Origin of the sequence: Staphylococcus arlettae, from assembly GCF_002902345.1 — a bacterium.
Classification (GTDB): Bacteria; Bacillota; Bacilli; order Staphylococcales; family Staphylococcaceae; genus Staphylococcus; species Staphylococcus arlettae.
Map to the genome: position 1 here is coordinate 381,525 of NZ_PPQB01000010.1, position 57,671 is coordinate 439,195.

The 57,671-nt window shown below is 33.3% G+C and carries 57 protein-coding genes and 1 riboswitch (1 of these 58 only partly in view); of the genes, 40 read left to right on the forward strand and 17 right to left on the reverse strand.

Annotation, left to right across the window (positions count from 1 at the left end; genetic code table 11):
* The 6 genes from purL to purD all read left to right on the forward strand — a co-directional run.
* The coding region (purL, locus tag CD036_RS05610; protein ID WP_258027390.1) for a phosphoribosylformylglycinamidine synthase subunit PurL at window positions 1-1,892 on the forward strand (1,892 nt) is incomplete at its 5' end.
* Window positions 1,871-3,358: an amidophosphoribosyltransferase gene (gene purF, locus CD036_RS05615; RefSeq protein ID WP_103388147.1), complete on the forward strand. Its 1,488-nt coding sequence runs from the start codon at window positions 1,871-1,873 to the stop codon at window positions 3,356-3,358. The genes purL and purF, both read left to right, overlap by 22 nt.
* Window positions 3,351-4,385 (forward strand): phosphoribosylformylglycinamidine cyclo-ligase, encoded by a 1,035-nt coding sequence (purM, locus tag CD036_RS05620; RefSeq protein ID WP_103388148.1) that lies wholly within the window; start codon window positions 3,351-3,353, stop codon window positions 4,383-4,385. The genes purF and purM overlap by 8 nt, the downstream gene beginning before the upstream one ends.
* Complete coding sequence (gene purN, locus CD036_RS05625) at window positions 4,382-4,948, forward strand: phosphoribosylglycinamide formyltransferase (RefSeq protein WP_002510860.1); 567 nt, start codon at window positions 4,382-4,384, stop codon at window positions 4,946-4,948. The genes purM and purN overlap by 4 nt, the downstream gene beginning before the upstream one ends.
* 14 nt (window positions 4,949-4,962) lie before the next feature.
* On the forward strand, window positions 4,963-6,441 hold the full coding sequence (gene purH / locus CD036_RS05630) for a bifunctional phosphoribosylaminoimidazolecarboxamide formyltransferase/IMP cyclohydrolase (protein WP_103388149.1): 1,479 nt from the start codon (window positions 4,963-4,965) through the stop codon (window positions 6,439-6,441).
* A 20-nt stretch (window positions 6,442-6,461) separates the two neighbouring features.
* A complete protein-coding gene (gene purD, locus CD036_RS05635) occupies window positions 6,462-7,700 on the forward strand; it encodes a phosphoribosylamine--glycine ligase (RefSeq protein WP_021459048.1) in 1,239 nt (412 codons plus the stop codon).
* 173 nt (window positions 7,701-7,873) lie between these two features.
* Here purD and CD036_RS05640 read toward each other — a convergent pair whose 3' ends face one another.
* The 4 genes from CD036_RS05640 to graF form a co-directional block, all read right to left on the reverse strand.
* Complete coding sequence (locus tag CD036_RS05640) at window positions 7,874-8,680, reverse strand: energy-coupling factor transporter transmembrane component T family protein (protein WP_002510857.1); 807 nt, start codon at window positions 8,678-8,680, stop codon at window positions 7,874-7,876.
* Window positions 8,673-10,079 (reverse strand): ABC transporter ATP-binding protein, encoded by a 1,407-nt coding sequence (locus CD036_RS05645; RefSeq protein ID WP_103388150.1) that lies wholly within the window; start codon window positions 10,077-10,079, stop codon window positions 8,673-8,675. Before CD036_RS05645 ends, CD036_RS05640 begins: the two co-directional genes overlap by 8 nt.
* Window positions 10,080-10,091: 12 nt before the next feature.
* Entirely contained in the window at window positions 10,092-10,667 is a 576-nt protein-coding gene (locus CD036_RS05650; protein ID WP_002510855.1) for an ECF transporter S component, read from the reverse strand.
* A gap of 85 nt (window positions 10,668-10,752) precedes the next feature.
* A riboswitch (TPP riboswitch) is annotated at window positions 10,753-10,855 on the reverse strand.
* Between the two features lie 103 nt (window positions 10,856-10,958).
* On the reverse strand, window positions 10,959-11,093 hold the full coding sequence (gene graF, locus CD036_RS13220) for a glycopeptide resistance-associated protein GraF (RefSeq protein WP_021459046.1): 135 nt from the start codon (window positions 11,091-11,093) through the stop codon (window positions 10,959-10,961).
* Between the two features lie 272 nt (window positions 11,094-11,365).
* On the opposite strand from graF, the gene auxA reads away from it, so the two are divergent.
* Window positions 11,366-12,667 (forward strand): lipoteichoic acid stability factor AuxA, encoded by a 1,302-nt coding sequence (gene auxA / locus CD036_RS05655; RefSeq protein ID WP_103388151.1) that lies wholly within the window; start codon window positions 11,366-11,368, stop codon window positions 12,665-12,667.
* Between the two features lie 290 nt (window positions 12,668-12,957).
* Here the strand turns inward: auxA and CD036_RS05660 are convergent, their stop codons facing one another.
* On the reverse strand, window positions 12,958-13,896 hold the full coding sequence (locus CD036_RS05660) for a bile acid:sodium symporter family protein (protein WP_021459045.1): 939 nt from the start codon (window positions 13,894-13,896) through the stop codon (window positions 12,958-12,960).
* A gap of 321 nt (window positions 13,897-14,217) precedes the next feature.
* Here CD036_RS05660 and CD036_RS05665 point away from each other — a divergent pair, with 321 nt between their 5' ends.
* The 4 genes from CD036_RS05665 to ptsP all read left to right on the forward strand — a co-directional run bounded on the left by CD036_RS05665 (window position 14,218) and on the right by ptsP (window position 18,150).
* Window positions 14,218-15,387 carry a class I SAM-dependent rRNA methyltransferase gene (locus tag CD036_RS05665; protein ID WP_002510850.1) on the forward strand — a complete coding sequence of 390 codons (1,170 nt, stop codon included), beginning with the start codon at window positions 14,218-14,220 and terminating at the stop codon, window positions 15,385-15,387.
* A gap of 60 nt (window positions 15,388-15,447) precedes the next feature.
* Window positions 15,448-15,990, forward strand: a complete 543-nt coding sequence (locus CD036_RS05670) for a hypothetical protein (protein ID WP_002510849.1) — start codon at window positions 15,448-15,450, stop codon at window positions 15,988-15,990.
* A 176-nt stretch (window positions 15,991-16,166) separates the two neighbouring features.
* Window positions 16,167-16,433 carry a phosphocarrier protein HPr gene (locus tag CD036_RS05675; RefSeq protein ID WP_002510848.1) on the forward strand — a complete coding sequence of 89 codons (267 nt, stop codon included), beginning with the start codon at window positions 16,167-16,169 and terminating at the stop codon, window positions 16,431-16,433.
* Window position 16,434: 1 nt separating this feature from the next.
* Window positions 16,435-18,150 carry a phosphoenolpyruvate--protein phosphotransferase gene (gene ptsP, locus CD036_RS05680; RefSeq protein ID WP_002510847.1) on the forward strand — a complete coding sequence of 572 codons (1,716 nt, stop codon included), beginning with the start codon at window positions 16,435-16,437 and terminating at the stop codon, window positions 18,148-18,150.
* Between the two features lie 49 nt (window positions 18,151-18,199).
* Here ptsP and CD036_RS05685 read toward each other — a convergent pair whose 3' ends face one another.
* On the reverse strand, window positions 18,200-18,436 hold the full coding sequence (locus tag CD036_RS05685) for a glutaredoxin family protein (protein WP_002510846.1): 237 nt from the start codon (window positions 18,434-18,436) through the stop codon (window positions 18,200-18,202).
* A gap of 199 nt (window positions 18,437-18,635) precedes the next feature.
* Here CD036_RS05685 and CD036_RS05690 point away from each other — a divergent pair, with 199 nt between their 5' ends.
* The 3 genes from CD036_RS05690 (at window position 18,636) to CD036_RS05700 (ending at window position 21,758) form a co-directional block, all read left to right on the forward strand.
* Window positions 18,636-19,988, forward strand: coding sequence for a cytochrome ubiquinol oxidase subunit I (locus tag CD036_RS05690; RefSeq protein ID WP_002510845.1), 1,353 nt, complete (start codon window positions 18,636-18,638; stop codon window positions 19,986-19,988).
* Window positions 19,988-21,004, forward strand: coding sequence for a cytochrome d ubiquinol oxidase subunit II (locus CD036_RS05695; protein WP_103388152.1), 1,017 nt, complete (start codon window positions 19,988-19,990; stop codon window positions 21,002-21,004). Before CD036_RS05690 ends, CD036_RS05695 begins: the two co-directional genes overlap by 1 nt.
* A 94-nt stretch (window positions 21,005-21,098) precedes the next feature.
* Window positions 21,099-21,758 (forward strand): potassium channel family protein, encoded by a 660-nt coding sequence (locus CD036_RS05700; RefSeq protein ID WP_002510843.1) that lies wholly within the window; start codon window positions 21,099-21,101, stop codon window positions 21,756-21,758.
* Between the two features lie 51 nt (window positions 21,759-21,809).
* Here CD036_RS05700 and rnjA read toward each other — a convergent pair whose 3' ends face one another.
* Together rnjA and CD036_RS05710 are read right to left on the reverse strand one after the other, a co-directional pair.
* A complete protein-coding gene (gene rnjA / locus CD036_RS05705; RefSeq protein WP_021459044.1) occupies window positions 21,810-23,660 on the reverse strand; it encodes a ribonuclease J1 in 1,851 nt (616 codons plus the stop codon).
* Window positions 23,660-23,875: a DNA-dependent RNA polymerase subunit epsilon gene (locus CD036_RS05710; RefSeq protein WP_103388153.1), complete on the reverse strand. Its 216-nt coding sequence runs from the start codon at window positions 23,873-23,875 to the stop codon at window positions 23,660-23,662. Before CD036_RS05710 ends, rnjA begins: the two co-directional genes overlap by 1 nt.
* 633 nt (window positions 23,876-24,508) lie before the next feature.
* On the opposite strand from CD036_RS05710, the gene CD036_RS05715 reads away from it, so the two are divergent.
* Complete coding sequence (locus CD036_RS05715) at window positions 24,509-24,781, forward strand: hypothetical protein (protein ID WP_103388154.1); 273 nt, start codon at window positions 24,509-24,511, stop codon at window positions 24,779-24,781.
* Window positions 24,782-24,903: 122 nt separating this feature from the next.
* Here CD036_RS05715 and def read toward each other — a convergent pair whose 3' ends face one another.
* Window positions 24,904-25,455, reverse strand: coding sequence for a peptide deformylase (gene def / locus CD036_RS05720; protein ID WP_002510839.1), 552 nt, complete (start codon window positions 25,453-25,455; stop codon window positions 24,904-24,906).
* A gap of 125 nt (window positions 25,456-25,580) precedes the next feature.
* On the opposite strand from def, the gene CD036_RS05725 reads away from it, so the two are divergent.
* From CD036_RS05725 to CD036_RS05780, 12 genes are all read left to right on the forward strand, one after another.
* Window positions 25,581-26,207, forward strand: coding sequence for a YkyA family protein (locus CD036_RS05725; RefSeq protein ID WP_002510838.1), 627 nt, complete (start codon window positions 25,581-25,583; stop codon window positions 26,205-26,207).
* A gap of 237 nt (window positions 26,208-26,444) precedes the next feature.
* Window positions 26,445-27,557, forward strand: coding sequence for a pyruvate dehydrogenase (acetyl-transferring) E1 component subunit alpha (gene pdhA / locus CD036_RS05730; RefSeq protein WP_103388155.1), 1,113 nt, complete (start codon window positions 26,445-26,447; stop codon window positions 27,555-27,557).
* Between the two features lie 3 nt (window positions 27,558-27,560).
* Window positions 27,561-28,538 (forward strand): alpha-ketoacid dehydrogenase subunit beta, encoded by a 978-nt coding sequence (locus tag CD036_RS05735; protein WP_002510836.1) that lies wholly within the window; start codon window positions 27,561-27,563, stop codon window positions 28,536-28,538.
* Window positions 28,539-28,680: 142 nt separating this feature from the next.
* Entirely contained in the window at window positions 28,681-29,970 is a 1,290-nt protein-coding gene (locus CD036_RS05740) for a dihydrolipoamide acetyltransferase family protein (protein ID WP_103388156.1), read from the forward strand.
* Window positions 29,971-29,973: 3 nt separating this feature from the next.
* Entirely contained in the window at window positions 29,974-31,380 is a 1,407-nt protein-coding gene (gene lpdA / locus CD036_RS05745; RefSeq protein WP_002510834.1) for a dihydrolipoyl dehydrogenase, read from the forward strand.
* A 134-nt stretch (window positions 31,381-31,514) separates the two neighbouring features.
* Window positions 31,515-31,793 (forward strand): UPF0223 family protein, encoded by a 279-nt coding sequence (locus CD036_RS05750; protein WP_002510833.1) that lies wholly within the window; start codon window positions 31,515-31,517, stop codon window positions 31,791-31,793.
* 374 nt (window positions 31,794-32,167) lie between these two features.
* Window positions 32,168-33,262 (forward strand): ABC transporter ATP-binding protein, encoded by a 1,095-nt coding sequence (locus CD036_RS05755; protein ID WP_002510832.1) that lies wholly within the window; start codon window positions 32,168-32,170, stop codon window positions 33,260-33,262.
* Entirely contained in the window at window positions 33,255-34,058 is an 804-nt protein-coding gene (locus CD036_RS05760) for an ABC transporter permease (protein ID WP_002510831.1), read from the forward strand. The genes CD036_RS05755 and CD036_RS05760 overlap by 8 nt, the downstream gene beginning before the upstream one ends.
* A 5-nt stretch (window positions 34,059-34,063) precedes the next feature.
* Window positions 34,064-34,861 carry an ABC transporter permease gene (locus tag CD036_RS05765; RefSeq protein WP_103388157.1) on the forward strand — a complete coding sequence of 266 codons (798 nt, stop codon included), beginning with the start codon at window positions 34,064-34,066 and terminating at the stop codon, window positions 34,859-34,861.
* Between the two features lie 11 nt (window positions 34,862-34,872).
* The gene (locus CD036_RS05770; RefSeq protein ID WP_002510829.1) at window positions 34,873-35,946 is read left to right on the forward strand and encodes an ABC transporter substrate-binding protein; all 1,074 of its coding nucleotides are present in this window, start codon (window positions 34,873-34,875) and stop codon (window positions 35,944-35,946) included.
* A gap of 72 nt (window positions 35,947-36,018) precedes the next feature.
* Window positions 36,019-37,170: a lipoteichoic acid stability factor AuxB gene (auxB, locus tag CD036_RS05775; protein WP_002510828.1), complete on the forward strand. Its 1,152-nt coding sequence runs from the start codon at window positions 36,019-36,021 to the stop codon at window positions 37,168-37,170.
* 165 nt (window positions 37,171-37,335) lie between these two features.
* Window positions 37,336-37,809 (forward strand): DUF4064 domain-containing protein, encoded by a 474-nt coding sequence (locus CD036_RS05780; RefSeq protein ID WP_002510827.1) that lies wholly within the window; start codon window positions 37,336-37,338, stop codon window positions 37,807-37,809.
* Between the two features lie 49 nt (window positions 37,810-37,858).
* Here CD036_RS05780 and CD036_RS05785 read toward each other — a convergent pair whose 3' ends face one another.
* Window positions 37,859-38,473 (reverse strand): YktB family protein, encoded by a 615-nt coding sequence (locus tag CD036_RS05785; RefSeq protein ID WP_103388158.1) that lies wholly within the window; start codon window positions 38,471-38,473, stop codon window positions 37,859-37,861.
* Between the two features lie 214 nt (window positions 38,474-38,687).
* On the opposite strand from CD036_RS05785, the gene CD036_RS05790 reads away from it, so the two are divergent.
* A complete protein-coding gene (locus tag CD036_RS05790) occupies window positions 38,688-39,506 on the forward strand; it encodes an inositol monophosphatase family protein (protein WP_002510825.1) in 819 nt (272 codons plus the stop codon).
* Window positions 39,507-39,586: 80 nt separating this feature from the next.
* On the opposite strand, the gene CD036_RS05795 is transcribed toward CD036_RS05790, so the two are convergent.
* Window positions 39,587-39,784, reverse strand: a complete 198-nt coding sequence (locus CD036_RS05795; RefSeq protein WP_002510824.1) for a DUF5325 family protein — start codon at window positions 39,782-39,784, stop codon at window positions 39,587-39,589.
* 98 nt (window positions 39,785-39,882) lie between these two features.
* Between CD036_RS05795 and typA the strand changes: the two genes are divergently transcribed.
* The gene (gene typA / locus CD036_RS05800) at window positions 39,883-41,730 is read left to right on the forward strand and encodes a translational GTPase TypA (protein WP_002510823.1); all 1,848 of its coding nucleotides are present in this window, start codon (window positions 39,883-39,885) and stop codon (window positions 41,728-41,730) included.
* Window positions 41,731-41,775: 45 nt separating this feature from the next.
* Here the strand turns inward: typA and CD036_RS05805 are convergent, their stop codons facing one another.
* Window positions 41,776-41,949 (reverse strand): DUF2197 domain-containing protein, encoded by a 174-nt coding sequence (locus CD036_RS05805; protein ID WP_002510822.1) that lies wholly within the window; start codon window positions 41,947-41,949, stop codon window positions 41,776-41,778.
* A 2-nt stretch (window positions 41,950-41,951) separates the two neighbouring features.
* Entirely contained in the window at window positions 41,952-42,434 is a 483-nt protein-coding gene (locus CD036_RS05810; RefSeq protein WP_021459041.1) for a hypothetical protein, read from the reverse strand.
* Between the two features lie 353 nt (window positions 42,435-42,787).
* Between CD036_RS05810 and CD036_RS05815 the strand changes: the two genes are divergently transcribed.
* From CD036_RS05815 to CD036_RS05825, 3 genes are all read left to right on the forward strand, one after another.
* Complete coding sequence (locus CD036_RS05815; RefSeq protein ID WP_002510820.1) at window positions 42,788-43,063, forward strand: Fpa/YlaN family protein; 276 nt, start codon at window positions 42,788-42,790, stop codon at window positions 43,061-43,063.
* A 326-nt stretch (window positions 43,064-43,389) separates the two neighbouring features.
* Complete coding sequence (gene ftsW, locus CD036_RS05820) at window positions 43,390-44,619, forward strand: cell division peptidoglycan polymerase FtsW (protein ID WP_021459040.1); 1,230 nt, start codon at window positions 43,390-43,392, stop codon at window positions 44,617-44,619.
* A gap of 350 nt (window positions 44,620-44,969) precedes the next feature.
* The gene (locus CD036_RS05825) at window positions 44,970-48,425 is read left to right on the forward strand and encodes a pyruvate carboxylase (RefSeq protein ID WP_021459039.1); all 3,456 of its coding nucleotides are present in this window, start codon (window positions 44,970-44,972) and stop codon (window positions 48,423-48,425) included.
* Between the two features lie 278 nt (window positions 48,426-48,703).
* On the opposite strand, the gene CD036_RS05830 is transcribed toward CD036_RS05825, so the two are convergent.
* Complete coding sequence (locus CD036_RS05830) at window positions 48,704-49,612, reverse strand: COX15/CtaA family protein (RefSeq protein WP_021458950.1); 909 nt, start codon at window positions 49,610-49,612, stop codon at window positions 48,704-48,706.
* A 291-nt stretch (window positions 49,613-49,903) separates the two neighbouring features.
* Here CD036_RS05830 and cyoE point away from each other — a divergent pair, with 291 nt between their 5' ends.
* The 4 genes from cyoE (at window position 49,904) to CD036_RS05850 (ending at window position 52,991) form a co-directional block, all read left to right on the forward strand.
* Window positions 49,904-50,815 (forward strand): heme o synthase, encoded by a 912-nt coding sequence (gene cyoE / locus CD036_RS05835; protein ID WP_002510873.1) that lies wholly within the window; start codon window positions 49,904-49,906, stop codon window positions 50,813-50,815.
* 24 nt (window positions 50,816-50,839) lie between these two features.
* Window positions 50,840-51,301, forward strand: coding sequence for a DUF420 domain-containing protein (locus CD036_RS05840; RefSeq protein ID WP_002510874.1), 462 nt, complete (start codon window positions 50,840-50,842; stop codon window positions 51,299-51,301).
* A 193-nt stretch (window positions 51,302-51,494) separates the two neighbouring features.
* Window positions 51,495-52,544, forward strand: a complete 1,050-nt coding sequence (locus CD036_RS05845) for a CAP-associated domain-containing protein (RefSeq protein WP_021458949.1) — start codon at window positions 51,495-51,497, stop codon at window positions 52,542-52,544.
* Window positions 52,545-52,556: 12 nt separating this feature from the next.
* Window positions 52,557-52,991, forward strand: a complete 435-nt coding sequence (locus CD036_RS05850) for a YlbF/YmcA family competence regulator (RefSeq protein WP_002510875.1) — start codon at window positions 52,557-52,559, stop codon at window positions 52,989-52,991.
* A gap of 80 nt (window positions 52,992-53,071) precedes the next feature.
* Here the strand turns inward: CD036_RS05850 and CD036_RS05855 are convergent, their stop codons facing one another.
* A complete protein-coding gene (locus tag CD036_RS05855) occupies window positions 53,072-53,989 on the reverse strand; it encodes a glycerophosphodiester phosphodiesterase family protein (protein ID WP_103388159.1) in 918 nt (305 codons plus the stop codon).
* Window positions 53,990-54,106: 117 nt separating this feature from the next.
* Here CD036_RS05855 and CD036_RS05860 point away from each other — a divergent pair, with 117 nt between their 5' ends.
* Complete coding sequence (locus CD036_RS05860) at window positions 54,107-54,358, forward strand: YlbG family protein (protein WP_002510877.1); 252 nt, start codon at window positions 54,107-54,109, stop codon at window positions 54,356-54,358.
* A gap of 23 nt (window positions 54,359-54,381) precedes the next feature.
* Here CD036_RS05860 and CD036_RS05865 read toward each other — a convergent pair whose 3' ends face one another.
* On the reverse strand, window positions 54,382-54,771 hold the full coding sequence (locus CD036_RS05865) for a DUF7147 family protein (RefSeq protein ID WP_021458948.1): 390 nt from the start codon (window positions 54,769-54,771) through the stop codon (window positions 54,382-54,384).
* Between the two features lie 74 nt (window positions 54,772-54,845).
* On the opposite strand from CD036_RS05865, the gene rsmD reads away from it, so the two are divergent.
* Window positions 54,846-55,388: a 16S rRNA (guanine(966)-N(2))-methyltransferase RsmD gene (gene rsmD, locus CD036_RS05870; protein WP_021458947.1), complete on the forward strand. Its 543-nt coding sequence runs from the start codon at window positions 54,846-54,848 to the stop codon at window positions 55,386-55,388.
* A gap of 1 nt (window position 55,389) precedes the next feature.
* The gene (gene coaD, locus CD036_RS05875; protein WP_002510880.1) at window positions 55,390-55,875 is read left to right on the forward strand and encodes a pantetheine-phosphate adenylyltransferase; all 486 of its coding nucleotides are present in this window, start codon (window positions 55,390-55,392) and stop codon (window positions 55,873-55,875) included.
* Window positions 55,876-55,948: 73 nt separating this feature from the next.
* Here the strand turns inward: coaD and CD036_RS05880 are convergent, their stop codons facing one another.
* A complete protein-coding gene (locus tag CD036_RS05880; RefSeq protein WP_002510881.1) occupies window positions 55,949-57,088 on the reverse strand; it encodes a nucleotidyltransferase in 1,140 nt (379 codons plus the stop codon).
* 126 nt (window positions 57,089-57,214) lie between these two features.
* Between CD036_RS05880 and CD036_RS05885 the strand changes: the two genes are divergently transcribed.
* Window positions 57,215-57,671, forward strand: partial view of a YceD family protein gene (locus CD036_RS05885; protein ID WP_002510882.1) — the 5' portion only. The gene runs 83 nt beyond the window's last position; only the first 457 of its 540 coding nucleotides appear in the window; the start codon lies at window positions 57,215-57,217; the stop codon falls past the right edge of the window.

Here is a 57,671-nt window from a genome sequence, read left to right on the forward strand (position 1 = left end):
ACAATCATCCTTCTGCTGTAGAGCCATATCAAGGTGCAGCGACAGGTGTAGGTGGCATAATTAGAGATATTGTGTCTATAGGTGCACGCCCAATTAATTTATTAAATAGTTTACGTTTTGGAGAATTGACTGAAAAACAAAACCGTCGACTATTACGCGGTGTCGTAGCTGGTATTGGAGGCTATGGTAACTGTATTGGTATACCTACAACAGCAGGTGAAATTGAATTTGATAATCGTTATGACGGCAATCCATTAGTTAATGCGATGTGTGTAGGTATTATCGATCATGATATGGTTCAAAAAGGAACTGCTAAAGGTATCGGAAATTCAGTTATTTATGTTGGTTTAAAGACTGGGAGAGATGGTATTCATGGAGCGACTTTTGCATCTGAAGAATTGAGTGAAGATAGTGAAAGTAAAAGACCATCAGTGCAAATTGGTGATCCGTTTGTCGGCAAAAAACTAATGGAAGCAACGTTAGAGGCTATCACATTTGATGAATTAGTTGGTATCCAAGATATGGGTGCGGCTGGTTTAACATCATCTTCTTCTGAAATGGCAGCAAAAGGTGGCAATGGCTTACACTTACGTTTAGAACAAGTACCAACAAGAGAACAAGGTATTTCACCATATGAAATGATGTTGTCAGAAACACAAGAGCGTATGTTATTAGTCGTTGAAAAAGGTACAGAACAAAAATTCTTAGATTTATTCGACAAACATGAATTAGATAGTGCAGTTATTGGTGAAGTGACTGACACAGATCGTTTTGTATTAACTTATGAAGATGAAGTGTATGCTGATATTCCGGTAGAACCACTTGCTGATGAAGCACCAGTATATATTTTAGAAGGTGAACATATAGACTATAATACGAGCACAAATGACTACAGTGATATAGATGTAGATGAAGTATTTAATAAATTAATTGCACACCCAACAATTGCATCAAAACACTATTTATATGAACAGTACGATCAACAAGTTGGTGCTAATACAATTGTGAAACCAGGATTACAAGCTTCAGTTGTACGTGTTGAAGGTACTTCTAAAGCGATTGCTTCTACTATTGATGGAGAAGCACGTTACGTATTTAATCAGCCTTATGAAGGTGGCAAAATGGTTGTAGCTGAAGCATATCGTAATTTAATTGCTGTAGGTGCAACGCCATTAGCAATGACGGATTGTTTAAATTATGGTTCGCCTGAGAAAAAAGAAATCTATCAACAATTAATTGATTCAACTAAAGGTATGGCAGAAGCGTGTGAAATTTTGCAAACTCCGGTTGTTTCAGGAAATGTGTCACTATATAACGAAACAAAAGGGACTTCCATTTTCCCAACTCCTGTAGTAGGAATGGTGGGATTAATTGAAGATATTGACTATCTAAATGACTTTACACCTAAAGCAGGACAAGCAATATATGTTGTTGGTGATACAGGTAATGACTTTGGCGGAAGTCAGATCGAGAAATTAATTTATAATGAGGTAAATCATGAATCTGAAGTCATTGATTTATCTGAAGAGGTAGCTAAAGGCGAAGAGATAAAACAATTCATAAGAACAGGCCAGGCAGCTCATGTACAAACAGTTGGTAAAGGTGGCTTAGCTATAACGTTAGCTAAAATCAGTGCGCATTATAATTTAGGTATTGCTGCTCAAATAGCATTAACAGAGAGTCAATTATTTAGCGAAACACAAGGTCGTTATATTGTTGTTGCTAAAGAAGGTGCAGAAATCAACCTAACTAATGCAGTAAAAATAGGTCATTTAACAGAAGATGAGACATTTGAAGTGACTACCGATAAAGTTACAATTCAACGCAAAGTGTCTGAGCTCAAGGCACAATGGGAAGGAGCAATCTCTCAATGTATGACATCCACGGATTAAATGAAGAATGCGGACTTTTTGGCATTTGGAACCATACTGAATCAGCGCATTTAACATATATGGGATTACAAAGCTTACAACACCGAGGACAAGAAGGTGCAGGTATCGTTTGTTCAAATGGACAAAACTTAATTGGTGAACGTGGATTAGGATTACTCACTGAAGCTTTATCACAACAAGATTTAGCGACATTTCAAGGATATCAGCATGCTATTGGTCATGTACGTTATGCGACTTCTGGTAATAAAGGTATCGAAAACATTCAACCATTTTTATATCATTTTTATGATATGAGCGTTGGTGTTTGTCATAACGGTAATTTAATTAATGCTCAAAGTTTAAGAAAAGAATTGGAACAACAAGGCGCAATTTTCCACTCATCGTCTGATACTGAGGTTATTATGCATTTAATTAGACGAAGTAAACAACCTACTTTTGAAAGTGCATTAACTGAAAGTCTGTGTACGATTAAAGGTGGTTTCACATTTGCGTTACTTACAAAAGATGCATTATATGGTGCGGTAGATCCAAATGCAATTCGACCATTGGTTGTTGGAAAATTACAAACTGGTGAATATGTCATTGCAAGTGAAACATGTGCTATTGATGTTTTAGGTGGAGAATTTGTTCGTGATATTCATGCTGGTGAGTATGTAGTGATTAATGATGATGGTATTAGAGTCGAATCTTATACTACAGAAACAACAACAGCAATTTCAGCTATGGAATATATTTATTTTGCACGCCCAGATTCAACAATTGCAGGAAAAAACGTTCATGCTGTACGTAAAATGTCAGGTAAACGTTTAGCTGAAGAAAGTCCAGTAGAGGACGCTGATATGGTAATAGGAGTACCTAATTCCTCATTGTCGGCGGCTACTGGTTATGCTGAAGCTATGAATTTACCATATGAAATGGGATTAATTAAAAATCAATATGTTGCACGTACGTTTATTCAACCGACACAAGAGTTACGTGAACAAGGTGTACGCGTGAAATTATCGGCAGTAAAAGATATTGTTCACGGTAAAAATATAGTTATGGTTGATGATTCAATAGTAAGAGGTACGACATCTAAACGAATTGTACGTTTATTAAAAGATGCAGGGGCAAAATCTGTCCATGTCAGAATAGCTTCTCCAGAATTTATGTTCCCAAGTTTTTATGGTATTGATGTGTCGACAACTGCTGAATTAATTTCCGCTAATAAATCGCCAGAAGAAATTAAAGACTATATTGAAGCAGAATCATTAGCTTATTTATCGGTTGACGGCCTTATAGAATCAATCGGTATCGATGAGGATGTACCATATCATGGCTTATGTGTTGAAAGTTTTACTGGTGATTATCCAGCTGGATTATATGATTACGAAGAACGTTATTTTGCAAGTTTGAGTGAACGACAAAAGGCATTTTTAGCACAAAATACACAATACTTTGATAAGGCGGGGAATCAATATGTCTAATGCATATCAACAAGCTGGAGTAGATATCCATGCAGGTTACGAAGCGGTAGAGCGTATTTCTAGTCATGTGAAAAGAACGATGAGAAAAGAAGTACTAGGTGGATTAGGTGGGTTTGGAGCCACTTTTGATTTATCTCAACTTAATATGAAAGCTCCGTTGCTTGTATCTGGAACTGATGGTGTAGGTACAAAACTTAAATTGGCCATAGATTATAATAAGCACGACACGATCGGTATTGACGCAGTAGCGATGTGTGTGAATGATATTTTGACGACAGGTGCAGAACCGTTATATTTTTTAGATTATATTGCAACTAATAAAGTCGTTCCTGAAGTCATCGAACAAATTGTAAAAGGTGTAAGTGATGGTTGCGAAGAAACACATACCGCACTAATTGGTGGAGAAACTGCTGAAATGGGTGAAATGTATCATGAAGGAGAATATGATTTAGCCGGTTTTGCAGTTGGAGCTGTTGAAAAAGATGATTATATAGATGGATCAAACGTGCAACCCGGACAAGTTATTATAGGTTTAGCATCAAGTGGCATTCATTCCAATGGTTATAGTTTAGTCCGTCAATTGATAGCTAAAGCTAATGTTCAAATGACGGATAAGTTTACAGCTGATGAATCATATTTAGAAACATTATTAAAACCAACACGACTATACGTAAATCCAGTATTAGAGGTAATTAAAAAGTATACAGTACACGCGATGACACATATAACAGGCGGTGGTTTTTATGAAAATATTCCGCGTGCACTTCCAGAAGGTGTTACTGCCAATATTGATGTGACAACATTCCCTACGCCTAAGATTTTTGACTGGTTACAAGAGCAAGGTGAGATTAGTACTGAAGAAATGTATAACATTTTTAATATGGGTATTGGCTTTACACTTGTAGTAGATGCAGCAAATAGTAAAGCGATAATTGAACACATTAAACGACATAATATTGAAGCATTCGAAATTGGTACGATTACATCAGGTGATGAACCAATTCAATTAACGGGGGTTAAAGCGTGACTAAAGTAGCAATATTTGCGTCAGGTTCTGGAAGTAATTTTGAGAATATTATGAGCAAAATTCATCAAGGTCAATTAGAACATATCGAAGTAACAGCGCTATATACGGATCAAGTTAGTGCATATTGTATTGAACGTGCGAGAGATTTTAACTTGGATGTGCATATTAATGAACTCAAAAATTTTGACTCTAAAGCTGATTATGAACGTAAAATTTTAGAATGGTTAACTGCTGAAAAAGTTGAATGGATTATTCTAGCAGGTTATATGAAATTAATTGGTACTGAAATGTTAAATGCATATAATGGAAGAATTTTAAATATCCATCCTTCATTGTTGCCAAAATATAAAGGTAAGGATGCAGTAGGGCAAGCACTTGCCAGTGAGGATGATATTACTGGAACAACAGTACATTATGTTGATAGTGGTATGGATACTGGGGAAATTATAGAGCAACGTCAGTGTCCAATTTATCCTACTGATTCAAAAGAAGAATTAGAAGAGCGCATCAAAAAATTAGAACATGAGCTTTATCCAAAAGTCATTGCAGATATTATTCAATAAGAGGTGTAGATAACATGAAAAAAGCAGTATTAAGTGTTTCTAACAAAAGAGGCATTGTAGAATTCGCACAATCATTAACAGAATTAGATTATGAATTATATTCAACTGGCGGTACTATGAAAGCTATTCAAGAAGCGGGTGTAGCTGTAAAATCTATTTCCGAATTGACACAATTCGATGAAATTATGGATGGTCGAGTGAAAACATTACATCCAGCGGTACACGGTGGTATTTTAGCTGATCGTGATAAACCAGAACATTTAACACAGTTAAAAGAACAAGATATCGATTTAATTGATATGGTAGTAGTCAATCTGTATCCTTTTAAAGAAACTGTGGCTAACCCTGATGTGACTGAAGCAGATGCAATTGAAAACATTGATATAGGTGGGCCAACAATGTTGCGAGCAGCTGCCAAAAACTTTAAACATGTAACGACGATTGTACATCCTTCTGATTATAATGAAGTTATTGAACGTTTAAAAAATGACAATTTGGATGCCGCATATCGCAAGTCCTTAATGGTTAAAGTTTTTGAACATACAAATGAGTATGATGCAGCTATTGTAGAATTCTTTAATCAAAGTAAAGAAACGCTACGATATGGTGAAAACCCTCAACAGTCTGCACATTTTGTACGTACATCGAATGCTAAGCAAACACTTGGAGGCGCTAAACAATTACACGGGAAGCAATTAAGTTATAACAATATAAAAGATGCAGATGCAGCACTTGCATTAGTTAAAGAATTTCAGCAACCTACAGCAGTAGCTGTTAAACATATGAATCCATGTGGTGTGGGTATTGGTAATACAATTGACGAAGCATTTCAACATACTTTTGAAGCAGATAGTCAATCCATTTTTGGTGGCATTGTCGCTTTAAATCATACTGTGGGCGAATCATTAGCAACAAAATTACATGAAATTTTCTTGGAAGTTGTAATTGCGCCTAAATTTACAGATGAAGCATTATCGATTTTAAGTCAAAAAAAGAATATCCGTTTATTAGAAATTGATATGACGTTAGATAAAAATGAACAAGAAGTCGTATCTGTATCTGGTGGTTATTTAGTTCAAGACAAAGACAATGTGGCAATTAAGCGTGAAGATATAACAGTAGTAACTAATGAGACACCTACGGAAGCACAGTGGGAAGCAATGTTATTAGGCTGGAAAGTTGTTGCATCTGTTAAAAGTAATGCAGTAATTTTAAGTAATGCGAAACAAACTGTCGGTATCGGTGCTGGACAGATGAATCGTGTGGGCTCGGCTCAAATTGCTATTGAGCGCGCAATCGAAATTAATGATGATGTCGTTATGGTTTCAGATGGCTTTTTCCCAATGGATGATACAGTAGAACTCGCTGCACAACATGGTATTAAGGCAATAATTCAACCTGGTGGTTCGATTAAAGACCAAGCCTCAATCGATATGGCTAATAAACATGGTATTGCTATGGTGACAACAGGCGTGCGTCACTTTAAACATTAATATACAGGGGGACACCACAAATGAATGTACTTGTTATTGGTACAGGAGGTAGGGAGCATGCAATTGCTCATAAATTGAAGCAATCTGATTTAGTAAAACATATCTTTGCTATTCCAGGCAATGATGCAATGACAAATATAGCTGAGGTGCATACTGAAATTGCTGAAACAGCGCATAATGAAATTGTGGCATTTGCTAAAGCGCACGACATCGAGTGGACTATTATTGGACCTGAACAACCATTGACTGAAGGTCTTGCTGATCAATTACGTCAAGAAAATATTAAAGTGTTTGGTCCAAGTAAAGCAGCAGCACAAATTGAAGGTTCGAAACTTTTTGCTAAACAAATAATGGAAAGACACAATATTCCTACGGCAACTTATAAGGAAATCGACACTAAAACACAAGCGCTAGAATATATTAAGCAGTGTGACTATCCTATAGTGTTGAAAAAAGATGGTTTAGCAGCAGGAAAAGGGGTCATTATTGCTGAAAACATAGAGCAGGCTCAAAGTGGAGTAGAAACGCTTTATCCCGAAGAGCAGGGCTTAGTAGTTTTTGAAACGTTTTTAGAAGGTGAAGAATTTTCATTGATGACTTTTGTTAATGGCGATTATGCTGTACCTTTTGACTGTATTGCTCAAGATCATAAGCGAGCTTTTGATAATGACCAGGGACCGAATACTGGAGGTATGGGTGCGTATTGTCCTGTACCACATATTGGTGCTGACATTTTGCAACAAACGAATGAAACAATTGCACAACCAATAGCTAAAGCTTTGCATGATGAAGGTTATCCTTTCTTTGGCGTATTATATATTGGTGCTATTATTACGGCAGATGGTCCAAAAGTGATTGAATTTAATGCTCGTTTTGGTGATCCGGAAGCGCAAGTATTATTGGCGAGAATGGACAGCGATTTAATGCAACATATTGTTGAGTTAGAGCAAAAGGCGCCGATTGAATTTAAATGGAAAGACAATGCTGTAGTTGGTGTGATGCTTGCTTCTAAAGGCTACCCAGGTAGCTATGAAAAAGGCCAATTAGTATCTGGATTTGATTTAGATGGCACATACTTTGTGAGTGGATTGAAGCTGCAGCAGGAACAGTATGTTACAAGTGGTGGTCGTGTTATCTTGGCATTAGGCGAAGGCGTGTCTATAGATAAAGCGAAAGAACAAGCGTATCAAGCAGTAAAACGAATTAACAGTGATGCTTTGTTTTATCGTCAAGATATAAGTAATAAAGCACTGAGATAATACGTTTAGTAGTTTTTTAATTTTAGTCATTAAATGTGGTAAAGGTATAGAGCTCATTATAATTAGGACTCATTCATTTTAGATGAATGGGTCCTTTTGGTTTTAGATATTAGTAAAATTAAATGCTGCTGTTACTTGCTAATTTAAACTGGTATCAATGTTCGAATGGTCGGTTAATAAATATTAGAAATTCTCACATCATGAATACCAGTAATAGGGAAAAAGTGAGCACCTAGCATAGCTAATACTATACATAGTATTACAACTACAAAAGTTAAAATATCTTTATATGAAAAGGTCGTATGATAATAATACGTTCTTGGACCACTTCGAAATCCTTTCTTTTCCATAGCTACAGATAATTGATGTGCTTTTCTAATATTTTGACTGAGTAATGGTATCAATAAATGTTTAATTCTATTAATACCTCGGTAGTTTTTAGCTGGTATCATTTGATAACGCATTTTTAGTGAACGTTGCAATTGAATTAATGAGCTTATCATTAATGGAACCATTCGAAATGCCGCCATAAAGGCATATGCAACTTTAGGTTTTACTTTCAAATGTTGCATTAAACTATAAAATATCATCACAATTTGTGAAGTAAAAGCTATCAATATACCAAATAGTGAAACTGTTAATGTTCTAAGCATCAAATGTAAACCACGAATTAAACTTTCGCTACTTATTTGAATAAAACCGAATTTGAATAATACATGAGTGCCATCACCATAAAAAATCATGAATAGGGCAGATATCAGGCTGAAGAACAGAGTAAACATAACAAATATTAAGGTGATATATAGACGTACACCATTACATATTAGTAGGAATATAAGCATGAATATTGCCAAATATAACATCAAATCAAATTGATGCACAAAAATGACACAGAAAAATAGTAATACGGCAATGATTAATTTAGTAATGATATTCACATCATCCATAAAAGTATGGCGGACTTTCCATAATTCAAACATGGGTTTCACCTGACAATTCTATAAGTTGTTGTTGCTCTATATGTAATCGTCTTGTAGCATAACGATTAATAATTTCAGCATCATGAGTCACCATGATAACAGTTTGACCTTCAGTGACACGTTGTTGAAATAATGAGATGAGATTAAATGTATTGTGACTATCTAAACCAAATGTCGGCTCATCTAACAATATAATATCAGCTTCAGCACTCAAGGCTGTAGCAACACTTAAGCGACGTTTTTGACCCATCGATAATTCGTAAGGATGTTGTGTCATAACATGTTCCAGACTGAGCGTTTGCAATAATTCCTTTGTTTTACGTTTAGCATTTGCATTATCAGATTTATTGAACTGAAGCAGCACTTCATCGTATACCGAATTAGTAATAAATTGTAGTTCAGGATTTTGGTAGACTAAATAACTATATTGGGCCATGTTTTTGATTTTTTTAATACGTTTATCGTTAATATACATGTCGCCATGATATTTGATTAATTGCATAATGGACTCTAACAGAGAAGTTTTTCCGCTACCATTTGGCCCGGTAATAGTTATGAATTCACTAGGTTTAATTGACATTTTATCAATTGTTATTAATGTTTTAGCACCACGCTTAATTTCACCATTGATAAAAGTGAACAACTCTTGTTGTACAGTATCATTATTACTCAATATAGCTTTAGGGGCATGTGACCAAGCATTAGGATGCCAAACACCATATTCAGTCAATAAATCTTCATATTGTTGTAGCATCATCTGCGGTGGTGCATCTGCAATAATTTTGCCTTCATAATTGAAGAGTAAAACACGATCGATATGTTCCCATATATGAGCAACCTTATGTTCTACAATTAATACGGTTTTATCTTGCCATAAAGCTTTAATTTTAGTCCATAATTCCTGAGTTGCTGATTCATCTAACATTGCAGTAGGTTCATCCAGAAAGAGCGTTTGTGCATTTTGTAACAGTGTTTCAGCGATAGCTAATTTTTGTTTCATTCCACCACTGAGTTGACTTATAAACTGATGTGGATTGACATGCAAATCTACAGCTTTGAGCGCACTTGAAATTTTAGCATCCATTTCAGCTCTTGGGACTTGTTGGTTTTCTAAAATAAACGCCAGTTCTTCATGTACTTTTGGCATGCAAAATTGACTATCAGGATCTTGAAAAATGACACCGCTATGAGTATCAATTTCTAGCTGGTCGTATTTCATCGGTAATTCAATCAAATCAGGTACAATGCCACTTAATACATTTAAAAGCGTACTTTTTCCTGAACCAGAAGGTCCTAATAATAGTACTTTTTCACCTGTTTTAATATTGATATCTAGACCATCGAAAATTTTATGGTCAGTGTTTGGATATTTTAAACGTAAATTTTTAGCAGTTAACACGTATAGTACTCCTTATAAATTGTCATAATCTTTTTGTGAAGAAGGGCGAAATAATCTTGTAACACCTGTCTGGTCTAATGCTTTGACGATAATATATGACAATAATCCAGCTACTATGATACCGCTAATCAATCTAAAACCAATGTATAAAGCAAGATTCCAACTTGCGATTTCAGCTAAATAGCCATAAGCAAAATCTAAAGGTAATGTTACTATTGCAGCTAATAATCCTGCTAACATCGCAACCATAGCAGTACGTGATTTATATTTGAAAATTGCAAAGATAATTTCACAAGCTAATCCTTGTAGTAATGCATAAATCATTGTCGCAATATCAAAGCGACCCATGACGATTGTTTCACCTGCACCAGCAGCAAACTCAGCTAATAGTGCAATGCCTGCCTTTGGAATAATCAAATAAGCTACTATTGCTGCCATAAACCAAGCACCATAAGTTAACTCTTCGATGTGTAAACCTGAAACCTGTACAGCTTTGTAAACAAAGTTCCATATGTTGTAAATCAATGCGAATACAACTGCAATTAAGACAGTCACTAAAATTTCTGACAGTTTTAAACCTTTTGACATTTAATATTCCTCCAAAAAAACGCACAACCTCTCTAGAAGGTTGCGCGTGTAAGATTGGGCAGAACTATACTGTACTATCGTCAAAAAGTATAATTTAGCACTTTCCTACGCTAGCTTTCATCTAGATCAGGTTCAAAGGGTTTGAGGGTATACCTCATCTCAGTCACAAAACACCCCTAGTGCGAATATTAATATTTATTTTATACTTAATGTATGACTTTTACTACAGTATGTCAAGCACATTTTCTATATACAGTTAATATCACAATTTCAGTAACAATTAAAATGTTGTTAGTCAAAAATATCTTGTATGTTTTTCTTTGTTTCCTCAGAATTCTCTTGATTCTGCTCTTTTTGTTCTTTTAATTCATCTTCAACTTCTTTAGCTTTCTCTGCTGCTTTTTTATTTACGTCGTCTTTAGTCATAATACTACACTCCTTATAGTAAACTAATAGAAAAAGATGTTACACATAACTTTTACCTCGTAAAAAATATTTAAAACAATTTGATGTCATTGTTATTGCAAATTAATGTAAAAATAAGTTATTGTTAAATAATCCGAAAAATGAGTTTGAATTTTGTTGAACTGTGGAAATTTGTTTATGATACAGTTTTATATCATACTCGAGACTTATTTAATGAGTTTAATAAAGACAAGAACAAGATGTTCATATATAATGACTTTGAGGTGAATGGTATGTCGTTTCTAAAAAAACACGCCGAAATATTATATAGTTATGTTATCGGCATAGTTTCACTTTTTATGGGGATAATTATACTCATCAATTTACCATTAATAGAGAAATTAAATGGTAAAGGTAAAGTAGAATTACATATCCATAATGTGTGGGATTTTTTCAACGCTTTTTTTAGTGAAATTATAAGAGTAGTTAGTAATTATATAGGCAATTTCCCAATTATAAGTGCGATTGTAATTATCCTATTTGGCTTATTAGTAATTGGGTTAGGGTGGACGTTGTATCGTACAACTCAGTATGATTATGATATTTCGATTTTCTTTTTAGTAGTAGGAATATTATATTTTTTAATAACACTCGTTTTAATGACGCAAGTATATAGCTTTTTTGCAATTTTATTTATTTTCCCTTTTATAATTCATATTGGTTATATCGTATATAAAGATGAATTATATACACACAATAGAAAATATCATTATTTATGGATTATTTTTAGTTATGGGATAGTATATTTGCTAACGCAATTAGTGCTATATAGCAGAATTGAAAGTGATGAAATTTTAACAATTGATATATTAAGTATTAACGTATTCTTCTTAATTATGTGGTTGCTTGGACAAATGTCTATTTGGAATTTCTTATTCTTAAGAAGAGCTTTACCTTTAACTAAGCAAGAACTTGGTGAGGAAGAGCCTGAGCTTTCTAGAACAAGTAAAGATTCTATGTCTAACCAAACTAAAATTCATTGGAAAAATATTCAAGATCGTACGACAGAGTTCACACGCAAAACACGTCGTAGTGTAGATATGGAAAAAATACGTAATAAAAAAGATAAATTTGTGAAGAAATGGAAAGACATCATCGATATTCAAGAGGACGATGTACCAAATTGGATGAAAAAGCCTAAATGGCTAAAAACAGTTTATGTAGAATTGTTCTGCGGTGCATTCCTTTTATTCTTTACACTTATCGAATTTAATAATAGAAATAGTTTGTTTGTGTCAGGTGATTGGGAAATCTCACAAACACAATATGTAATAGAATGGATTACCTTGTTACTGTTAATGTTAATTATGATAGCGTATATTCTTACAACATTGACTAATTATTTAAGAAATAAATTCTATTATATTCAGTTATTTATGATTAGTATTTTATTCTTCAAGTTATTAACTGAATTCGCCAATATTATGGTGCATGGTTTACTATTATCTATTTTTATCACGCCATTATTATTCTTAATGTTGATTGCAGTAACAGTTGCATTCGTCATCAAATTGCGTGAACGTAAACAAGAATAAATAAAATAACTATACTTGAAAGATAGCTTCAAAACATAAACAAGCCTTAGGCAACAGTTCGCCTAAGGCTTGTTTTATTTATCGTTATTGGATGATTTTATTAAATAACAGTGGTTTCCATTAGCCACATCGTCATTTTTAAATATTAATAACAGTAAAAATTAGCTTGGAATAGTACTAGCCGAAGACTACAGGCTGAGGCAATGCGTGCGTATAGCGTGCACAAAAACTGCTAACAATGTGTCTACTTTCATTGCCATATTGTCCTATAACATTGCTAAATCAACAAACTAAATATACTGTTTTTGATATTTATCTAAGACTTTTGCGAATAAAGAAGCTAAAACTTGTTGGAAAAGCATACAAAATACAACAGGCATGGCAACTTTTTTAGGGAAATACGTTACAGCAATTATTATGCCGATTGGTATGTTTCTCATGCCTCCAATCAGTACTAACGTTGTAGTGATTATAGTATTTTTGAAAAGTATGTGGCTTAGTATTAAGGCTAGAGCATATCCTATTGCTGCTAAGAAGAAAACCATTAATATAATGGCTAATAAATTCCAAGTGAAATTTGTAACATATGGAGTTACGGCGCTACTATTAATAATTACTATTGCGAAAAAGCTTAATTTTGAAAATGGTGCTAAAGTAACATTAAGTTTAGATGATTTGTTTTTTAAAAATTCATTTACTAATATTCCGAATATTGAGGGAATAACAATCATTAAAATTAAACCTTTTAGGATTGAAATAGTATCTATATTTATGGATTCTCCAACTAGTACATAAAGTAAGGTAGGTAAAATGATGGGTGCTAGTAGAGTGTCAATCAAGATGATTGAGAGACCTAATGGAAAATCTCCTTTGCATATATTAATCCAAATAATACTTGTAACGCCTGTAGGGATAGCTACAGATATTACAAAACCTATTGTAAGTAAATGATCGTTAAAAACTGTTTGAGTTAAAAAATATGCCCAAACAGGCATGAGGATATGTAAAAAAGCGATACTAAAAAGAATAATAAATGGGTGTTTGATAAACACTTTGATATCTTTAAATCTCATAGTTAGACTTCCAGCAAAAGTCATAAAAGCAAATAGCCAAGGAACTACAAAAAGTAACTGTTCTCCAATGAAATGAAAAAGAATGCCAATTACAACACAAAAAGGAGTCAGTATGGGCATCAGTTTTTGTAGTTTTTTATTAATTATATCTACCATAGTATATTTATCCCCCTTTGCTATACACTTATAGTATTAGGAAATTCATTTAGAAATAGCAATCATTTCAAATTCTCTCTTTTATCAATAGATTTATTTTAACATACAATATTAGCAGTAATTTGGGTAGACTCTTGCGGGAACAGCACTCGCCGCAAATTACATGGTGAGGCAGTGCCCGCGGAAAGCGAGCACAAAAACTGCTAATAAAAAGGGGGATTTGGCGATAGTTTTTAATTTTTTGCTATATCTACTTTAATTACCATGCTAAAATAGTAACTGCTAAATTAAATAATAATAGTAGGAAGGTTGGCATCACATATGAAAACTGCCACTTTAAATAAAGGCAAGGAAACTAAGTATAAAAATCAATATCCTTTAATTGATGAAGAAGATATATACAATCACGACCATTTGAAAGAAGGAGATTTGTTTTATTTAGTCACTGAACAAGGCACATACATTGCTACATGTTATGTAGGAAGACAGCATAAAGGACTTGGATGGGTATTATCTTATGACCAACAACAAAATATTGATATTGCATTTTTTGAAAAGCTATTTACACTCGCTAAAGAAGATAGAACTTACTTTTATAATTTAGAAGGTACGAATGCATTTAGATTATTTAATAGTGAAGGTGACGGTGTAGGTGGACTTACTATAGATAATTATAATGGCCATTTATTAATACAGTGGTACTCTAAAGGTATTTATAAATTTAAATATTTAATCTTACAAGCGATACAAAATGTATTTCAATACACATCAATTTTTGAAAAAATGAGATTTAAAGATACTGATTTCGAGGGTGGCTTTGTAACTGGAGAAGCGCCTGAATTTCCAATCGTTATAGAAGAAAACTTCGCATTTTATAATGTTAATTTAAATGATGGACTAATGACGGGTATCTTTTTAGATCAAAAAGAAGTACGTAAGAAATTACGTGATCAATTTGCGTCAAATAACAAGGTGTTGAATTTATTTAGTTATACTGGAGCATTTTCAGTTATATCAGCACCAATTGCCGAACAAACTACAAGTGTCGATTTAGCCAATCGTTCCCGTAGTTTAACTGAAGAGAACTTCGGCTTAAATAGCATTGATCCGAAATCACAATATATTTACGTAATGGATACATTTGATTTTTATAGTTATGCCGAACGTCATCAATTGTTATACGATACGATTGTTATCGATCCACCAAGCTTTGCACGTAATAAAAAGAAAACATTTTCTGTAATGAAAGATTATGACAAGTTAATTGATGGCGCTTTAAATATTCTAGCACCACAAGGTACATTACTATTATGTACCAATAATAGTGCATATTCATTAAAATCCTTTAAAAATACTGTTAAAAAGACATTAGAAGATGCTGATGTGGATTATGACATTGTAGAAGTTATGGGCTTACCTAAAGACTTTAAAACACATCCACATTACAAGCCATCTAAATATTTAAAAGCAATTTTTGTACAAGTTAAATAAAATCAGTGAAAATAGGGTAATTATGTTATTGAATGCAATATATTTGAGGAGTGAATTAAAGTGAGCATAAAAAACAAAATTACGAATAATTTAACTAATAAAGTCGGAAATAAAGTTTTAGATATTGAAGAAATTAAACAAAAAAGTAATATACCAACAACGCAACAAGAAATAGCAGATAGACGTGATCGTGCTATGGCTTTAGTCAGAAAAAAATCATTATTATCTTCTGGAGCTAGTGTGGTACCAATTCCTGGATTAGGGTTTAGTGTAGATTTAAAACTCATGAAAGATATTATAGAAGATGTGAATAAGATTTATGGTTTAGATCATAAGCAAGTAAATTCGATGGGTGACGATATAAAAGAACGTATTTATACCACTGCAGCAATTCAAGGAAGTCAATTTGTTGGCAAAAAAGTGTCTAATGCGATATTAAAAGTAGTGATTAGAGATGTTGCTAAACGAACTGCAGCGAAACAAACAAAATGGTTCCCTATAGTTGGACAAGCTATTTCTGCTTCAATAAGTTATTATTTAATGAAGAAAATCGGTGACGATCATATTGAAAAATGTGAAAAGGTTGCCCAATCTTTAGTCTAAAAAATAAATAAAATTGCAGCGTTTTCACAAATTGGCTAAAATATCCCTAGATATTATCATATCTAGGGATTAACGAATTGAATTTATAAATATAATTTGGTAATGTAAATATATAAAACTTTGTTAGGTTTTATAATAAACTAACGATTCTAACTATACGAAGGAGATATCATATTATGGAACAAAATTCATATGTAATTATTGACGAAACGGGGATTCATGCACGCCCAGCAACAATGCTTGTTCAAACAGCATCAAAATTTGATTCAGATATTCAATTAGAATACAACGGTAAAAAAGTTAACTTGAAATCTATTATGGGTGTTATGAGCTTAGGTGTAGGTAAAGATGCAGAGATCACTATCTATGCTGACGGTAGCGATGAAACTGATGCAATTACAGCAATCACTGAAGTGTTATCAAAAGAAGGATTAACTAAATAATATGCCAAACTATATTAAAGGTATCGCTGCATCAGATGGTGTAGCTATTGCGAGAGCATACTTATTAGTTGAACCTGATTTATCATTTGATAACAATAAAGTGTCAGATGTAAATGCAGAAGTCGAAAAGTTTCAAAATGCTATCAATACATCCAAAATCGAATTAACTAAAATTAGAAATAATGCTGAGCAAAATCTTGGTGCTGATAAAGCAGCGATTTTTGATGCACATTTATTAGTATTAGATGATCCAGAGTTAATTCAACCAATAGAAGAAAAAATTAATAATGAACAAGTTAACGCACCAACAGCTTTAACTGAAGTAACGGATCAGTTCATTACTATCTTTGATTCGATGGATAATGAATACATGAAAGAGCGTGCAGCTGATATTCGTGACGTAAGAAAGCGTGTACTAGCTAATCTTTTAGGCGTAGAATTACCCAATCCTAGTATGATCGATGAAAGCGTTGTTATAATTGGTAATGATTTGACACCATCTGATACAGCGCAGTTAAACAAAGAATTTGTACAAGGATTTGTAACAAACATTGGGGGAAGAACGTCACATTCAGCAATTATGAGCCGTTCTTTAGAAATCCCTGCTGTTGTTGGTTCAAAAACAATAACAGACGAAGTAAACCAAGGTGATATGGTTATTGTAGACGGTTTAACTGGGGAAGTAATTGTTGATCCTACAAGTGATGAAGTGATCGCTTATGAAAATAAACGTGAACGTTTCTTTGAAGATAAAAAAGAATTACAAAAATTGCGTGATGAAGAAACGGTTACTGTAGATGGTGTCCATGCAGAATTAGCTGCAAATATTGGTACGCCAAATGATCTTTCTGGTGTAATAGAAAATGGTGCGGAAGGTATTGGTTTATATCGTACTGAATTTTTATACATGGGTAGAGATCAGTTACCTACAGAAGATGAACAATTTGAAGCATATAAAGAAGTTATCCAATCAATGGATGGTAAACGTGTCGTAGTACGTACATTAGATATAGGTGGAGATAAAGAACTACCATATTTAGATTTACCTGATGAAATGAATCCATTCTTAGGCTATCGTGCTATCAGATTATGTTTAGATCAACCTGAAATTTTCAGACCACAATTGCGTGCTTTGCTACGTGCATCTGTTTACGGTAAATTAAATATTATGTTCCCAATGGTTGCTACAATTCAAGAATTCCGTGATGCTAAAGCAATCTTATTAGAAGAGAAAGAGAATTTAACAAATGAAGGTGTAGATGTTTCAGATGATATTGAAATCGGTATCATGGTCGAAATTCCTTCAACAGCAGCTTTAGCAGATGTTTTTGCTAAAGAAGTTGATTTCTTCAGTATTGGAACAAATGATTTAATACAATATACTATGGCAGCAGATAGAATGTCTGAACGTGTGTCATACTTGTACCAACCTTACAATCCTGCTATTTTACGTTTAGTAAAACAAGTGATTGAAGCTTCTCATAAAGAGAATAAATGGACAGGTATGTGCGGTGAAATGGCTGGAGACGAAACTGCTATTCCAATTTTATTAGGTTTAGGCTTAGATGAATTTTCTATGAGTGCGTCTTCTGTATTAAAAGCACGTAGACAAATTAAAGGTTTAAGTAAAAATGAAATGAACGAATTAGCTGAACGTGCCATTGATTGTGCAACAACAGAAGAAGTTGAAGCATTAGTACGTGAATATTCGAAATAACAAAAAAGTTTATTAAGCGATTATCGCTTAATAAACTTTTTTTGTATTTTTAAGAATTTAGAGATAAAGTATTATTTATTTTATCCATGTCGATTTGATACATTGGTTCATTATCTAATAAAATAAAAGGAGTTGCGAACGCATCATAATCCATCATTTCATGTTTATATTGACTATTTTGATTGATATTTTTTTCGATATAACTAATGTTATGCTCGGATAAATAATTTTTAATAAACGTACATGGTGGACATTCATGTTGTGTATAAATTATAATTTCAGTCAAAGCTCTACATCCTTTCCACAAGTATTTAGTTCATAATATATAGATGATACTAGAAAAATTCAACTTTGTGAATGGTCTGTGACAAGTCATTAATTTGTCACTATTATTTTCATTCTAAAATATTTCATCTTTTTAGCACGCGCGATATAATAAATAGACGTTGTGATTTTACTCACAAATATAATTAAAAGGTGATGTTATGGATTCAGTAGAATTAGCTAGATTTCTGACTGGTATGACTCTAGCAGTACACATAATATTTGCAACTATTGGCGTAGGTATGCCACTTATGTTTGCAATAGCAGAATTTTTAGGAATTAAAAATAAGGATCCTCATTACATGACATTAGCTAAACGGTGGTCAAAAGGATATACAATTACCGTAGCAGTTGGTGTTGTGACAGGTACAATTATAGGATTACAATTATCATTGTTATGGCCTACATTTATGCAAATAGGTGGCCATGTTATTGCATTACCGCTCTTTTTAGAAACGTTCGCATTCTTTTTTGAAGCAATATTTCTTAGTATATATTTATACACTTGGAAAAGATTTAAAAATAGATGGCTACATTTTCTTTTAAGTATTCCTGTTATTATTGGTGGTTCATTCTCTGCGTTATTTATAACGTCAGTAAACTCATTTATGAATACACCGGCAGGATTCGATATGAAAGACGGGAAAATGGTCAATGTTGAACCATTAGCAGCTATGTTCAACCCGTCATTTTTAGTACGTTCTTTTCATGTTGTAGCTACAGCACTCATGACTATGGCGTTCATTTTAGCAGCTATAGCAGCTTACAAAATATTAAAAAATAAATTTAAAAAAGATACAACATATCATGTTAAAGCATTAAAATTAACTATGGTGTTAGGGTTAGTATTTACTTTAGGATCTATGTTAGCTGGTGATTTATCTGCTAAATTCTTACATCAAGAGCAACCTGAAAAATTAGCAGCTTATGAATGGCATTTTGATTCGGAATCCAATGCAGATTTAGTCTTATTTGGTACTCTGGATGAAGAGACTCAAGAAGTGTCAGGGGCTATTAAAGTGCCTGGTATTTTAAGCTTTTTAGCCGATAACAGTTTTGATACTGAAGTAAAAGGCTTAAATGATTTTTCAAAATCAGTGACACCGCCGTTAATTGTACATTACTTCTTTGATATTATGGTCTTTTTAGGCGTTTTCTGTTTTGTAGTTTCTGGTATTTACGTGACGATGTTGTGTATTAAAAAATTAAGAAAATATCTTCATGTTAAACCGATGCTTTTTGGTATTTTACTAACAGGACCTGGTGCAATGTTAGCGATTGAGTCAGGTTGGTTCTTAACAGAGATGGGCAGACAGCCATGGATTTTAAGAGGCTATCTAAAAGTTGAACAAGCGGCAACTCAAGCGGGTGGACTGACTTTAGTTACCATTTTATTCGCAATTTTATACTTTGTCTTATTGGTAACAACTTCATATGTACTAATCAGAATGTTTAAAGAGAAGCCCGCGTATCAAGAATTTGAAGCTATTGCTAATGAAAGAGGTGAGAAATAATGGTATTTGCACATATTGGAATAATCGTTTTATGGCTATTCTTATTTTGTTATATTATTATTGCCTCTATAGATTTTGGTGCAGGTTTCTTTGCTTTACACGCTAAGATTACTAAACAAGATAAAAAAATTAATCATTTGATTTCACGATATTTAAATCCGGTATGGGAAGTAACAAATGTCTTCTTTGTGTTTTTCTTCGTAGGCATTGTAGGGTTCTTCCCAGATTCTGCCAAATACTTTGGTACAGTTTTACTCATTCCTGCATCTATTGCGTTAATTTTAATGACTATACGCGGTAGTTTCTATGCGTTTGAAAACTATGGCCAAGACTCTAAATTGCAATGGCTAGCTTTATATGGATTAACTGGCTTGTTTATTCCAGCATCATTGGCAACTGCATTAACCATTTCAGAAGGTGGTTTTGTGATTCAGAAAGGAAATCAGATTGATTTAGATTGGGTAGAGTTATTATTAAGTCCATTTTCATGGTCAGTAGTATTTTTAGCTGTTATCTCAGTGTTATATATTTCATCTGGTTTCTTAACGTTTTATGCACATAAAGCAAAAGATAGCAAAGCTTATCAGTTATTAAGGTATTGGTTTTTATTCTGGGGTCCACCAATGCTCGCTATATCACTCTTCGTCTTTTTATCATTAAGAGTGCAAAATGAAGGGCATTTTGTAACAGCAGTTACTGATTATTGGTGGATGTTCTTACTAAGTTTAATTTGTTTTACTGTCGCTATGCTGTTTACGTTACAAAAAAAATGGCATGGTTGGGCATTCATATTAGTCATTTTCCAAATGGGATTCGCTTTCTTTGGATACGGTATTAGTAAATTACCTTATTTATTATACCCAATGGTCAAACTTGATCATGCAGTTGTAAATGATAATATGGCAATAGCATTAACCATTTCATTTATTTTAGGTTTACTTTTACTCATACCATCGTTAATATTATTATTGAAATTGTTTGTTTTTGATAAGGAATATGTAGAAGGTAAAAAATAAACAATAAAATTGTTTCATAGACTAAAAAAGATTGAGCAATTAACTTAGCGTGATTGCTCAACTTTTTATACTTTGTTGTTAATGGAGGACGCATATGGAAAAAGAATATGTGGTTATAGGTTTAGGTCGCTTTGGCGGGAGCATCGTTAGGGAACTCAATGCTTTAGATATGGATGTTATGGCAATTGATTCAGACGAAGCACGTGTAAATGAATATAGTGAAATTGCTACACATGCAGTTGTTGCAGATACAACAGATGAAGCTGTGATGAAAAGTTTGGGAATTAGAAACTTTGATCATGTTATAGTAGCAATTGGTGAAAATATTCAATCTAGTACGTTAACAACGTTAATACTGAAAGAACTTGGTGTGAAAAAGGTAACAGCTAAAGCGCAAAATGATTATCATGCTAAAATTTTAAATAAAATTGGTGCCGATACAGTCGTGCACCCTGAACGTGATATGGGTAGACGTATCGCACATAATGTAGCAAGTGCTAGTGTATTGGATTATTTAGAATTAGCTGACGAACACTCAATTGTTGAAATAAAAGCGAGTGAAAAAATGGCTGGCAAAACAATAATTGATTTAGACATAAGAGCACAATTTGGTATTAGTATTATTGCAGTAAAACGAGGAAGAGAAATTTTAGTGTCACCAGATCCGAATGAAAATATTGAAATAGGCGATATTTTAATAATGATAGGTCATGATAATGATTTAAATCGTTTCGAGAAAAAGGTAGTACGCTAAAATAGCATTTAAAAAAAGCCTAGTACAGTTGATGTACTAGGCTACTTTTTATTATGATTCTGATTGATTTTTATCTGTTTCTTTTGTTGGTGTTTCTTTTTTTACTGGTTTACTTTTAGGTTTAAACGTTTTTTTATTTTGTGTTGGTTTACGATCTTTGTTGTTGTTTTTACGTTTAGGACTTGGTTTTGCTTTTGGTTTTGTTGATGTTGTAGCAACATCGTCACCTTCGTTTACTTTCATAATGACTGGTAGTATCATTGGTTTTCTTGCCGTTTTTTCATAGAGATACGGTTGTAACGTTTCAATGATTGAAGACTTAATTTGATGCCATTGAATATCTTTATTTTGATTTAATTTAGCAATGACATCTGTTTTTATTTTACGCTGTGCATCATATATTAACTGACCTGATTCACGCATATAAACAAAGCCTCGTGAAATAATATCAGGACCAGATAGTAATTGATTAGTATCAAAATCAATGCTGACTACAACAATAACTAAACCTTCCTCAGAAAGTAACTTACGATCACGGATAACTACATTTCCGATGTCACCAATACCACTTCCATCAACTAAAACATTACCAGATGGTATGCGTCCTGCTTTACGTGCAGAATCTTTAGTAAGTGCTAGAACATCACCGATATCAAAGATAAAGACATTGTCAGGATCTACACCACATTCAATACCAGATTGACCGTGGGCTTGTAACATTCTATATTCACCATGAATTGGTAAAAAGAATTTAGGTCTGATTAAACGTAACATTAATTGTTGATCTCCTTGAGATCCGTGGCCAGAAGTGTGAATGTTCGAAACTTTATTATGGATAACTTCTGCACCAGCACGATAAAGTGAATTAATTGTACGATTAATACTCTTAGTATTACCTGGAATAGGCGATGAACTAAATACTACTGTATCTTCAGGAATGATTTTAATTTGTTTATGTGTTCCATTAGCAATTCGAGAAAGTGCAGCCATAGGTTCACCTTGTGAACCAGTACATAAAATTAGTAGTTTGTGTTTTGGAATACTGTTAATTTTATTAGGTTCAACGAACGTTTCAGGTGGGGCTTTAATATAACCAAGCTCCATACCAATTTTAATATTATTTTCCATAGAACGACCAAAAGTTACAATTTTGCGATCGTACTTAATTGCTGCTTCCACTGCTTGTTGTACACGGTAAATGTTAGAAGCAAATGTCGCAAAGATAATACGACCTGTACAATTTCTGAAAATTTTATCTACATTTTGTCCTACTTCACGTTCACTTAATGTGAAATCAGGTACCAATGCATTTGTTGAATCTGAAAGTAAGCATAGTACACCTTCATCACCTAAGCGCGCCATTTTTCCAATGTTTGCTGGCTCACCTACAGGTGTAAAATCAAACTTGAAATCTCCAGTATGCACGATATTACCCTCAGGTGTATTAACAATAACACCATAAGCTTCAGGAATACTGTGCGTGGTTAAATAGAATGAAATTTCAAAGTGTTTCGATTTGATAACACTGCTTTCATCAATTTCAATTAATTTGGTAGTTCTTAATAAATGATGTTCTTCTAGTTTATTTCTAATAAGACCTAAAGCTAAAGGACCACCATAGATAGGCACATTTATTTTCTTTAAAAGGTAGGGCACACCACCTATATGGTCTTCGTGACCATGAGTAATAAATAGACCAACGATCTTATCTTGATTTTGTTCGAGATAAGTATAGTCAGGAATTACGTAATCAATACCGAGTAAATTATCATCTGGGAATTTAATACCTGCATCGATAATTACGATTTCATCCTGATACTCAATGGCATAAGTGTTTTTTCCGACCTCACCTAAACCACCAAGCGCATATACTGCTACCTCATTTTTATGAATTTGTTTCATTATTCAGCTTGCTCCACGTTGAAGTGATCAGATTGTTTTTCATATTCTAAATGTGTGCCCTCTAATTTAGTAACAAATTCAATGTTGTAATTACGTTTTTTCAAATAACGTCTTACTTGTTCTTCGGTTTGTGCTTCCACGTAAATTGTTTGCGTGTTCTCACGTACAATTACTTCGTCTTTATTATGTTGATAAAATACTTTGAATACTGCCATTATATATATTTCCTCCTAAATGCATTTCTTTTTATAAATATTAAATGTATAAATAACAAACCCTAGTATTAATAAAATAGGCAATTCTCTGAATATAAAAGAACATACCAGCTTTCTGCCTAGTATGTTTCTAGGGTGGTTGTAATTCGTTCAATTTAAGAATAAGTATTACAATATTAAACCTATCCAATTATTTATTATTTTACATGATGTGCATAAATAAATAAAGCAGTTTTATCTTCTATTAAAATAGAAGGGATCTAGTGTTGTATGTTTGTCTCTTAAATAATTGTTAATTTATTTCATAATAATGATATTGTATCACGATATGAATAATAAATTTAACTTTGCGTGTTAGTGTAAAATCTAATGACTTAAATTTATTGTAAGTCATTGCATTTACTGTATTCTAAACAGTTAATATCTCAATACTAATAGCGAATGCTAAAAATTTATAAATATGAAAAACTAGAATACTTAGGAGAGAATAGACAAATATTTTGAAATTTCAGTTTTTATATTAAATTGTACTTGAGCATTAAGTTGTAATTCTTTATGATTACAGTATAAAGGAAATGGAATTAGAGAGTGAACAAGTAAAGTAAATTTGAGAAATGGATTTAGGTGATTATTATGGATCAGGTGACAAGAATAATTGAAGATGTAAAAAAGGAAAAAAATAGAAATGATAAAATATTTAAAGGTGCTACTTTTGAAGTGCGGACGGAGCAAGTAATAATGTTCTTTAATTACGACGAGATTATTAATACACAAAATGAAAATCACTTCTTTGTTAAACACAATCACGACCCTGAATTTTTAGATATTCAATCTTTAAATAGTGTAAAAAGAGAATTAGATAATTTACACATTCCATACAATGAAAGACGCGATGACTTTATGTAAAGCATATGTATACTGACAATTGAAAGTTTATTGTCATGTACAAATAGCAGTTTTTAGTTTAAAAGCGTTGAACTATAAACATATTATTTTAGGCTGGTGCATTACTGCGCCAGCCTGTTTTATTACAATTCCACTGCATCTGCTTTCGGCTGTAATGGGTGCTGTGCATCGATATGATCGTAAAACATCACACCATTAATATGGTCAATCTCGTGTTGTACTACGATTGCAGGATAACCTTTAAGACGTAATTTTACTTCTTTACCGTCAATGTCTGTAGCTTTAACAGTAATGCGGTTTTTACGATGTACTAATCCAGGGATATCTTCATCAACACTTAAACAACCTTCACCAGTTGGTAAGTATGCTTCTTGTACACTATGACTCATTATTTTTGGATTAACTAACATTAAATCATATGATTTGCCTTCACCGTCATCTGGTAAGTACACAGCAATCATTCTTTTAGATAAGTTGATTTGTGGGGCAGCTAAACCAACACCCGAACGTAATCCGTATTTATTAGCTAATTCCTCATCTTGACTATTAATTAAAAATTCGCGCATAGCTAATAATGTATTGCGGTCTTCTTCTGATAGAGGTAATGGCACTTCTTGCGCTTTTTCACGTAGCGTGGGATGTCCATCTCTAATAATATCTTTCATTGTTAACATTGTTATTACACCTTCCTTAATTCAAACTATACCAAATATATATTAGTATAATACAGTAATCTATTTGATTTATACTATAATATTATATAATATAGCACACACATATGAGGAGGTTTAAGCTCAAAATGAAATTTAAACATGGTATTGTAGTCACATTAGCATCGGCAGTTTTTTTAGCTGGATGTACAACAGATAAAGGTGAAATGAAGAATTATAATGAACAAATTCAAAAAGCATTTGACGAAGAAAAGTCTATTTCAAGTACGGGTAAAAAACTTAATGAGTTAGAACAGCAAAAACAAAAATTAGTAAAAGATATAAATGGTAATGATGAACAAAAAGTGAATAAGACTGCAAGTAAAATCTTAGATAATGTCAAAGAACGTAAATCAACATTTAAAAAAGAAGTAGAGGCAATTAATAAATCAGAAGAAGATTATAAAAAAGCTGGCAAGCATATAGAAAATATCGGTAATAATAAAAAACAAGAAGAAGTTCAACAATTAGATGATGCTTTGAAAGCCAAATATCAAGCACATGAAAAGTACGCTGAAGCATACAATAATGTGTTAGATAAAGAGGAAGATATGTTTAAATATATGTCTGGCGATCAAATTGAACAAAGTAAGATTGACGAAAAATCAAAAGAAGTTTCTAAATCTTATAAAGAAATGGACAAACAATTTAAAGCATATTCCAAAGCAATGAAAAAAGTAGATGAAGAAAAGAAAGATGTAGATAATTTAATTTAATAATCCAACATGTTATGGTATATATATCAATAATATGATTGCGTTTACATTTGTCGCATAATTTACTCCAATAAATAGTGGTACAGTTGCAACTGTTTTATTAGTACAGTTACAAAACTGTACCTCTTTCTATTGCAACAGAACTTTTTTAAATTGTTTAACAGTATAACAGATATGTGATACAATGTGAGAGGATAAAATGAATTTCTATTATACGGGAAAGGTATGGTGAATTGAATGGCTCAGAAGTTAAAGGCCCAATTCGATGCAGAGAAAGTATTGAATGATACTCAATCTCAATTTGAAATGATTCAAATATTGGATGAAGACGGTAATGTTGTTAATAACGATTTAGTACCAGACTTATCAGACGAAGAGTTAGTTGAATTAATGGAGAGAATGGTTTGGACACGTATTCTTGATCAACGTTCTATTTCTTTAAATAGACAAGGACGTTTAGGTTTCTATGCTCCAACAGCAGGACAAGAAGCTTCACAACTTGCTTCACAATACGCTTTAGAAAAAGAAGATTATATTTTACCAGGTTATCGTGACGTACCTCAGTTAATTTGGCATGGTTTACCATTAACAGAAGCGTTCTTATTCTCAAGAGGACACTTTAAAGGTAACCAATTCCCAGAAGGCGTTAACGCACTAAGCCCACAAATCATTATTGGTGCACAATATGTACAAACAGCTGGTGTTGCACTAGGTATTAAAAAACGCGGTAAACAAGCGGTAGCAATTACTTATACTGGTGACGGTGGTTCATCACAAGGTGACTTCTACGAAGGTATCAACTTTGCTTCTGCATACAAAGCGCCAGCAATTTTTGTAATCCAAAATAACAACTATGCTATTTCAACACCACGTAGTAAACAAACAGCAGCAGTTACTTTAGCGCAAAAAGCAATTTCAGTAGGTATTCCTGGAATTCAAGTAGATGGTATGGATGCTTTAGCAGTATACCAAGCAACTAAAGAAGCTCGTGATCGCGCAGTTAATGGCGAAGGGCCAACGTTAATCGAAACAGTGACTTATCGTTATGGTCCACATACAATGGCTGGTGACGACCCAACTAAATACCGTACTTCTGATGAAGATTCTGAATGGGAGAAAAAGGATCCATTAGTACGTTTTAGAAAATTCTTAGAAAACAAAGAATTATGGTCTGAAGAAAAAGAAAATGAAGTAATTGAACGTGCGAAAGCAGAAATTAAAACAGCTATTAAAGAAGCTGACAACACTGACAAACAAACTGTTACTGATTTAATGGATAACATGTATGATGAAATGCCACAAAACTTAGTAGAGCAGTACGAAATTTATCAAGAGAAGGAGTCGAAGTAACCCATGGCACAAATGACAATGGTACAAGCGATTAATAATGCGCTTAAAACTGAATTACAAAACGACGAGAACGTTTTACTTTTCGGTGAAGACGTTGGTGTTAACGGTGGTGTTTTCCGTGTAACTGAAGGGTTACAAAAAGAATTTGGTGAAGACCGTGTATTCGACACACCATTAGCAGAATCAGGTATCGGCGGTTTAGCATTAGGCTTAACATTAGAAGGATACCGTCCTGTTATGGAAATCCAATTCTTAGGTTTCGTATTTGAAGTGTTCGATTCAGTAGCAGGTCAAATCGCACGTCACCGTTTCCGTTCAGGTAACTCAAAACAAGCACCAGTAACAATTCGTGCACCTTTTGGTGGTGGTGTACATACACCAGAATTGCACGCAGATAACTTAGAAGGTATTTTAGCTCAATCACCAGGATTAAAAGTGGTTATCCCATCAAATCCATATGACGCTAAAGGATTATTAATTTCTGCTATTAGAAGTAATGACCCAATTGTTTATTTAGAACACATGAAATTATATCGTTCATTCCGTGATGAAGTACCGGAAGAAGAATACACAATTGATATCGGCAAAGCTAGCGTAAAACAAGAAGGTAACGATATTACTTTAATTGCTTATGGTGCAATGGTTCAAGAATCATTAAAAGCAGCAGAAGAATTAGAAAAAGAAGGTTATTCAGTCGAAGTTATTGACTTACGTACTGTACAACCTATCGATATCGAAACATTAGTAGCTTCAGTTGAAAAAACAGGACGCGCAGTTGTAGTTCAAGAAGCTCAACGTCAAGCTGGTGTTGGTGCTACAGTAGCATCTGAATTAGCAGAACGTGCTATCTTATCATTAGAAGCACCTATTGCTCGAGTAGCTGCAGCAGATACTGTATATCCATTCACACAAGCGGAAAATGTTTGGTTACCAAATAAAAACGATATCATTGAAAAAGCTAAGGCAACTTTAGAATTTTAATTATTACTTAGAGACGAAGTAGATAAGTTAATTTAATTACTACTTCGTTCTGAGATTAATATAATTTGTGCTAAGCTATAGATACAGCTTAGTCACATTTATCATAAGAAAACTTAAAATGAAATCTTAGGAGGATAATAACGTGGCATTTGAATTTAAATTACCCGATATTGGTGAAGGTATCCACGAAGGCGAAATCGTAAAATGGTTTGTAAAAGCTGGAGATCAAATCGAAGAAGATGACGTTTTAGCTGAAGTACAAAACGACAAATCAGTTGTAGAAATTCCGTCTCCTGTTAGTGGGACTATTGAAGAGGTTCTTGTTGATGAAGGAACTGTAGCAGTCGTAGGTGATACGATTGTTAAAATCGACGCACCTGATGCAGAAGAGATGCAATTTAAAGGTAGCGACGAAGATTCATCTGAAGAATCAGCACCTGCTGAAGAAGAAAGCAAAGAAGAAGCACCAGTAGCATCTGCTTCATCTGATGAAGATGTAGATGAAAGTAAACGTGTTAAAGCTATGCCTTCAGTACGTAAATATGCGCGTGAAAAAGGCGTTAACATTAAAGCCGTTTCTGCTTCAGGTAAAAACGGTCGCGTAACGAAAGAAGACATTGATGCACACTTAAGTGGTGATACACAAGCTTCTAACGAAAGTGCTGCTCAAGAAACAACTGAAGCAACATCAACTTCAGGACAATCAACTGCAGTATCAACAGAAGGTGAGTTCCCAGAAACAACTGAAAAAATCCCTGCTATGCGTAAAGCTATCGCAAAAGCAATGGTTAATTCTAAACACACTGCACCACACGTAACATTAATGGATGAAATTGATGTTCAAGAATTATGGGATCACCGTAAAAAATTCAAAGAAGTTGCAGCTGAACAAGGTACTAAATTAACTTTCTTACCTTATGTAGTTAAAGCATTAGTTTCAGCACTTAAGAAATACCCAGCATTAAATACTTCATTTAATGAAGAAGCTGGCGAAATTGTACACAAACATTATTGGAACATCGGTATCGCAGCTGACACTGATAGAGGTTTACTTGTACCAGTTGTTAAAAATGCTGACCGTAAATCAATGTTCGCTATTTCAGATGAAATTAATGAACTTGCTGTTAAAGCACGTGATGGTAAATTAGCACCAGATGAAATGAAAGGTGCTACATGTACAATTAGTAATATCGGTTCAGCTGGTGGACAATGGTTCACACCAGTTATCAATCACCCAGAAGTTGCAATTTTAGGTATTGGCCGTATTGCACAAAAACCTATCGTAAAAGATGGCGAAATTGTTGCAGCACCAGTATTGTCATTATCATTAAGTTTTGACCATAGACAAATTGATGGTGCAACAGGACAAAACGCAATGAACCATATTAAACGATTATTAAATAATCCAGAATTATTATTAATGGAGGGGTAAAACATGGTAGTTGGAGATTTCCCAATTGAAACAGATACTATAGTCATTGGAGCAGGACCAGGGGGTTACGTTGCAGCAATTCGTGCAGCACAATTAGGTCAAAAAGTGACAATCGTAGAAAAAGGCGAATTAGGCGGCGTTTGTTTAAACGTTGGTTGTATTCCTTCTAAAGCATTGTTACATGCTTCACACCGTTATGATGAAGTTCAAAAATCAGAAAATTTAGGTGTTATTGCTGAAGGCGTATCACTTAAATTTGATAAAGTTCAAGAATTCAAACAATCAGTTGTTAAAAAATTAACTGGTGGTGTTGAAGGTCTATTAAAAGGTAACAAAGTTGAAATTGTTAAAGGTGAAGCTTACTTCGTAGATAACAACAGTTTACGTGTTATGGACGAAAAGAGTGCACAAACTTATAATTTCAAAAATGCAATTATTGCTACTGGATCAAGACCTATTGAAATTCCTAACTTTAAATTTGGTAACCGTGTTATTGATTCAACAGGTGCTTTAAACTTACAAGAAGTACCAGGCAAACTTGTTGTTGTTGGTGGCGGTTATATTGGTTCTGAATTAGGAACTGCTTTTGCTAACTTCGGTTCAGAAGTTACAATCTTAGAAGGTGCAAAAGACATCTTAGGCGGTTTCGAAAAACAAATGACTCAACCTGTTAAAAAAGGTATGAAAGAAAAAGGTGTAGAAATCGTTACTGAAGCGATGGCTAAATCTGCTGAAGAAACAGAAAATGGCGTAACTGTTACTTATGAAGCTAAAGGCGAAGAGCAAACAATCGAAGCTGACTATGTTTTAGTAACTGTAGGTCGTCGTCCAAACACTGATGAGCTTGGATTAGAAGAGCTAGGTGTTAAATTCGCGGACCGCGGATTAATTGAAGTAGACAAACAAAGCCGTACATCAATTAGTAATATCTTTGCAATTGGTGATATCGTACCTGGTTTACCACTTGCACATAAAGCAAGTTATGAAGCAAAAGTAGCAGCTGAAGTTATTTCAGGTGAAGCTTCTGAAGTAGACTACATCGGTATGCCTGCTGTATGTTTCACTGAGCCAGAACTAGCACAAGTAGGTTACACTGAACAACAAGCAAAAGATGAAGGCTTAGAAGTTAAAGCTTCAAAATTCCCTTATGCAGCAAATGGTCGTGCGTTATCATTAGATGATACAACTGGATTTGTTAAATTATTAACATTAAAAGAAGATGATACATTAGTAGGTGCACAAGTAGTAGGTACTGGCGCTTCTGATATCATTTCTGAATTAGGTTTAGCAATTGAATCTGGTATGAATGCTGAAGACTTATCATTAACAATACATGCTCACCCAACATTAGGTGAAATGTCTATGGAAGCTGCTGAAAAAGCATTAGGATTACCAATTCATACAATGTAATTAACGTTAATATTTATTAAGATGTTATTAGCTTTAGAAACGTATTAACTATTTGGGGCGGGACTATGGAATCAAATTAATATAATTTGGTTACTATCCCGCTCTTTTTATATTAAAAATAAAGTGGTGATTACATGGAATATGAATATCCTATTGATTTAGATTGGTCAAATGATGAAATGATGACAGTAGTGTCTTTTTTTAATGCAGTAGAAGCATTTTATGAAAATAAAGTACAACGAGAAACACTCTTAGCGAGATATCAACAATTTAAAAAAATTGTTCCTGGTAAAGCTGAGGAAAAACAAATATTTAAAAGTTTTGAACAAAGTAGTGGCTACAGTAGTTATCATGCTGTAAAACACGCTCAAACAGCAACTGATCAACAGTTTGTTAGTGACAACACGAAATAACTATTGTCTTAAGAGCTATATTTTGGTATTTTTATAAAGCGTTACATAAATGCGTTATAAAATAGACCAAAATATAGCTTTTTTAATTTGCTAATAATGACACAGCTAATACTCAAAAATATTATCTTACTACTGATAGATGCAACATGGGACATAACCTATAACAGAATGGTATATAGTAAATAATGTGTCTTATAAATTGAGCCATGCAGTATATAAATGAATGTGACATTAAACTTAAACTATTTATAATGAGTGACAACTTAGCACTATAAAGTAAAATAAAGTCTCTATGTAGGGGCGGTTATATGAAAGCAAAGTAATGTTGTTTGTTTTCTAACCAGCTCCTTTCTATTATTTGAGGAGGAAAGTAAGTGAACCCTTTATTATCATTTCAATCTGTTAGTAAAGCTTATAATGACGAAAAAATATTGGATGGAATAGATTTACAAATTGAATCAGGACATTTTTATACTTTACTAGGACCTTCAGGTTGTGGTAAAACAACAATTTTAAAACTGATTGCTGGATTTGAACAACCTGATGACGGTACTATAATCTATCAAAATCAAGCTATAACAGCGCTACCTCCAAATAAGCGAAAAGTGAATACGGTATTTCAAGATTATGCATTGTTTCCGCATTTAAATGTTTTTGAAAATGTTGCTTTTGGCTTACGAGTTAAGAAAAAAGACAAACAAACCATTGCTCAAAAAGTAAAAGAAGCATTAGCTTTAGTAAAGTTAACAGGTTATGAACAAAAGAATATTGCAGATATGAGTGGGGGACAAAAACAACGTGTTGCAATCGCGCGTGCAATTGTAAATGAACCTGAAATTTTATTGTTAGATGAATCATTATCAGCATTGGATTTAAAACTGCGTACTCAAATGCAATATGAGTTGAGAGATATTCAAGCTCGCTTAGGCATTACTTTTGTTTTCGTGACACATGATCAGGAAGAAGCATTGGCATTGAGTGATTATATATTTGTTATGAAAGATGGTAAAATTCAACAATTTGGGACGCCGACTGATATATATGATGAACCCGTAAACCGTTTTGTTGCTGATTTTATTGGGGAATCTAATATTATTCCGGGAACAATGGTACAAGATTATGTAGTAAATATTTATGGCCAGAATTTTGATTGTGTAGATATGGGGATTACACCTGATAGACAAGTAGAAGTTGTAATTCGCCCAGAAGATATAATTTTATCATCTCTCGAACAAGGCTTGTTTGAAGTGACAGTTGATTCAATGTTATTTAGAGGTGTACATTATGAAATTTGTTGTATAGATAGAAAGGGTTATGAATGGGTTATTCATTCAACTAAAAAGGCCGAACTTGGTGCTAAAGTAGGCTTGTATTTTGAACCTGAAGCGATACATATTATGGTACCAGGAGAAAGTGAAGCTGAATTTGATAAACGTATCGATAGCTATGAGGACTCAACACATGCGTAATATAAGTCGTTGGTTGTTTGTACCATATATTTTATGGATGTTACTGTTTATTATTGTCCCTATATTATTACTTGTGTATTTTTCATTTGTAGATTTAGATGGTCATTTTAGTTTGACCAATTATCAACAAATTTTGTCTTCACGTTATCTTATAATGTTTTGGGAGTCTATTTTGTACGCTTCACTAATAACACTCATTACGTTAGCTATTAGTTATCCTGCTGCCTATTTTATACGTGGTTCCAAATGGCAAAACTTATGGCTGCTAATTTTAATTATTCCAACTTGGATAAATTTACTTCTTAAGACTTATGCATTTATAGGATTATTCAGTCATGATGGTATTATCAATCAAATATTAACTTTTTTACATTTACCTAAAGCAGATCTCTTATTTACTGCACCTGCTTTCTTAATTGTAGCAAGTTATATTTACATTCCATTTATGATTTTACCTATTTTCAATAGTATGAAAGATATACCAACTAATATTTTACAAGCTGCTAGTGATTTAGGAGCTAGCCCGATAGTTAGATTTACAAAAGTAATTCTACCGTTAACTAAGCAAGGTATTCTTACAGGGGTACAAGTTACGTTTATTCCTGCTTTATCTTTGTTTATGATTACACGATTAATTGCAGGTAACAAAGTCATTAACATTGGTACATCAATTGAAGAGCAATTTTTAGTAATTCAAAATTACGGTATGGGTTCGACGATAGCTATCGGTTTGCTCGTGTTTATGGCTTTAATATTAGTTATGACAAATAAAAAATCTTCAGAAAGAAAAGAGTGAATCATATGAAATGGTATGGCAAGTTATATATTGGTATTTTAATAGGCATTTTATACATACCTATTATATTTTTGATGGTGTATTCATTTAATTCTGCCGGCAATATGATCCATTTTGAAGGGTTTACCTTAGAACATTATCAAGCTTTGTTTCACAATAATAAACTGCTATCTGTAATTTTTAATACAATAGCAATTGCTTTAATTGCTGCTGCTATCTCTACTGTTATTGGTACGATGGGGGCGATTGGTTTATACCATTTGAGAAATAAGCAATTAAAAGTTTCCTTATTGACTTTGAATAATGTCTTGATGGTATCTTCTGATGTCGTAATTGGCGCTTCATTTTTAATCATGTTTACGACAATAGGGCACTTTACAGGGTTAGGATTAGGTTTTACTACTGTGTTAATTTCTCATATCGCATTTTGTATACCAATCGTAGTAATTATAGTGCTACCAAGACTATACGAAATGAATAGTAATATGATTCGTGCAGCTAGAGATTTAGGTGCTACTGATTATCAAGTGTTAAGCAAAGTGATGTTACCACAGTTATTTCCTGGTATTTTAGCAGGTTTTTTTATGGCATTAACGTACTCCTTAGATGATTTTACAGTAAGTTTTTTTGTAACAGGTAATGGTTTTAGTGTATTATCAGTTGAAGTCTATGCCATGGCAAGAAAGGGCATTAGTATGGAAATTAACGCTATCTCTACCTTGCTCTTCGTAATTATTATAGTTGGGGTTATAGGTTATTACACTGTTCAAAATATAGTGACACGTAATCATCATCGAAAGTGAGGTATGGAATCGTGAAATATGTGTTACAATTAATATTTACTGCTTTATTCGTTGGTCTATTAGCCCTATATATTAGTCATGAATTGACTACAGGAGATACAACTAAAAAGACTGAAAAAATTAATGTTTATAACTGGGGAGAATATATCGATCCTGCATTAATTAAACAATTTGAACAACAGACAGGAATACAAGTAGTCTATGAAACATTTGATTCCAATGAAGCAATGGAAGCTAAAATACGTAATGGCGGAACAAATTATGATGTTGTGTTCCCAAGTGACTATACTGTGCAAAAAATGACTAGAGAAAAATTATTATTACCAATTGACCATTCAAAAATACCAAACATTAAAAATCTTGATAAACATTATATGGATATGCCATTTGATCCAAAAAATCAATATTCTGTACCATATTTCTTTGGTACTGTGGGTATTATATATAATACCAAGGCATATCCTAATGATAATTTTACTTCATGGGAAAGTTTGTACAACCCAAAATATGAGGAAGATATTTTATTGGTTGATGGTGCACGGGAAATTATAGGATTATCTTTAAACAAATTAGGTTATAGTTTAAATGATAAGAATCCTCAACATTTACGACAAGCAGAACAAGATTTAACACAATTAGCTCCTCAAATTAGAGGGGTAGTTGGTGATGAAGTAACTATGATGTTAGAACAACATGAAGCAAACATTGCGGTTGTATGGAGTGGTGTTGCAGCACCTATTATTCAAAATAATCCAGATTTTAATTACGTAGTCCCTAAAGAAGGGTCGAATTTGTGGTTCGATAATATGGCCATTCCTAAAACAGCACAAAATAAAGCAGGAGCTTATAAATTTATGAATTTCCTGTTAGATAAAAAAGTAAGTAAGCAAAATACTGAATGGGTAGGTTATGCAACACCTAACAAACAAGCTCGAGAAGCATTACCCGAAGAAATTAGCGATGATCAACGTTTTTATCCTAATCGTACTACCCAAGAGCGTTTGGAAGTTTATGAAGATTTAGGACAGAAAACACTTAGTGAATATAACGAAAAATTCTTGAATTTTAAAATGTTATTAAAATAAAGAAAGTTAGTAGTTATTTTCATTTGTTTTCGATATAATGATTTGACTAGTAATATAAGGAGTTGTAGATACATGTCAGGAGAGCAATATATGCAAGTTAGACGTCCTGTGAGTAGGTTGGCAGAAAAAGTATTAGGTTGGTTAAGTTGGGTATTTTTATTACTCTTAACAATTGCTACTATGTTTGTCGCCTTAGTTTCATTTAGCAGTGAAACGTCCATCCAAAACTTAGAAACTTCATTGAATGGTAATCAATTCATACAACAAATTTTAGCGAATAATAGTATGACAACAACACAAGCAGTTATTTGGTTACAAAATGGTATATGGGCTGTAATTGTCTTTTTAATTGTATGTTTGTTGATTTCATTTTTAGCACTTATTTCAATGAATATTAGAATGTTATCTGGTTTCTTGTTTTTAATTGCTACACTCATTACTTTGCCATTAGTGCTATTATTTGTAACACTAATTATTCCTGTATTATTTTTAATCGTATCGATTATGATGTTTGCAAGAAAAGAGAAAGTAGAAGCTATACCGGCTTATTATGGTTACGATGATGACTATGAAGATGACGTGTATGAACCTGCTAAAAAACGCAGAAACGGTAGAGTTCAACAAGAGACGACAGTTGAACCAGAGCCAGAACCAGAAGAACAACACAGTGAACCTGTTGAAGACGTCGAAGCAGATACAGAGAAAAACTCATTACGTCGTGGTGGATATAGTTCAGAAGTAGCTCGACAAGTGAATGCTGATATAGCTGACGAAGAACCTCAAGTATTATCTAGACAAGCTAAATATAATTACAAAAAGAAAAAAGATGATAATACGCATGATGATGATTTTGGTCAAGTAAGCAGTGTCTACGGTGAAGGTAATGACGATTATGTATCTCAAGAAGAACAGAAAAAACAAGAAGAAATGCAACGTCAACAAGCCGAAGAAGAGCGTCGTAAACAGCAGGAAGCGGAAGAAAAGGCTCGCATAAAACAAGAGAAAGCAGAAGAAGCCCAAAGATTAAAACAGGAAAAGGCAGAGGAAAAATCTCGTATTAAAGAAGAAAAGAAAGAACGTAAAAAACGTATTAAAGAAAAACGCAAACAACAACCAAGTGCAGTGGCACAACGTAGAATGAACTATGAAGAACGTAAAAAAGTGACATCACAAGATGTTGATAATCAAGCTGAAGATACTCAGCAAGATGAAAAGGAAAAATAATTTAATTACTCTTAAAAATAGCTACTTACATTATCTTATGTAAGTAGCTATTTTATGTTGTCATTGAAAACAATTTCGGTATTTTTTACAACTCGAATAAATCGTACATGTTTGGGATTTTCTAAAAATTTGATAATATTAAAACGAGAGAAAGGATGAATAAGAATGAAATTAAAAGCTGAAAAAATTATGGCTTGGATAGCTAATGGTTTAAGTATTTTATATGTGATAATTGTTATTTTTGGATTGTTCTTATTGAAGTCTAATACCCAAGAATTTCAAGCCATGTTTGATGAAATAACACAGCAACAAGGACAAACTATATCTACCGATATGATGTATATGAGTTACATTATCCAAGTAGTGGCACTGGTGATAGTTAGTATTATTGCCATCATTGCAACATTGATTATGAAAGCTAATAGAGTTTTAGCGGCAAGTTTATTTATAGTTGTTGCAATTATAAGTTTGTTTGTTTCTAATTTAGTTGCTATGGTTTTATGGCTTATTGTGGCAATTCGCTTATTTACAAAGAAAAAAAATAAAAATGATGGAACGAGGGGTCAGTTTACTAAAGAGAATTCATGGAACCCCGAAGAAGAGTTGAAAGATAAAAAGAATGATCCTTATATTTACTAACAAAAAAACGCCAAGTGGTGAAGCACTTGGCGTTTTTCATTATGTAATATTAAAATTTATAAAATTGTAATAACTGAGTAAATGTATCTTCTAGAAATGTTAAAAAGGCTTTGTCGGACTTTAACTCATTCGCATTTGGTTCAAGTGTGCGAGCAACAAAAAATTCACCTTTTTTCACATTTTTAACTCGTTCTATTGCTTCTTGAATACTAGCATCATCCATATCTTTGATGTATGTTTTTTCTTGAGTCATATGATCTAAGCTAATACTATAATCAGCCGGTAATTGTTTTAAAGCATCCATATTATTTTCGAAGACAGCTACTTGTTGTCCTTTGTTTTTGGCTTCGTGCATAATACCGTACATCACAAATAATTGTGACTCAAAAAGTCCGATTTGAAAATGTGGTTGCATTTTATAACCACGTTTATTAGTAGCGAATGCTACCCACGTGTCTTTTGGTGGATTGACAACACGTCTTGCATGTTTGGCCACATGTGGATAAAAAGTTTCTCCTGTGGCAGTTTCAAGAAATTGAGAGAAATAATCTCCTAATTCATGCAATTGTGGTCTTATATTATCATCTAAGGCTGACATACGTGCGTCTAAACCTGGAATTGAAAAAGTTTTAAAGTCTTTGGGTTTAAAAGTATATTTTGTCATGTTGACCTCCTAATAGCAGTCTATTTGATGGTATTGTAGCATAAATTTCGACTGAAAAAATATAGTTATGCATAGATTGTTATTAATTAGACAAAAATAAAAGTGTATGTATACCACTAAAGCATTCCTTGAGAAATTTTAGGGTTTTAAAGTTTATAGTCGAGTTTAATAGTGTATTTACTGTATAATATGAAGCAAGGTAGGAGATGATATGATGACTGTATACGAATTTGCAAAAGGCTTGATATTAGAAGCAGGCAATAACGTTAGGAAGATTATGGATCAAGATCTTGAAATTGAGACCAAATCCAATCCTAATGATTTAGTTACGAATGTTGATAAGGCAACTGAACATTATATTTATGATAATATCATGCAAACTTATCCTAATCATGCTGTTATAGGTGAAGAAGGTCACGGACATGATTTAGTAGATATATCAGGCGTAGTATGGGTTGTTGATCCTATTGATGGTACGCTTAATTTTGTGCATCAAGGTGAAAATTTTGCTATTTCAATCGGCATTTTCCAAGATGGTCAACCGTATGCAGGTTTTGTTTATGATGTGATGAATGATGTGTTATATCATGCAAAAGTAGGTGAAGGCGCATTTGAAAATGAGACGCTATTACCGAGCATAAAGGATACACAATTAAAACAAAGTATTATTGCTATAAATCCCAACTGGTTAACTAAACCTAAATTAGGTGAAATGTTTAAACCAATAGTAGAAGATGCGCGCAGTGCAAGAGCATATGGCTCTGCAGCTTTAGAAATTATTTATGTTGCAACGGGTAAACTTGCTGCGTATATTACACCAAGGCTACAACCGTGGGATTTTGCTGGAGGACTAATTATTCTCCATGAAGTCAATGGGGTTGCTTCTAATTTAGCAGGAGCTACTTTATCTATTACATCTGCAAATTCCATTGTGATAGCAAATAAACAATTACACAATGAATTATTAACTTCTTATTTTAATTATCATCAAGACACGATTACTGTTTTACATGAGCGTATGCAGCAAAAATAAAAATAGAGAGCTAAGGTTACAAATCAACATAATGTTATTTGCGAATCCTTGCTCTCTTTTATTAAACAGTAAAGTACTGATTATAACCAGCCGTTTTCACGATATTTCTTTTTTAACGTAAAGCCAACGCCAAATGTTGCAATGAATAATATAAGTGTTAAAATCATCAGTGGAACATTTGTAGCTGCTAAGCTGAAACTAAACAATAATAAGAATACTATTGCTACTACTGAAAGTACCCAAAAAATTGCTTTAGATTTTTGTTGTTTTTGTTGCATCCCGACCACACCTTTATTGTTTTCTTTAACCAATTATATGATATAATAAAAAAGTTGCAATTAAAAGTGGGAATTTACTCAAGAAAGGAAAATAATTAATGACTCAAATTAGAGAAGATGTTCGTAATATAGCTATCATTGCACACGTAGACCATGGTAAAACAACTTTAGTAGATGAATTGTTAAAACAATCTGGTATTTTTCGTGAGAATGAACATGTAGACGAAAGAGCGATGGATTCAAATGATATAGAAAGAGAACGTGGTATTACTATACTAGCTAAAAATACTGCCGTAGATTATAAAGGGACACGTATTAATATTTTAGATACTCCTGGACACGCTGACTTTGGCGGTGAAGTTGAGCGTATCATGAAAATGGTAGACGGAGTGGTATTAGTAGTTGATGCTTATGAAGGTACGATGCCACAAACGCGTTTTGTGTTGAAAAAAGCGCTAGAACAAAATTTAAAACCTGTTGTAGTTGTAAATAAAATAGATAAACCATCTGCAAGAGCAGAAGCGGTAGTAGATGAAGTATTAGACCTATTTATCGAATTAGAAGCTTCAGACGAGCAACTAGAATTCCCAGTGGTTTATGCTGCAGCAGTAAATGGTACAGCGAGTTTAGATGCAGAGCAACAAGATGAAAATATGCAGTCATTATATGAAACAATTATTGATTACGTACCAGCACCAGTAGATAATCGCGAAGAACCTTTACAATTCCAAATTGCATTATTAGATTACAATGATTATGTGGGACGTATTGGCGTAGGACGTGTGTTTAGAGGAACAATGCGTGTAGGTGATAATGTTTCACTTATTAAATTAGATGGAACAATTAAAAATTTCCGTGTAACTAAAATCTTTGGTTATTTCGGTTTAAATAGAGTTGAAGTTCAAGAAGCCGTTGCTGGTGATTTAATTGCTGTATCAGGAATGGAAGACATTAACGTTGGTGAAACAGTAACACCTCATGATCATCAAGAAGCGTTACCAGTACTACGAATCGATGAACCAACATTAGAAATGACATTTAAAGTAAATAATTCACCGTTTGCAGGTCGTGAAGGTGACTTTGTAACAGCACGTCAAATTCAAGAACGTTTAGATCAACAATTAGAAACAGATGTATCATTGAAAGTTACGCAAACTGATTCACCTGATACATGGATTGTTGCAGGACGTGGAGAATTACATTTATCAATATTAATTGAAAATATGCGTCGTGAAGGCTATGAATTACAAGTTTCTAAACCACAAGTTATCTTAAAAGATATTGATGGTGTTACTTGTGAACCATTCGAACGTGTACAATGTGAAGTGCCACAAGAATATACTGGTGGCGTTATTGAGTCTTTAGGTCAACGTAAAGGTGAAATGTTAGACATGGCAACAACTGACAATGGCTTAACTCGTATCATCTTTATGGTACCAGCTCGAGGCTTAATCGGATATACTACTGAATTTATGTCACAAACGCGTGGTTATGGTATTATTAACCATACTTTCGAAGAATTTAAACCACGTATTAAAGGCTATATTGGTGGTAGAAGAAATGGTGCGCTCGTTTCAATGGATCAAGGTCAAGCAAGTGCATATGCAATTATGGGCTTAGAAGACCGTGGTACTAACTTTATGGAACCAGGTACTGAAGTATATGAAGGTATGATTGTTGGTGAACATAATAGAGATAATGATTTAACAGTTAATGTGACTAAAGTTAAACAACAAACCAACGTACGTTCAGCAACGAAAGACCAAACAGTGACAATGAAACGTCCAAGAGTCTTAACATTAGAAGAAGCATTGCAATTCATTAATGACGATGAATTAGTAGAGGTTACTCCTGAAAGCATACGTTTAAGAAAGAAAATCTTAGAAAAATCAGCTCGTGAAAAAGAAGCAAAACGTGTGAAACAATTAATGCAAGATGAAGAGTAACACAAAAATCCCAGTCCATGAAATTCATGGACTGGGATTTTTATGTTATCGATGATTAAATGTTGTATATTGATGGCGCTGTTTTGGGCGATCTAATCTACTTTTACATTCATCACACATAAATGTGTGCATCGGATCATTACGTAAACGTTTGGCTTCTAGAGTGTTCTCATCAATAAATACAGTTGTATCACAAATTATACACTGTACTTTAATCATTATTAAATCACCTCAATATGTGTTACATAGTCAAATTGGTGTGAATAGCCATTTTCCGGTGTATAGATAAAACTATTAACGGCGTTGTCTGTATAAAGACGTTTACCTTCATGCGCAAATTTGAAAAATAAATATGGTAATAATTCAATGTCTAATTCAATAGCATCTTGATCATTAAATAAACGAATTTTTGAAGCATCGTGTTTTGGTTCTGCATTTTTAAAAAATGGCGCCATATTAATTACGAATGTACCATCTAACATAGCATTCTTTTTATATTTAATTTCAGAATTTAGTGTTGGTGGATTTGTTTGACCTTCTAAAATGGCACGATTCCATTCACGGTTATCACTAAATTGAATGGGTTTGGAACCATCAAATACACCAGCTTCTAAATCTTCAATTTTGACTTTACGATCATCAAAAATCCAAGTTGTACTATCTAATGTAATTGGAAATTTTACTGCACCTTTAATTTGTATCATTGTCCCAGCTCCCTATGTTAAATTTATCGATTGTTGACACAACTATAAGCTAAATAAAGCTATAAATAGTAATGTGAAATTATGACTATTTTGTGAATTAATATTACATCATGATTACATTTTTATTAAAGATATAATGAATACTAAATAGCAAAATTCCAGTTGATAGTTATGCCTACTACTTTTTAGCCCTGTTTAAGTTAAGTAAAAAAGCGAAGTAATAAACATAAACAATACAATTTAATTTTACCACAGATGAAAGGGCGAAGTATATTACCTAAATTAACTTGCTTTTTAAATCTGTGTAAGATAGAATTTTAATATAAAGTTACATTTGATAGGGGGAGTATGTCATGGTAAAGAGTAAAAATTTAAATAGTGCGGCATATGACCAGTTAAATAAAGATGCAGATAGAATTCTCCAATTGATTAAAGTTCAAATGGATAATCTTACTTTGCCTCAATGCCCATTATACGAAGAAGTACTCGATACTCAAATGTTTGGCTTACAAAAAGAAGTCGATTTTGCAACACAATTAGGATTAATTGATAGAGAAGAAGGAAAAGCGCTCATGTTACGTTTAGAAAAAGAACTTTCAAAATTACATGATGCTTTTACCAATGTTTAATATAATGTATAAATAGAATTAAATGTTTGTTCATAGACAGATTATAAAATGAGTTTGATGACAGAAATAAAACTACATAAACAAATTTTTTAGCTAGAGAGACAATATTACAATTGAGCTTTCTAGCTATTTTTTATAAATAAATTAAAATTCCCTATGACTTTGTTCGAAACTATAGGCTAAAATTTGCTATAATGTACAATGTGCAATTTAAATATAATTTAGAAGTTATACATATTATGCACAGTTAATAATGAAATCAATTAAGATTTATGGATTAAACTGTTACAAAAAAGATATTAATATTAGAATTGGATGAAATGTAAATGAAAAACATAAAGCAACTATTTCGACAAGTAGGTAAATATGCGCGATATATCGATTATCCGTTAGTTGTTACATATTTATTACTGTGTTTAATCGGGTTAGTTATGGTTTACAGTGCTAGTATGGTGGCAGCCACAAAAGGTTCATTAACAGGTGGTAACCCAGTTTCAGGAACTTACTTTTATACACGTCAACTGATGTATGTCATCATGAGTTTATGTATTGTCTTTTTCATGGCTTTTTTCCTGAATGTTAAATTTTTAGCTACCACTCGATTTCAAAAATGGATGATGGCGCTTTTAGTAATTTTGTTATTAGCCACATTAGTAGTGGGAAGCAATATTAATGGTTCTAAAAGCTGGATAAATTTAGGATTTATGAATTTACAAGCATCCGAACTGTTAAAAATTGGTATCATTTTATATATACCATATATGATAGAAAAAAAGCGACCACGTGTCTTTACTCAACCTAAACTATTAACCTCACCTATTATTTTGGCAGGTTTTTGTATTGGTCTCGTCTTTTTACAACGAGATGTGGGACAAACATTGCTTATTTTAATTATCTTTTTCGCTATTTTATTTTATGCTGGTATTGGTGTTCAGAAGTCCATTAAGTACATATTAACTATTTTAGTTGGAGCGGTGATCATCGGTTCGTTATTACTATTATTAGGATTAGTACCGGACTATTTAACTGCTCGTTTCAGTACGCTAGCAAATCCATTTAGTACTGAAGAAGGTACTGGTTATCATATTGCCAATTCGTTATTGGCAATAGGTAATGGAGGATTGTTTGGTAGAGGACTTGGTAACAGTATAATGAAACTTGGTTATCTACCTGAACCACACACTGATTTTATCTTTGCGATTATTTGTGAGGAACTTGGTTTAATAGGCGGCTTGTTTGTCATTTGCTTGTTATTCTTTATTGTTTATCGAGCGTTTGAACTAGCTAATAAAACAAGCTCTTATTTCTATAAACTTGTCTGTGTCGGTGTAGCAAGTTATATTGGTAGCCAGACTTTCGTTAATTTGGGTGGTATTTCAGGAACTATTCCATTAACCGGTGTACCATTACCATTCTTGAGTTTTGGTGGCTCTTCAATGATTAGTTTGAGTATTGCTATGGGCTTATTGCTGATTACTGCTAAACAAATTAAAATTGATGAGCAGCGTCTTAAAAAGCAACAACAAAATAATCCGTTTACTAATAGACAACGGTGATTAACATAAAACAAACTTTACAAGGTAAACTGCCTGTAAAGTTTGTTTTTCTATCTCTAGAAAAATTATAATTGCTTAGCTTATTTGCATATAGTGATAAGTTTTTGTTATCAATAGTAATAACTTTTTTTAATTTTTAAAATGTGATAATATGATTAGAGATACGACAAATATACGTTTTATGGCATGATTTAGGTTATAGCCAAGTGTCTCTACAGTGAATTTTAGGTGTATAAATAAACGGAAATTTGCATTATCAATTTTAATCACTGTATACAAAGTTCGTATTTTGATATAATATAATGTATCTAATTATTTAGAAAATTTAAAATTTTAAGGGGGACCATGATTTGAGGAATATAAATAAATTACTAGTAGCCAATCGTGGGGAAATTGCAATACGTATTTTTAGGGCAGCGACAGAATTAGATATTTCGACTGTTGCAATTTATTCAAATGAAGATAAAGGTTCTTTACATAGATATAAAGCAGATGAGTCTTACTTAGTGGGAGAAGATCTAGGCCCTGCGGATAGTTATTTAAATATTGAACGTATTATAGATGTTGCTAAACGTGCAAATGTAGATGCTATACATCCAGGATATGGCTTTTTAAGTGAGAATGAAACATTTGCCAAACGTTGTGCTGAAGAAGGGATTAAATTTATTGGTCCACATCTTGAACACTTAGATATGTTTGGAGATAAAGTTAAAGCAAGAGAAACAGCAATAAAAGCAGATTTACCAGTTATACCTGGTACGGATGGCCCAATAGAAAGCTATGAAGCTGCACAAGATTTTGCTAATGAAGCAGGCTACCCATTGATGATTAAAGCCACAAGTGGTGGTGGCGGTAAAGGGATGCGTATCGTTAGAAGTAACGATGAATTAGAAGATGCTTTTTACAGAGCGAAATCTGAAGCTGAAAAATCATTTGGTAATAGTGAAGTTTATATTGAAAAATATATAGATAATCCTAAACATATTGAAGTACAAATTATGGGTGATGAACACGGTAATATTGTACATTTGTATGAACGTGACTGTTCTGTACAACGACGTCATCAAAAAGTAGTGGAAGTCGCACCTTCAGTTGCACTACCAGATGCATTAAGAGAAGAAATTTGTGAAGCAGCATTAGATTTATCACGCAAAATAAAATATGTGAATGCAGGTACTGTAGAGTTTTTAGTTTCAGGCAATGAATATTACTTTATTGAAGTGAATCCACGAGTTCAAGTAGAACATACTATTACTGAAATGATTACTGGTGTTGATATTGTTAAAACACAAATTTTAGTAGCTGATGGTGCATCATTATTCAGTGACAGTATAGCGATGCCACAACAAGAAGAAATACAAACTTTAGGTTATGCTGTGCAATGTCGTATCACAACTGAAGACCCAACAAATGATTTCATGCCAGATACAGGACGTATAATTGCTTATCGATCAAGCGGTGGGTTTGGCGTACGTTTAGATGCTGGTGATGGCTTCCAAGGTGCAGAAATTTCACCATATTATGATTCTTTACTAGTTAAACTATCTACGCATGGTATGAATTTCAAACAAGCCCAAGAGAAGATGGACCGCTCGTTACAAGAAATGAGAATTCGTGGTGTTAAAACAAACATACCTTTCCTTATCAATGTAATGCGTAATCCACAATTCATTAGTGGTGACTATACAACAAAATTTATTGAAAATACGCCAGAATTATTTAACATTGAGCCTACAAGAGACCGAGGTACTAAAACGTTAGAATATATTGGAAATGTGACTATTAATGGTTTCCCAAATGTTGATAAAAGACCGAAACCAGAATATGAAGCATCACCGATTCCTCGAGTAGATGGTAAAACGATAAGTCAACTTTCTGGTACTAAACAGATTTTAGATAAAGAAGGGCCAGCAGGAGTTACGAAATGGTTGAAAGAACAAGATGATGTTTTAATCACTGATACAACATTTAGAGATGCACATCAATCATTACTAGCAACACGTGTACGTACGAAGGATATGATGAATATAGCCTCTAAAACGTCACAAGTGATGCAAGATAATTTTTCTCTTGAGATGTGGGGCGGCGCAACATTTGATGTAGCTTATAATTTCCTAAAAGAAAGTCCTTGGGAACGATTAGAACGTCTACGTAAGGCAATTCCTAATGTGTTATTCCAAATGTTGTTACGTGCATCAAATGCTGTAGGATATAAGAACTATCCAGATAATGTCATCAAAAAGTTTGTGAAGGAAAGTGCTGAAGCGGGCATAGATGTTTTCCGTATATTTGACTCACTTAATTGGGTAGATCAAATGAAGGTAGCAAACGAAGCCGTGCAGGAAGCAGGTAAAATTTCTGAAGGTACGATTTGTTATACAGGTGATATTTTAAATCCTGAACGTTCTAATATTTATACAATTGATTACTATGTGAATTTAGCCAAAACTTTAGAGCGTGAAGGTTTCCATATTTTAGCAATTAAAGATATGGCAGGTTTATTAAAACCGAAAGCAGCGTTCGAATTAGTAAGTGAATTAAAAGCAGCTGTGAATTTACCAATTCATTTACACACACATGATACAAGTGGTAACGGCATATTAATCTATAAACAAGCAATTGACGCTGGTGTAGATGTTATTGACACGGCTGTTGCGACGATGAGTGGCTTAACGAGTCAACCAAGTGCTAACTCACTTTACTATGCACTTAATGGCTTCGATAGAAATATGCGTGCTGACATTGATGGATTGGAGACATTATCACATTATTGGGGAACTGTCAGACAGTATTATAGTGACTTTGAGAGTGATATCAAATCACCAAATACTGAAATATATAAACATGAAATGCCTGGTGGTCAATATTCTAATTTACATCAACAAGCTAAAAGTTTAGGATTAGGAAATCGCTATAATGAAGTGAAAGACATGTATCGACGAGTGAACTTCTTATTTGGTGATATTGTGAAAGTAACGCCATCATCTAAGGTTGTCGGAGACATGGCATTGTATATGGTTCAAAATGACTTAGACGAAGACTCGGTTATTAAAGATGGACATAAACTTGATTTCCCAGAATCTGTAGTGTCGTTCTTTAAAGGTGAAATAGGTCAACCTGTTGGTGGATTTAATGAAAAATTACAGAAAGTAATTTTAAAAGGCCAACAACCACTCACAGATAGACCGGGTGAATATTTACCATCAGTTGATTTTGAACAAGTAAGACAAGAGCTAGAGCAATTACAACTTAAAGATGTCACAGAACAAGACATCATTAGTTATGTGTTGTACCCTAAAGTATATGAACAATATATACAGACAAGAGAACAATTTGGTAATGTTTCGATACTAGATACTCCAACATTCTTCTTTGGAATGCGACACAATGAAACTGTTGAAATTGAGATTGATACGGGTAAACGTCTAATTATTACGTTAAAAGCTATTACAGAGCCAGATGATAAAGGTGTTAGAACGATATTTTTCGATATGAACGGTCAAGCACGTCGTATTTACATTCAAGATGAAAATGTAAAAGCGAATGCAAGTGTTAAACCAAAGGCAGATAAATTAAATCCAAATCATATTGGTGCTCAAATGCCTGGATCAGTCACTGAAGTTAAGACTAAAGAAGGCGAATCTGTTAAAAGTGGCCAAGCATTGTTAATTACTGAAGCTATGAAAATGGAAACAACAATTCAAGCTCCATTTGAAGGTGTAGTCCGTAAGATAACAGTGCAAAGTGGTGATGCTATTGAAACAGGAGATTTATTAATCGAAATTGAAAAAGAACCAGTAGATTAATTATAAAGATAAAAAAGAGAGGTGCCGTCTAGGAGCTTCTCGCACAACGTAAACTAACCTTAGGTGATGATTATTGCCTAAGGTTTGTTTATAGTTAATAGTTAATTTTAGTAAATAGCAGAGGTCTTTTAGATCAATGTTAGCTCTTTGGTATCACCAAATGGCTGAGGCAGTGCCCGCGGAAAGCGTGCACAAAAAAACTGCCAACAAAGTCGGTGGACTTTGTCGACAGTATAAGAGATGCGACGTCAAAGCGTTTCTCTTTTTTAATGATTTAATCAACCGCCACTTCGTATTGTTCGTAACATAAGAACGATGAAATAAGCGATTAGACCAAATAAAAACGTAATGAATAAAGCATGTAGTAATGCGATAAACAAATTAACATTCGTCATCATTGATAATGCACCAGTAATTACTTGTAAAATAACAAGGATAAATGCAGTAGTATATCCGTAACGAATTGTACGATTATGTTGATAATGATTTATGGCATGAATAAATGTTATTAAAATCCATACAAAAGCGATAAATGCCATACCTCTATGTGCAAAATTAACCCAGTCCGCCACATTATGTGGTATTAAATCATTAAATGGTAATGGCCATGCACCATATGCTAGACTTGCTTCTTTATGTCTAACTAATGCGCCCGTGTAAATTGTTAAATATACAATTACAGCCATAATCCAAGTATAAACACGTAAAGGTTTTCTGATAAATAACTCGTCAGCTTCATATTTTTGATCAATTTCATATATAATTAAAGTCAGTACGAAAACGGAAGAGAAACTTATTAAAGAGATACCAAAATGCAACGCTAAAACATAAGAATTTTGTTGCCACATTACAGCTGCTGCACCAATTAATGCTTGTAATAGTAAAAAGCCAACACTAATCATACATAAAGGTTTAACTTCTTTAATATGACCAATATGCTTCCAAGCAACGATTGTTAACCACAAGACAACCATTAAAGATAATCCTGAAACAGCTCTATGACTTAATTCAATTAATGTTTGTATTGGTAAGTTTTGTGGCAAAAATGCACCGTGACACAATGGCCAGTCTGATCCACAACCATCAGCTGAACCAGTTTTTGTAACTAACGCTCCACCGAGTTGTACAAAAGCCATAATAATTGTTGCTAAAATGGATAACCATTTTAGGTTTTGTTTTTTAAACAATAATGAACACCCCACTAAAAATAACCTGATTCAGACTAAAATTTCCAATACATAATAGTATAGTATAATTTACAAGTTTTGCAAAAAGTACAATAACTATAAAATGACTAGTAATTTATAGTCTTTAAACTCACTTAAAAACAATTATAACAAGAATAATTATATAAATTGTGTCTTAATCATGACGATTTTGAATGTCGCTAAAGTGTCACAAATAAATTTTATTAAATCTAGTCAACGCATTAAATATGCTTTATCATAGATATTATATGAGAAATTAGGAGGGGAACTATGAACAAAGAGCAAACTTTGTCACATTCAACAAGTCGTGTAACCTATAAAGAGTTACAACAAATTATCAAAATGGGACTTGTACAAGGTAACTTGATTCCTGCTTTCGCAGGTTCATGGCTGGCGATTGTTTTGGCAAACCATTCCTTCCTCATGTCAATACCACAAATTCTTATGATGTTAATAGGGTCAACATTAATTATGGGTGGCGCATGCGCGTTGAATAATTATTATGATCAAGATATTGACAGTATCATGCCAAGTAAACAAAAAAGACCAACTGTTAATGGCAGAATATCAGAAAGAAACTTATTACTGTTAAGTTTCGGCATGATGCTGATAGGGGAAGCGTTATTATTTGCATTAAATGTACCATCTGGAGTAATCGGTCTATTGGGCATAGTAGGCTATGTTTCTTTTTATTCAATTTGGTCAAAACGTCACACAGTATGGAATACTGTAATTGGTAGTTTCCCAGGGGCAGTACCACCACTTATCGGTTGGACTGCAATAGAAGGAAATATAAGTATGACAGCAATTGCACTATTTTTAGTTGTATTTTGTTGGCAACCAATCCACTTTTATGCATTGGCTATCAAGAGAAAAGATGAATACTCATTAGCGAATATTCCAATGTTACCATCTGTTAAAGGTTTTAACAGAACGCGTATAGGAATGTTTGTATGGTTAGTGTGTTTATTACCATTACCATTTTTATTTGCAGACTTAGGTGTTACTTTTATAATTTTAGCCACGTTGCTTAACTTAGGGTGGTTAGCAATGGGATTAACGAGTTTCAAGAAAAATGTAGATCAAACGAAATGGGCAACAAATATGTTTATATATTCTTTGAATTATTTAGTTGTTTTCTTTGTTCTTACAGTTATCGTTTCGTTAATTCAGATGTTTTAAATTTTAAATATAAGGATGGAACTTATGAATTTACCAATTTTACCGACTATAAGTACGTCATGTATTATTATTAGTGCAATATTAATCGCAATAGGCTGGCGATTAATTTGGAAACGAAACATAGAAGCACATAAAAAAGTAATGTTAACAGCAGCTGTTTTTGCACTTATATTCTTTATTATTTATGCCTCACGCACTATTTTTATAGGAAACACTGCTTTTGGTGGTCCTGATTCAATAGAGATATACTATACAATTTTCTTAGTATTTCATATTAATTTAGCAACAATTGGTGCAATTTTAGGTATAATTCAAATAATCACAGCATTTAAAGATAAATTTAACATTCACCGTAAAGTAGGGCCTGTAGCATCGATTATTTGGTTCTTTACAGCTATTACGGGTGTCGCTGTTTATTTATTGTTATATGTTATTTATCCTGGAGGAGAAACAACTTCTCTATTAAAAGCTACATTTGGAGGATAATTAACAGAACTCAAAGCTTAGCATAAGGCTAAGCTTTTTATTTTTGTACAATTTGAAGTGTAATCAATAGTCATCGAATTATTATTAGGCTAAACTGATACATCTAGGTTACTGTTAAACCATGATGAAGATTCTTGCTAATGACTTGATAAAATGTGTACAATGACCATATGATGAATTAGGTGGGTGAATGATGAATAAGCTAATAATAAAAGTTATTGGTGCTTTAGTTTTAATATTATTCCTAATTTATTTATTTTATTCTCCAAGATTAAAATTTGATGTATTAGAAAATCCAAATAACAATAGTAAACAAACAACGTCGAATAAAGATTACAAACAGCAAAAGGGAGATACAGAAAATAAAACACCTGAAAGTGGTGTAGGTACTTGGATAGGAAAAAATATTAATAATTTAACAGATAAATATGGTCAAGCTGATCGTGTTTATCCATATCAAAATGGATTTAAAACATATGTATTTAAAGATAAAGATCAGTATTATTTAGTTTCAGCGAAAAAGAACGTTATCAAGTCTGTCTATGCTACTGGAACAAAATCTGATGTATCGCCATTAAAAATATCAGATAATGCTTCGAGTGTGTTTGAAGATTTAACAATTAATCCAGAACCAACAATCTCAACGCAGAATAAAACATATGATTTAGAACTATCAGATGAAGATATGAAAACACAAACTTTAGTTAAATTTGATCATATGTATGCTCAAGTTTATACAGACCAACAAACTAACAAAATTGTTGGCGTTCGCTATTTAGATAGTGAAGCTTTAACAACTTTCAAACCGTATCAAACAGTGGAAAATGAAGAAGCTAATGACAAAAAAGAAAAAGAGCCTAAAAGACCATATGAACAAAATGCCAACCAATTAATGACTTTGTATGAAATCACTAATGAAATGCGTAAATTAAAAGGGGCAAAACCTTTAAATGTTAAGAATGAGCTATCTCATATAGCTTCATATAACTTATATGAGGCAACAGATTCAGAAAGTGTAGAATTTACAGAAGAAGCATTAAAACAACAACTAGATGCACGACAAATTCCATTTAATTCAGCGAGTCAAAACGTTGGATATGAATTTAATGATGTGCCAACGTTGATTCATAGTTGGTTAAATTCAGACATTCACCGTTCACGAATGTTGAACACTAAGTACAATACTATGGGTGGAGAAGTAATGGATGATTATTATACATTAATCTTTGTTGAAGATAAGTAAGGAGGATATAAGATGATAACGGAAGAAACAGTAAAAGTCCTCGACAAAATTGAAATGTTAGGTGAAATGATTGGTAACTCAGACTTATATGACGCGTATCGTCAAGCGGAGCAAGCGTTAGAAGCTGATGATGAAGCCCATTTATTGTACCAAGCATTTTTGAAGTCGAAAGAATCATACGATGAAGTGATGCGCTTTGGCAAATACCATCCTGATTATCAAACAGTAATGATGGACACGCGAAAACGTAAAAGAGCATATGAAATGTTACCTGTAGTGATGGACTTTAAACAAAAAGAGATGGCACTTCAAACACTTGTTGACGAAGTGATTACCAAACTAGCACACGCTGTTTCACAAAATGTGAAAATTGAAGCAGGTAATCCATTTTTCCAAAAAGATGTTGGGGGTTGTTCCACTGGCGGTTCGTGTAATTGTTCTATTTAGCAATTGTTATAGACAGTGATATAAATAAATTGAAAATTTTTAAGTAAAAAAGTTAGCGAACAAAGATGTTTGCTAACTTTTTATTTAATATTATTAAAACGTTGAGCTAAATCTGGTCGATCGGTAACTATCGAATGGACACCATGTTTCGTTAATTCTTGCATTAAATCTAAGTTGTTCACTGGGCTATAACTAGGAACTATATTTAAACGTAGTAACCATTGAATATAGTTGTATTCTAGACGTTTTGTATGGTTTATTTGAGGTGTTAATTGAAAAAAGTGTGATTTAGGTTTGAACGTATGTCCTATTCCTAAAATGTATTTAATAAATGCTTCAGTCATTTCCTTTTGACTTGCTCCAACAGCAATCTCTTCCTCATTGTAGTCAGCGAATGCTGTTAAATGTTCTACGAATGGACTCATAACAACAACACGGTGTTGTGCGTGATGCTGTACGATAATATCAAAGAGCAACTTAGGTATACGATGTGCATTAGTAGTATCAGGCGCATCTAAGATATGTACAATGATTAATTGATTAGGATATTTTGTTAATACTTCTGATAGCGATAGTATTTTAGCCAAATGATGGTCTCTGTATGGGTGGTGTTTATTTATATCTGTAAAGTAATATCCAGCATCTAAATGTTGTAATTCAGCTAAATTATGAGTCATAACAGCGCCCGAACCATTTGTTGTGCGGTCAAGTTCACTATCATGAAAAGCAACTAAATGATAATCTTGTGTTAACCTAATATCAATATCAAAACCAGTTACTTTGTGGTTATTGGCATAATCAAAAGCAAGTTGTGTGTGCTCTGGACGAACGGCCATACCGCCTTTACGTGCAAAAATATAAGGGCTTGCATGAGTGAAAAACGTAGGGACAGCCATATTTGTGCGTTTGTAGTTATATTTTTTGAGAAAGAATAAACTGCCAACTACTCCCACTGTGCCTATAAAAGCACTTTTGATTAATACATTAAATTTAGTCATTATAGATAACCTCCTATAAACTATATACCCAAACATCGTACTACTACATATAATTGTTATTTATAAAAATAAAAAGTCATGATATTATAAAGTGGCTAACAAATGGAGTGAAATAATATGGATATTATAGCGAGAACAAGTTTAGTTATTTATTTGAAACATATGAAACACGAACGTCAAATTAGGAAATTCGGTCACATCGTCCATTCAAATAAGCAAAAAAAATATGTCATGTTGTATATAAATGAAGATGAAGCGGACGCCATTGTACACAAGTTGATGAAGCTAAAATATGTGCGTAAAATTGACGGGTCACCATACAAATATTTGAAGAAAGTTTATGAAAAAGAAAGACATGAACTTTCATAAATATAACGAGCGCTAATTTGAATTTATTGTAACGGTGGAATCCAATTTTGCATGCGTAAAACACTGGTCAAATAATTAAAATATAGATCTAAATCATGATACGTTTCAGGTGGTTGGACATCAATCCCTTTAAACGATAGATTATATTGTTCTGCGTATTCTTTAATGAGTTCAAATTTTTTATTAGTTTTTGGATACGGATAATTAAAGGCATTTATCATAATGTACATAGCTTGAAAATGTCGTTCTGTTGTTGGATGCATAATTATCGCTACAGAAGAACGCTGTTTGTCCGACATGGGTGTATGAAAATTGACAATGGCTGCAATTCGTTGATGGTTATATTCAATTAATGTTGTAAATTCAAACAAATCGGTGAGACCTTCACCTAGCAAAATAAATGATTGTTTCATTTTATATGTCTCCTTTTACGTTGTGCATATAAAATTATATAAAATTTGGTGTGAGATTGGAAGTGTAGATAACAATGAGAGTAATTTCAGGTGTACACAAAAGTAAACCGTTAGAAAGTATGGAAGGGCGTAATACACGACCAACTATGGACAAAGTCAAAGAGGGGATTTTTAATAGTTTACATGAAGTATCGGGCTTAGGCTTAGATTTATTTGCAGGCAGTGGTGCCTTAGGTATAGAGGCACTGTCTAGAGGTATGGAAAAAGTTATTTTTGTAGATCAAAATTTTAAAGCAACACAAGTCATTAAAGGTAATTTAAAAAGTTTAGGTATTGAAGCACAAGCAGAAGTATATAAAAACAATGCAGATAGAGCGTTAAAAGCATTAAGTAAACGAGAGATTCAGTTTGATTACATCTTTTTAGACCCACCCTATGATAAAGGGCTTATTGACGAAGCATTAGAAGCAATAGCAAAATTTGATTTATTAAAAGAACATGGTATTATCATCTGTGAGTTTAATCATAAAGAAACTATAAAGTATGAACCATTTCATAAAATAAAGCAGTATCATTACGGGCTAACAGACACATTGTTACTAGAAAAGGGAGAATAATATGACTACTACAAAAGCTGTGATTCCAGGAAGTTTTGACCCAATTACTTTTGGACATCTAGATATCATTGAAAGAAGTACGGATCGATTTGATGAAATACATATTTGTGTATTAAAAAACAGCAGTAAAGCAGGCACTTTTTCGGTGGATGAACGGATGGCTTTAATTGAAGAATCTGTTAAAGGTTTAGACAATGTCACTGTGCATGCCTTTAGTGGGCTTTTAGTGGATTTCTGTGATGAAATTGGTGCACAAACTATTATTAGAGGACTACGTGCTGTAAGTGATTTTGAATATGAACTGAGATTGACTTCAATGAACAAAAAACTTAATAGCGATGTTGAAACATTGTATATGATGACGAGTACTAATTATTCATTTATTAGTTCTAGTGTGGTCAAAGAGGTAGCTGCATATAAAGCAGATGTTTCTGATTTTGTGCCAGAGCATGTTGCAAAAGCATTGAATGAAAAGTTTAAAAAATAATAGCTGTGCAAACGTATAACTACCTAGTGCATCCACACTAGGTAGTTATACGTTTTTTGTAAACAGTAGGTTTTTAAGTTTCAGTACGAATTACCGGGGTGTTGAAATCGGTAGCTTGTTGTTGTGACAATAAATTATAAACTGTTGTTGCGCGAATTTCGGAAGAGAAAAAGTGTGCATTTTGCTTATTGATATTAGTAACAAAATGACGTTCTGGGAACTGCTTTTTGAGTTGCTTTAGATAGCGTTGTCCTTGTTGTGACATTCCTAATATATGCACGGCTTCGATATTTTGTGGCTTGTCACCTTGATAGAACTGTAACAATATATTCATTAAGACACGTTGTATATGTGTATAAGTATAACGTTTAGTTTTTAAAAGTTGCATTAATTCAGCAAAAGAGGTTGCTTGTCCAATATACTTTTTAATACGTTGTTCTAGTCCTTCATTCATTAAATGAATGCCTTGTAATGCTTCAATAGAGTGTGTGATGATAGCATACTTTAAAAATGGAAAGCACTGTTCTACTGTCAAATGTGGCGCAGTATATAGCTGTTGAATATCATTAGGTACGACAGACTGCCAACTTGGATCATTGTCTTGTAGTGCATTTCTAATAGAAGTACCACTAGCATATGTTGGATTGATAATATTACTCTCATGGTGATTAGTTTGATGACGTGAAATGGTCCAAGGTTGGATATGTGGCGCATATTGTTGAATTGCTCTCACATAGGATACACCTAATGTATTATTCGGTGACTTTAAAATTGTATTATTATTCGTCAGTTCACTTATAATTCGAGGATAACTTTTACCTTCTTTTACTTTTTGGGTGAAAGCTGGTGTATGTTCCAATTGTGTTAATTGTTGCGCTACTTGTTGAAATTCTGTGATATTTCCAGATTCGCTGCCAAATGACAAGTGATCAACATTGAGGTACTGTGCAACCTTAACAGCACTTTCAGCAAAGTATTGGCCTGCAGATATTGCTGCAAACGCAGGTAATTCAACAACAATATCGACGGCTTGTAATGCCATACGTGTGCGCAGAAATTTATTATAAAATGCAGGGGCACCACGCATGACAAATTGTCCGCTCATGATTGCGACACTAATATCTGCTCCTGAGATTGACTTTGATTGTTTGGCATGGTATAAGTGACCATTGTGGAAGGGATTATACTCTGTTACTAACGCAACGCTTTTCATTTGCATTTCTTCCTTTCGGTATTCATTATAGATATTGTAACAGATATAAAAGTGTTAAGAAAAAATCTTGACAACTTAAATCTATAAAGTTAAAATAAATTTTGTGCTTGTTAGAGGTGAAGCCATATGAAATGGTCAATAACGCAATTAAGAAAATACCAAGATGAGCCATTTGTATTTAAGCAAACGGTGAATTTTGATCATTTGAAAGACTCATTGGATTTGTTAGATTTATCTGCCATTACGGTAGAAGGTGAACTAACCGTTAAATCAAACGAGGTTATCGCAGATATGCATATTACTGGTGTTTATACCATGTCATGTGCCAGAACCTTAGTTCCTGTAGAAGTGCCGCTAGATACTACTTCTCAAGAAATTTTTGATTTAGAGGGATTTGATTCATACAGTGAAGATGATGAACATTATCACGATGCCACTGATGGAATGATAAATTTAAAAGATATCGCAGAAGAACTTGTCATCATAGAAAAGCCAATGCGTGCATTTGCAGAAAATAGTGATCAAATGATGCGCGAAGGTAATGGTTGGGAAGTTATTGACGAAACGCAAGCGGCTGAACTTA

Excerpts from the sequence above, each read along its gene's own strand:
- CD036_RS05725 (WP_002510838.1), top strand. The coding sequence starts at position 25,581 with ATGAAATTTAAACATGGTATTGTAGTCACATTAGCATCGGCAGTTTTT.
- CD036_RS05790 (WP_002510825.1), top strand. The coding sequence starts at position 38,688 with ATGACTGTATACGAATTTGCAAAAGGCTTGATATTAGAAGCAGGCAAT.
- CD036_RS05735 (WP_002510836.1), top strand. The coding sequence starts at position 27,561 with ATGGCACAAATGACAATGGTACAAGCGATTAATAATGCGCTTAAAACT.
- rsmD (WP_021458947.1), top strand. The coding sequence starts at position 54,846 with ATGAGAGTAATTTCAGGTGTACACAAAAGTAAACCGTTAGAAAGTATG.
- CD036_RS05700 (WP_002510843.1), top strand. The coding sequence starts at position 21,099 with ATGGAAAAAGAATATGTGGTTATAGGTTTAGGTCGCTTTGGCGGGAGC.
- CD036_RS05780 (WP_002510827.1), top strand. The coding sequence starts at position 37,336 with ATGAAATTAAAAGCTGAAAAAATTATGGCTTGGATAGCTAATGGTTTA.
- CD036_RS05795 (WP_002510824.1), bottom strand. The coding sequence starts at position 39,784 with ATGCAACAAAAACAACAAAAATCTAAAGCAATTTTTTGGGTACTTTCA.
- coaD (WP_002510880.1), top strand. The coding sequence starts at position 55,390 with ATGACTACTACAAAAGCTGTGATTCCAGGAAGTTTTGACCCAATTACT.
- purD (WP_021459048.1), top strand. The coding sequence starts at position 6,462 with ATGAATGTACTTGTTATTGGTACAGGAGGTAGGGAGCATGCAATTGCT.
- CD036_RS05690 (WP_002510845.1), top strand. The coding sequence starts at position 18,636 with ATGGATTCAGTAGAATTAGCTAGATTTCTGACTGGTATGACTCTAGCA.
- CD036_RS05650 (WP_002510855.1), bottom strand. The coding sequence starts at position 10,667 with ATGTCAAAAGGTTTAAAACTGTCAGAAATTTTAGTGACTGTCTTAATT.
- cyoE (WP_002510873.1), top strand. The coding sequence starts at position 49,904 with ATGAACAAAGAGCAAACTTTGTCACATTCAACAAGTCGTGTAACCTAT.
- CD036_RS05640 (WP_002510857.1), bottom strand. The coding sequence starts at position 8,680 with ATGTTTGAATTATGGAAAGTCCGCCATACTTTTATGGATGATGTGAAT.
- CD036_RS05880 (WP_002510881.1), bottom strand. The coding sequence starts at position 57,088 with ATGAAAAGCGTTGCGTTAGTAACAGAGTATAATCCCTTCCACAATGGT.
- CD036_RS05840 (WP_002510874.1), top strand. The coding sequence starts at position 50,840 with ATGAATTTACCAATTTTACCGACTATAAGTACGTCATGTATTATTATT.
- auxA (WP_103388151.1), top strand. The coding sequence starts at position 11,366 with ATGTCGTTTCTAAAAAAACACGCCGAAATATTATATAGTTATGTTATC.
- ptsP (WP_002510847.1), top strand. The coding sequence starts at position 16,435 with ATGCCAAACTATATTAAAGGTATCGCTGCATCAGATGGTGTAGCTATT.
- typA (WP_002510823.1), top strand. The coding sequence starts at position 39,883 with ATGACTCAAATTAGAGAAGATGTTCGTAATATAGCTATCATTGCACAC.
- CD036_RS05715 (WP_103388154.1), top strand. The coding sequence starts at position 24,509 with ATGGATCAGGTGACAAGAATAATTGAAGATGTAAAAAAGGAAAAAAAT.
- CD036_RS05710 (WP_103388153.1), bottom strand. The coding sequence starts at position 23,875 with ATGGCAGTATTCAAAGTATTTTATCAACATAATAAAGACGAAGTAATT.
- CD036_RS05865 (WP_021458948.1), bottom strand. The coding sequence starts at position 54,771 with ATGAAACAATCATTTATTTTGCTAGGTGAAGGTCTCACCGATTTGTTT.
- purH (WP_103388149.1), top strand. The coding sequence starts at position 4,963 with ATGAAAAAAGCAGTATTAAGTGTTTCTAACAAAAGAGGCATTGTAGAA.
- pdhA (WP_103388155.1), top strand. The coding sequence starts at position 26,445 with ATGGCTCAGAAGTTAAAGGCCCAATTCGATGCAGAGAAAGTATTGAAT.
- CD036_RS05850 (WP_002510875.1), top strand. The coding sequence starts at position 52,557 with ATGATAACGGAAGAAACAGTAAAAGTCCTCGACAAAATTGAAATGTTA.
- CD036_RS05695 (WP_103388152.1), top strand. The coding sequence starts at position 19,988 with ATGGTATTTGCACATATTGGAATAATCGTTTTATGGCTATTCTTATTT.
- CD036_RS05760 (WP_002510831.1), top strand. The coding sequence starts at position 33,255 with ATGCGTAATATAAGTCGTTGGTTGTTTGTACCATATATTTTATGGATG.
- rnjA (WP_021459044.1), bottom strand. The coding sequence starts at position 23,660 with ATGAAACAAATTCATAAAAATGAGGTAGCAGTATATGCGCTTGGTGGT.
- CD036_RS05785 (WP_103388158.1), bottom strand. The coding sequence starts at position 38,473 with ATGACAAAATATACTTTTAAACCCAAAGACTTTAAAACTTTTTCAATT.
- CD036_RS05665 (WP_002510850.1), top strand. The coding sequence starts at position 14,218 with ATGAAAACTGCCACTTTAAATAAAGGCAAGGAAACTAAGTATAAAAAT.
- def (WP_002510839.1), bottom strand. The coding sequence starts at position 25,455 with ATGTTAACAATGAAAGATATTATTAGAGATGGACATCCCACGCTACGT.
- CD036_RS05750 (WP_002510833.1), top strand. The coding sequence starts at position 31,515 with ATGGAATATGAATATCCTATTGATTTAGATTGGTCAAATGATGAAATG.
- CD036_RS05805 (WP_002510822.1), bottom strand. The coding sequence starts at position 41,949 with ATGATTAAAGTACAGTGTATAATTTGTGATACAACTGTATTTATTGAT.
- CD036_RS05855 (WP_103388159.1), bottom strand. The coding sequence starts at position 53,989 with ATGACTAAATTTAATGTATTAATCAAAAGTGCTTTTATAGGCACAGTG.
- CD036_RS05675 (WP_002510848.1), top strand. The coding sequence starts at position 16,167 with ATGGAACAAAATTCATATGTAATTATTGACGAAACGGGGATTCATGCA.
- CD036_RS05860 (WP_002510877.1), top strand. The coding sequence starts at position 54,107 with ATGGATATTATAGCGAGAACAAGTTTAGTTATTTATTTGAAACATATG.
- CD036_RS05765 (WP_103388157.1), top strand. The coding sequence starts at position 34,064 with ATGAAATGGTATGGCAAGTTATATATTGGTATTTTAATAGGCATTTTA.
- purM (WP_103388148.1), top strand. The coding sequence starts at position 3,351 with ATGTCTAATGCATATCAACAAGCTGGAGTAGATATCCATGCAGGTTAC.
- purF (WP_103388147.1), top strand. The coding sequence starts at position 1,871 with ATGTATGACATCCACGGATTAAATGAAGAATGCGGACTTTTTGGCATT.
- auxB (WP_002510828.1), top strand. The coding sequence starts at position 36,019 with ATGTCAGGAGAGCAATATATGCAAGTTAGACGTCCTGTGAGTAGGTTG.
- graF (WP_021459046.1), bottom strand. The coding sequence starts at position 11,093 with ATGACTAAAGACGACGTAAATAAAAAAGCAGCAGAGAAAGCTAAAGAA.
- CD036_RS05660 (WP_021459045.1), bottom strand. The coding sequence starts at position 13,896 with ATGGTAGATATAATTAATAAAAAACTACAAAAACTGATGCCCATACTG.
- lpdA (WP_002510834.1), top strand. The coding sequence starts at position 29,974 with ATGGTAGTTGGAGATTTCCCAATTGAAACAGATACTATAGTCATTGGA.
- CD036_RS05815 (WP_002510820.1), top strand. The coding sequence starts at position 42,788 with ATGGTAAAGAGTAAAAATTTAAATAGTGCGGCATATGACCAGTTAAAT.
- ftsW (WP_021459040.1), top strand. The coding sequence starts at position 43,390 with ATGAAAAACATAAAGCAACTATTTCGACAAGTAGGTAAATATGCGCGA.
- CD036_RS05845 (WP_021458949.1), top strand. The coding sequence starts at position 51,495 with ATGAATAAGCTAATAATAAAAGTTATTGGTGCTTTAGTTTTAATATTA.
- CD036_RS05810 (WP_021459041.1), bottom strand. The coding sequence starts at position 42,434 with ATGATACAAATTAAAGGTGCAGTAAAATTTCCAATTACATTAGATAGT.